Here is a 57,671-nt window from a genome sequence, read left to right as displayed (position 1 = left end):
CTATCGACACTGCCCGATGTGTTGACCGCACTCGTCCCGGATTCCAGCGACTTCCCGGCGAACTGGAGCGTCTACCCGATTCTCGGCGACGACCCGCAAGAGCCGGAATGGGCAGGCGAAGAAGTGAACACCGGCACTTGGGACGATGCTGAAGACGAGATGGAAAAACTGACGGGGATCGAGTTGCAGTTGCCTAAAGAAGTGCTCCGTCCGTACCTGAACAGGGAGATTGAACTGCGCTACAAGTTTTGCGATGAGTCGAGTATGGAGCCGTTTTCGGAGGTGTTGAGGTTGCGGATTGAGGGCTGAACCTTGTCGTGCGGGAGCGGTTACCGTTCGTCGGAACTGGTATTTCTTACAGGTGTGTAAGAGGGCTACGCGCTTCTTAAATAGAAGCGCGCGGGTGACATCAATGCGCCGGCGCCTTCGATAACCTAAAGCTTAATAGACGGATCTTGACCATGAACGCACAAACTCAAACCTTGCCAGCCCCGACTCTCAAGCAAGCCGAAAACGGCACAGTCCGCATTAGCCAACTTTCCGACCCGACAGATGCCAAAGTACCTAACGGCCATGGCGCGTTGGCAGGAGACCAAATCGAGTTGTTCCTCAAGAGAACTCAAGGGACTTCCTGGACTAGCGGAGCAATCGCTATTACTCATCAACATGTCGGGAAGCCCATTGCGTTTGCGATCCCGAAGAGTGCGTTTGCAGTAGGTGCGGTAGCGGGTGAACAAGCCACCTTAACGTACAAAATCACCAAACCGTCTGGTATTGAAGTGATCTCTTCTCAAGCCAAATTCAAACTGGAGCCTTAACCCTCAGCCCCTCTGCGCCTGTGCCTCTTCATGGGCCTGGCGCAGTCTTTCACGGCTGTTGGTCAGGTGCAGACGCATCGCCGCACGCGCTGCATCGGAATCCTGACGGGCAATCGCGTCGTAGATTTCTTCGTGCTCACGGCTCAGGCGGCTCATGTAGTGCTGCTGATCATCATGGGCCAGGCGTGCCGAATTCAGCCGCGTACGCGGAATGATGCTGGTGCCCAGGTGGGTCATGATGTCGGTGAAGTAACGGTTGCCGGTGGACAGCGCGATTTCCAGATGGAAGGCAAAGTCCGAAGCAACAGCATCACTGGCATGGGCAGCGCTTTCGTTGAGCGCATCAAGGGCGGCGCGCATGGTCGCCAGTTGCTCGGCGCTGCGACGTTGCGCGGCAAGGCCGGCAGATTCGACTTCGAGGCTGATGCGCAATTCGAGAATCGCCAGAACATCACGCAGGGTGACGACAGTGGCCGGGTCGATGCGGAAACCACTCGGGCTTGGCGTGTCGAGCACAAACGTGCCGATGCCGTGGCGGGTCTCAACTTGACCGGCCGCCTGCAAACGGGAAATCGCCTCGCGCACCACGGTGCGGCTAACGCCATGGGCTTCCATGATCGCCGACTCGGTAGGCAGTTTGTCACCGCGCTTGAGCAGGCCATCGCGGATCTGCTCGCTCAGCACCGTCACCAGTTCCTGGGCCAGGCTGCGGCGCTTGCGCGGGAGACGCGGGGTGTCGATCAGGTTTTCCATGGTGTGCATCTTGTCTCGAAAATTCGGCTTGGGGGCATCATAGCTCAAGCGGGTTGTACGATCACTGGCCTGTTCAAATCGCTTTATGTAGGAGTGAGCCTGCTCGCGATGACGTCCGCACATTCAGCATCAATGTGACTGACCCAACGCTATCGCGAGCAGGCTCACTCCTACAGGGGTTTAACGGTGATCAGGCAGTCACGGTCTGTTCAACCAAATGGCCGCTGTCGATCCGCACGTGCCGTGGATGGAAGCGTTTCAAGCTGCTGCGATGGCCAACGCTGACAATGCTCAGCCCCGGCAATTGATCGATCAGCGCCTGATAAAGCGTCGCTTCATCCTCTTCATCCATCGCCGAAGTCGCCTCATCCATGTACAGCCACTGCGGTGCGTAAAGCAACGCACGGGCGAAAGCCAGTCGTTGCTGCTCACCCGGCGAGAGCATGCGTTGCCAGTGATTGGCCTCGTCCAGTCGCCCAATCAGATGCGGCAAGCGGCAGGTTTCCAGCACTTGTGCATAACGCTCCGGCGCGTAACTGTTGCCCGGCTGTGGATAACTCAACGCCTCGCGCAGAGTGCCGATCGGCAGATACGGTTTCTGCGGCAGGAACAGATACCGCGCCGCCGGCAAACGAATGTTGCCGTGCCCCGCCGGCCACAAATGCCCCATCGCCCGCAGCAGCGTCGACTTGCCGCTGCCAGAACGGCCGCTGAGCATAACCCGCTCGCCGGGTTCCACAGTCATGTCGGCACTGGTCAACAGATGGCGACCATCGGCCAGATCCAGACCGAGGTTGTGCACCTTCAATTCGCTGCCCTGATTCTGCACATCGATGGCCGGGGTGCGTTCTTCGTTGTTGCTCATCGCATTGCGGAAACTCAGCAACCGGTCACACGTAGCGCGCCACTCTGCCAGATCCTGATAAGCACTGATGAACCAGCTGAAGTTCTCTTGCACATTGCCGAAGGCCGAGTTGATTTGCATCAGCTCACCGAGTTCGATTTTGCCGCTGAAGTACCGTGGGGCCGCCACCATGAACGGAAAAATGATCGCGATCTGCCCATAACCCGAGGTAAAAAACGTCAGCCGCTTGGACACCCGCATGATGTCCCAGAAATTGTGCCAGACCAGACCGAAACGGTTACTCAGGCGCCGGTTTTCATTCGGCTCGCCGTTGTACAAGGCGATACTCTCTGCATTCTCGCGAACCCGCACCATCGAGAAACGCAGGTCGGCTTCAAAACGTTGCTGGTTGTTGTTCAAACCGATCAGACGCCTGCCAATCAAATGCGTCAGCCAACTACCAATCACCGCGTACACCAATGCACACCAGAACATGTAACCGGGAACAGTGAAACCGAACACCTCAATGCTTCCGGAAACGCCCCACAGGATGATCGAGAACGACACCAGACTGACGACTGTGCGGATCAGACCCAAGCCAAGGGCCAGTGTGTTGGCCGTGAATTTATTAAGGTCTTCGGAGATCCGCTGGTCCGGGTTATCGGTATAGCCACCCTGCTCCAGCTGGTAGTAGTTCTTGTGCTCCAGCCACCGGGTGAAATGCTTTTCGGTGAGCCAGGCACGCCAGCGGATGGTCAGCATTTGCGTCAGATACTGGCGATACACGGAGCCGAGAATCGCCACCGCCGCGATACCGCAGAAATACAGGATCAACTGCCAGAAGGCCGCCTCGTCCTTCTTCTGCAAGGCATTGTAAAAATCCTTGTACCAACTGTTGAGCCACACCGCGATCCATACGCTGAACAGCGTAAGCGCGATCACGGCAATCAGCAGCGTCCAGGCCTTGCCCTTCTCTTCGCTGCGCCAGTAAGGCGTGATCATCGCCCAAACCTTGCGAAAAAACTGCCCGCGCACAGCATCGTTGACCGCGGAATATTCAGCGTTCTGATTCATGGATAAGGCTCGAAATAGGAAAGAACAGACACGCACCGATCATAGATGATCGGTGCGTTTTATCGCGAGGGCTGGCGATAGTCGTTCAGCGCAGGTTCAGCGACGAACCGGGCGCTTCTGCAGTTTGCGCTGCAGGGTGCGGCGGTGCATGCCCAAGGCGCGGGCAGTGGCGGAGATGTTGCCTTCGTGCTCGGTGAGCACGCGCTGGATGTGTTCCCACTGCAGGCGGTCGACCGACATCGGGTTTTCCGGCACCAGACTGTCGAGGTCGGCGTGTTCGGACAGCAGCGCGGCCAGCACGTCGTCGGCATCGGCGGGTTTGCACAGGTAATTGCAGGCGCCGCGCTTGATCGCTTCGACCGCGGTGGCAATGCTCGAATAACCGGTGAGGATCACCACGCGCATTTCCGGGTCCAGCTCCAGCAGCTTGGGCAGCAGCACCAGACCGGAATCGCCGTCCATTTTCAGGTCGAGCGCGGCGTAATCAGGCAGATCGGCCTGGGCGATGGTCAGGCCTTCTTCCGCAGAACCTGCGGTGCTGACGCGAAAGCCACGGCGAGCCATGGCACGGGCCATTACTCGGGTGAACGTTGCGTCGTCATCGACCAGCAGCAAATGCGGCAGCTCTTCGCCTTCGACTTGGATTTCGTCACTCATGTTGGTCTCCTCGGGCGCCGTGAGGCAGGCGCAGCTCGGTGAGCGTGCCGCCTTCCTCATGACTATAGAGTTTCACTGAGCCGCCGGCGCGTGTCACGCTGGCCTTGCTCAAAAACAGGCCCAGGCCGAAACCTTTGCCCTTGGTGGTAAAAAACGGTTTGCCGATCTGTTCGGCGATGGCCAGCGGCACACCGGCGCCGTGGTCACGGATGCTGATGGTCACGGTTTCCGCGTCCCAGTCCAGGGTCACCTTGAGGTTTTCCGGGCAGGCGTCGGCGGCGTTGTTGAGCAGATTCAGCAAGGCCTGGGTCAAATCCGGCGGCGGCGCCATGCGCGGCACGGTGCCTTGGCCGAGACGGTGGAAGCGATAACTGGCCTCCGGACGCATCAGGTGCCAGCGATTCAGCGCTTCGTCGAGCCAGTCGGTGACGTCCTGCATCTCGACAGCCAGACGCCGGTTGGCCTCGGCGGCCCGCACCAGTTGCTGCAAGGTCTCCTTGCAAAGTTTGACCTGATCCTGCAGCACCTTCAGATCATCCTGCAACATCGGGTCGGGATGGTCCTGCTGCATTTCCTTGAGCAACACGCTCATGGTCGCCAACGGCGTGCCGAGTTCATGGGCAGCGCCAGCGGCCTGGGTGGCGACGGCGAGCAATTGCTGATCGCGCAGGCCTTCTTCACGGCGGATCGCGCGTAACTCTTCCTGACGGCGCAGCTCTTCAGCCATGCGTGCGGCGAAGAAGGTGATCACCGCAGCGGCCAGCGCAAAGCTCAGCCACATGCCGTAGATCTGCAGGTTCTCGCGGGCCACCGGCAGGGTTTCCAGCGGATAGAAACGCGTCAGCATCACGGTGTACAGCGCCAATGCGATACCGGAGAGAACTACCGAATAACGCCACGGCAGCGTCACGGCGGCGATGGTCAGCGGCACCAGATAGTAGGAAACAAACGGGTTGGTCGAACCGCCGGAGAAATACAGCAGCGCACTGTGGATTACCAGATCACAGGCCAGTTGCAGCGCATATTCGAGTTCGGTCACCGGCCACGAAGTGCGCAAACGCACGGCAGTGAACACGCAAAGCAGTGTCGAGCAGCCAAGGGTCATCGCCAGTTGCACCCACGGCAACGGCAGCAGTTGCAGCCAGTAAGCCAGGCCTACGGAGCCGGCCTGCGCGGCAAGCACCAGGGTGCGGATGAAAGTCAGCCGCCAGAGGTTCTGGCGAGTGGCAGATGTCAGTTGTACGGGGGCGAGCATGAGCTCTCCTGATGAGCGCTCCAGGCGGATCGCACGGAGTATAACCAAGCCGCGCCCTTGAGAGGCGAAAGTGCGGCAAACGACCACATGGCGAAAATATTTGCGGCGGCTATAAGAACGCCTTCGCGAGCAGGCTCGCTCCCACAGGGGAACGCATTCAAAGGTGGGAGCGAGCCTGCTCGCGAAGGGCTGCGCAGCAGCCCCGGCCATCTGTATAGAAGTTGTAACTGGGCGAACCGGAGCATAAAAGCTAGAGTCTGATGGTTTCACGCAGGCCCCCGAACCATCACCTGCGCCCTCATCAAGGAGCTTTCATGCACACATTTCGCCGCAGCGCCGCCCTTCTCGCCCTGACCGTCGGCAGCATCGCCAGCCTTCCGGCCCTGGCCGCCGATGAGCTGCACTACAACCAGATTTCCCTGCGCGCCGAAGTCAGCACGGAAGTCGCCCGCGACCTGATGATCGTCACCCTCTACACCGAAGAGCAAAACACCGACCCGGCCAAACTCGCCGCCGACGTCAGCACCACCATGAACAAGGCTTTGGCCCAGGCCAAGCAAGTCAAAGACATCACCCTGCGCCAGGGTAGCCGCAACAGTTACCCGATCTACGACACCAAAGGCCAGAAGATCACCGGCTGGCGTGAACGCGCCGAACTGCGCCTGGAAAGCTCCGACTTCGCCGCCCTGTCCAAACTCACCGGCGAACTGCTGGGCGATCTGAAAATGGGCGGCATGGACTTCGCCATCGCCGACCCGACCCGCAAATCCAGTGAAGACCAGTTGCTCAAAGAAGCAGTGACCGCCTTCAAGGCCCGCGCCCAACTGGCCACTGATGCACTGGGCGGCAAGGGTTACAAAATCGTCAACCTGAACCTCAACAGCAACGGTTATCCACAACCGTACCTGCGCGCACCGATGATGATGAAAGCGGCGGCGATGGATTCGGCGCCAGTGACGCCGGAAGTTGAAGCGGGCACCAGTCAGGTCAGCATGACCGCCGATGGCTCGATTGAAGTGTTGATGCAGTGATTTGATTTGCGCTGAATGAAAAACCGCCGATCGGTGAATGATCGGCGGTTTTTTTGTGCCTGGGATTTGCTGTGGATGAACCACCGTCTTCGCGAGCAAGCTCGCTCCCACAGTTTGAAATGCATTCCACCTGTGGGAGCGAGCTTGCTCGCGAAGAACGATAACGCGGTCTCAGGTCTGTGGATCAACCCGATCCAGCGCCCGATTCACCGCCAGCTCGGCCAGCATGATGATCTGCTGAATCGCCAACGCCGTATTGCGCTCGGGCCGGCCCAGTTGATCGGCAAAGTTACCGGTTAACGTGTTCGCCGACGCCAGTGACTCACAGGCATGCGCCAGCAGGCTTTCGGTGTCGATGTTCGGCTGGATCAGGAACATCGTGCTGGGCTGCCGGGGTTTGACCGGGTCGGGGCTGAGGTAGAAATCCAGGGCGCGTTTGATGGCTTCGCGGGTTTTGATCTGGTCTTCGGCGCGGATGGCGTCTTCGAGTGGGGTATCGAGGGGTGGGTCAGGTATCAATTTATCCATGGAAAATTTCCTTATGAACTGACGCCATTCATTTCCGATCTCACTCGAGAAATGAGGTGGCAACTATGCACGGAGTGAGATTACCGGTAAGGAAACCAACCCGGCCGGACAAAAGTCCGCCCGTACATAGCCGCCATAAAAACTGCTGACAGCATGAGCTGGCGGCGATTATGGAGGGGCTTGTGCAGGTTTCCAAATTCAATAACCGGGAATCTCACCTCCCGATCGCTGAGTTTTCAGCGACACCCAGAGCCTAAAGAGCGCACGTCCGACGGACAACCTGAAAACCTTGTGGGAAGGTTCTGGTTATTTGCATCAGATTTAAACAGCCAAAAGCCAACCCTCACCCTAGCCCTCTCCCAGAGGGAGAGGGGACTGACCGTGGTGTTTGGGAGAGTTACGCCGACGTGCGATACCGCGTCGAACTGAGGCTTTGAAAAACACAAAAATCGGCCCCCTCTCCCTCCGGGAGAGGGCTGGGGTGAGGGGCGAATCCACCACAAATCCAACGCCGACCACGCCCCGCTCTTCACCACTCAATAGGCCGAGTGTCAGCTCGCCTGCTTTTGATCTTGACCCACCGGCGACGTCGGAAGGCTGAGTGGAGGGATTGATCCGGGCGTGGGAGCGCAGCGACCGTTTGGCGCAGCCAAACACAGCGGGAGTAGGTGCAGCGAAGCAAACCGTAGGCGCTGCGCCCGGATCGATCCCGGAGCGAAGGAACCCCGAGCCCCAGCGAGCGGGCCGAACGTAGGAGCAAGCGTTTTTTGCTTACTTTTTTTGGCGTTTGAAAAAAAGTGAGTCGCCGTCAGGGCGAAACCCTAAGCAGACGTTACCGCAGCAACGGATATGTACCCAAAAAAGCCCCTACATATACCGAGATAGACACTCCAACAGGAAAAACGATATTTCCGAACACCCCCAAATCCCCGCTACCCTCAAAAAACCACCACCTCCAATCTCCGCGGGGACTCCATGCCAAGATTCACTCTAAAACCACTATTAATCACCCTCGCACTAACAACCATAGCCCCGCTGGCAAACGCCGCCACAACCCTGGTCTACTGCTCCGAAGCCAGCCCCGCAGGCTTCGACCCCAGCCAATACACCAGCGGCACCGACTTCGACGCCTCCGCCGAAACCGTCTTCAACCGCCTCACCCAATTCAAACGCGGCGGCACCGACATCGAACCCGGCCTGGCGACAAAATGGGACGTCTCCAGCGACGGCCTGCAATACACCTTCCACCTACGCCAAAACGTAAAATTCCACACCACCGACTACTTCAAACCGACCCGAGACTTCAACGCCGACGACGTGCTCTTCACCTTCCAGCGCCTCCTCGACCCGGATAACGCCTTCCGCAAGGCCTACCCCGCCGAATCCCCCTACTTCACCGACATGGGCCTCAACACCACAATCAAATCGGTAGAAAAACTCGACGAGCAAACCGTGCGCTTCAACCTCAACAACGTCGACGCCGCGTTCGTCCAAAACCTCGCCATGAGCTTCGCCTCGGTGCAATCAGCCGAATACGCCGCGCAACTGTTGAAGGAAGGCAAAGCCGCCGACCTCAACCAGAAACCGATCGGCACCGGCCCGTTCGTATTCAAGCGTTACCAAAAGGACTCGCAAATCCGCTACGCCGCCAACACGGCCTACTGGAAACCCGAAGACGTGAAGATCGACAACCTGATTTTCTCGATCACCCCGGACGCCGCCGTGCGCCTGCAAAAACTCAAGGCCGGCGAATGCCAGGTCAGCGGCTACCCACGCCCGGCCGACATCGAAGTGATGGAAAAAGACCCGAATCTGCGTGTGCTCAAGCAGGCCGGTTTCAACCTCGGCTTCCTCGCCTATAACACCACCCACGCGCCACTCGACCAGCTCAAGGTGCGGCAGGCGCTGGACATGGCCATCGACAAACCGGCAATCATCAAAGCCGTCTACCAAAGCGCCGGCCAGCTGGCCCAAAACGCCTTGCCGCCGGCGCAATGGTCGTATGACCCGAACATCAAGGACGCTCCCTACGACCCGGCAAAAGCACGGGTGCTACTGAAAGAAGCAGGGGTTGCGCCGGGTACAACCATCAACCTTTGGGCGATGACAGTGCAACGCGCCTCAAACCCGAATGCGCGGATGTCGGCGCAGATGATCCAGCAGGATTGGGAGAAAATCGGCATCAAGGCCAACATCGTCAGCTACGAATGGGGCGAGTACATCAAACGCGCAAAAAATGGCGAACACGACGCCATGATTTATGGTTGGACGGGTGACAACGGTGACCCGGACAACTGGCTGGGCGTGCTCTACAGCTGCGCGGCGGTAAAAGGCAGCAACTACGCCAAATGGTGCGATCCGGCCTACGACAAACTGGTGCAACAGGCCAAGTTGTCCACCGACAAAGATCAACGGGTAAAACTGTATCAACAGGCGCAACTGATCCTCAAACAGCAGGTGCCGATCACACCGATTGCCAACTCCACGGTGTTCCAGCCGCTGCGCAAGGAGGTCACTGACTTCCGGATCAGCCCGTTCGGTCTTACCCCCTTCTATGGCGTGGGTATAAATAAGTAACACCATGCCCCAAGGCGGCGCGCACAACGTGACCAATGCACCGTTTTGGGGCTTCATTTGCACCGTAAAAACCACCCGCAAACGGTCAAATGCGTCAGAAGTTACACAGATGCGACATTAAGGTACGTTCGTGCCACGCTTTGTGGCCGGCAGTCGTTCTGGATCTTGCAATGGGTATGGCCCCTGCATAAGTATCCGCAGGCACGACTCACGAGGTCGTACCTCACAACTAAAAAATGACAACAAATCATGAGGCCAACATGCTTAAACACGCGGTCATTCCGTTTTTAGTCGGCGCAGGCTTGTTAGCCTCCGCACCTTTCGCATCCGCTGCGACTAACCTGGTGTTCTGCTCCGAAGGCAGCCCGGCCGGTTTCGACCCAGGCCAGTACACCACCGGAACCGACTTCGACGCCTCAGCCGAAACCATGTTCAACCGTCTTACCCAGTTCGAGCGCGGCGGCACCGCCGTGATTCCTGGTCTGGCGACCAAGTGGGACATCTCCGATGACGGCCTGACTTACACCTTCCACCTGCGTGAAGGCGTCAAGTTCCACACCACCCCGTATTTCAAGCCGACTCGTGAGTTCAACGCCGACGACGTGCTGTTCACCTTCAATCGCATGATTAACAAGGATGACCCGTTCCGTAAGGCGTACCCGACCGAATTCCCGTACTTCACCGACATGGGGATGGACACCAACATCACCAAGATCGATAAAGTCGACGACCACACCGTCAAGTTCACTCTGAAAGAAGTCGACGCGGCGTTCATCCAGAACATGGCGATGAGCTTCGCCTCGGTACAGTCCGCCGAGTACGCAGCGCAGCTGCTGAAAGAAGGCAAGGCTGCCGACATCAACCAGAAGCCGATCGGCACTGGTCCGTTCGTGTTCAAGAGCTATCAGAAAGACTCCAACATCCGTTACACCGGCAACAAGGATTACTGGAAGCCTGAGGATGTGAAGATCGACAACCTGATCTTCGCCATCACCACTGACCCGTCGGTACGTATTCAGAAGCTGAAAAAGAACGAGTGCCAGGTCACCCTGTTCCCGCGTCCGGCCGATCTGAAAGCGCTGAAAGAAGACAAGACCCTGAAGATGCCTGACCAGGCTGGTTTCAACCTGGGTTACATCGCCTACAACGTGATGGACAAGGTCAAGGGCAGCAACGAAGCCAACCCACTGGCTGATCTGCGCGTCCGTCAGGCGCTGGACATGGCCGTCAACAAGCCGCAAATCATTGATTCGGTTTACCAGGGCGCAGGCCAACTGGCGGTCAACGCCATGCCGCCGACCCAGTGGTCTTACGACACCACCATCAAAGACGCCAAGTACGATCCTGAGAAAGCCAAGCAACTGCTGAAGGAAGCTGGCGTCAAGGAAGGTACCGAAATCGTTCTGTGGGCGATGCCGGTGCAGCGTCCGTACAACCCGAACGCCAAACTGATGGCTGAAATGCTCCAGTCCGACTGGGCCAAGATCGGCTTGAAAGTGAAGATCACCAGCTACGAATGGGGCGAGTACATCAAGCGTTCCAAAGGTGGCGAGAACCAGGCCATGATCATTGGCTGGAGCGGTGACAATGGTGATCCGGACAACTGGCTGAACGTGCTGTTCGGTTGCGACTCGCTCAGCGGCAACAACTTCTCCAAGTGGTGCGACAAGAAGTTCGACGGCCTCGTCAAAGAAGCCAAGCGTACAACCGACCAGGCCAAGCGCACCGAACTGTACAAAGAGGCGCAACACGTCCTCAAAGATGCAGTCCCGATGACACCTATCGCTCACTCGACGGTGTACCAACCCATGCGCGCCAACGTGCAGGATTTCAAGATCAGCCCATTCGGCTTGAACTCCTTCTACGGCGTCAGCGTCAGCAAATAAGGCACTGCAGCGGCGACGTTTATAACGTCGCCGTTGTTTTACCTGCCGAGAAGTTAGGAAATTGCCTACAACCAATTCCGCTGCGGATTACCGCAGAGGTATAGGACGCGTCGCCTTTTCCTACGAGATTTAAGGCATTTACGCATTTACTGCCAGAACCGCGGCCCCTACCGTCGGGTACTGACCAGTGTCTGCGTGGGCCACCGGTTTGCCGTACGTACTGGATTGAGCTCGATGCAACCAAAACGTCTCTGGATGAGGTGACGGTGCATTGAACAACACTAAAAAAAGAGGGAGCGTCATGCGCCATACCTTGATTTATTCCGCATTGCTGGGTGCCGGCCTGTTGGCCGCCTCGTCCGCCAGTTTCGCCGCCAGCAAAAGCCTGGTGTTCTGCTCTGAAGGCAGCCCGGCCGGTTTCGATACCGCGCAGTACACAACAGCGACGGATAACGACGCCGCCGAACCGATCTACAACCGTCTCGTCGAGTTCGAAAAAGGCGCGACCAATGTCGTACCCGGTCTGGCGACCAAGTGGGACATTTCCGAGGATGGTCTCAAGTACACCTTTCACCTGCGTGAAGGTGTGAAATTTCATACAACGCCGTACTTCAAGCCAACTCGCGATTTCAACGCCGACGACGTGCTGTTCACGTTTAATCGCATGCTCGATGCGCAACAACCTTTCCGTAAGGCTTATCCAACCGAGTTCCCGTATTTCAACGGGATGAGCCTGAACAAGAACATCGCCAAGGTCGAAAAGACCGGGCCGCTGACCGTGGAGTTCACGCTCAACAGCGTCGACGCCGCGTTCATCCAGAACATCGCCATGAGCTTCGCCGCCATTCTGTCCGCCGAATACGCCGACAAGCTGCTGGCCGAAGGCAAGCCAAGCGACATCAACCAGAAACCGATCGGCACCGGGCCGTTCGTGTTCAAGAGTTATCAGAAAGACTCGAACATTCGTTACACCGGTAATCAACATTACTGGGATCCGAGCCGAGTCAAACTCGATAACCTGATCTTTGCGATCAACACCGACGCCTCGGTGCGCGTGCAGAAGCTCAAGGCCGGCGAGTGCCAGATCACCCTGCACCCGCGCCCTGCCGATGTTGAAGCGCTGAAGGCCGATCCGAAACTGCAATTGATCTCCAAGCCGGGTTTCAACCTCGGCTACATCGCCTACAACGTTCGCCACAAGCCATTCGACCAGCTCGAAGTGCGTCAGGCGCTGGACATGGCGGTGAATAAACAAGGGATTCTCAACGCTGTTTATCAGGGCGCCGGCCAACTGGCCGTGAATGCCATGCCGCCGACCCAGTGGTCCTACGACGACAGCATCAAAGACGCCGCCTACAACCCGGAAAAAGCCAAAGAGCTGCTCAAGGCTGCCGGTGTCAAAGAAGGCACCGAGATCACCCTGTGGGCGATGCCGGTGCAGCGCCCGTACAACCCGAACGCCAAACTGATGGCCGAAATGCTCCGAGGCGGACTGGGCCAAGATCGGACTGAAAGTGAAGATCGTCAGCTATGAATGGGGCGAGTACATCAAGCGCACCAAGAACGGCGAGCACGACGTCAGCCTGATCGGCTGGACCGGTGACAACGGGGATCCGGACAACTGGCTCGGCACGCTGTACAGCTGCGATGCCATTGGCGGCAACAACTATTCCATGTGGTGCGATCCGGCTTACGACAAGCTGATCAAAGAGGCCAAGGTCGTCACTGACCGTGACCAACGCACCGTGCTCTACAAACAGGCTCAGCAATTGCTTAAACAGCAAGTGCCGATCACGCCTGTCGCCCACTCGACGGTCAACCAACCGTTAAGCGCCAGGATCGAGGGTTTCAAAGTCAGCCCGTTCGGTCGCAACGTGTTCTCGGGTGTCGGTATCGATTAAACCAGACGATTAGCCGCAATGCTGGGGGGCGCTGTCTAGCCCCTCACGCAAGCGCTTTGCCGAAATTCGCCAATCCGGCTTCTGGCAAACGTTTGCGATGTGTGAACGAGTTCTAAACCAATAACCGGCATACCAAAAAAAGCCGGCATAAAAAGAAAGTAAAGGAGCTTCACCCATGAAACTGAGCAGCACCGCGATACTGGCCCTGGCCATCAGCAGCATCACCGCCACGGCTTATGCGGAAACCCAGAGTCAGGCATTCACTCCGGTGACCGTCAACACCAAGAGCGCCCAGGCTGAAGCAACCGGCTTCGTCGAAGGACAGTCGATTACCGGTACGACGCGTAACTGGTACGCCAACGAACAACTGAAGCGCGGCGGCAAGTTCGCCTACAAGAAGAATGGTTCGCTGGCCGAAACCGACCGCCGGATCAACTGGGTTCAGGGCACCATCGTCAAGTACAACTCGGGCTTCACCGAGGGCACCGTAGGTTTCAGCACTGAAGTGGCAGCCTATAACGCGATCGCACTGGAGCGTGACCGCGAGAACCTCGCGGCCGGTAACGGTGGCGCGCCAAAAACTGGCACGGCGTCGGGTAACAACCGTACGCTGACGCACAAGGGCAGCGGTGATGCGGTCGATCAGTGGAGCAAGCTGGGCCTGGCCAACATCAAGGCCCGGGTTTCCAACACCACTCTGACCGCCGGCCGCATGGGCTTCAGCAGCCCGCAAGTCGACGTGATCGGTAACCGTGCACTACCATCGAGTTTCGAAGGTATTTCCCTGCACAGTGAAGAACTGAACAACCTGTCTTTCGACCTGGCCACTTTCGACCGTGTTTCGCCACGCTCGGAACAAAGCCTGCAGAAATTCCGTGCTGAATATGCCAACGGCCGTGTCGAATCCGACCACGTAAATACCGCCGGCATCACGTATCAGCCGCTCGAAAGCCTGAAAACCAGCCTGTGGGGCACTCAGGTCGAAGACCTGTGGAACCAGTACTACTTCGGTGCCACCCATGAATTGGGTGACAGCAGTGTCCTCGCCCTGACCACCGGCCTGAACTACTACAAGACCGTGGATGAAGGCAAAAAGCTGCTGGGCGATATCGACAACGATACTTACTCGCTGTCGTTCGGCCTGACTCACCAGGCCCACAACCTGACCTTCTCCTACCAGCAAGTGAACGGTAACGAGTACTTCGACTACCTGCACGAAACCAACGGCATCTACCTGGCCAACTCCCTGCTGTCGGACTTCAACGGCCCGAACGAGAAATCCTTCCAGGTTTCCTACGCCATCAACATGGCTGAATACGGCGTTCCAGGCCTGAAGTTCAACATCTACCAGGCGCGTGGCTGGGGCATCGACGGCACCCACTACAACGGCAACAAAGGCGTGGCAGGCAAGGGTTATGACGGCATCCAGGAACAGGATGGCGAACACCACTATGAATACGGTATCGGGGCGACCTATGCCGTACAAAGCGGTCCTCTGAAAGCCACCACCATTCGCGGCACTTACACCGCGCACCGTGCAAGCGAATTCCAGTCCGACGGCAGCATCAACGAGTTCCGTCTCGTAACCACGATTCCATTCAACATCCTGTAAAAACGCCAGCCGACGGCTGACTCATGATGAGTCGGCCGTTCGGCTTTTTGTCTTCAACCGATTGCAGAGGGTTATCGATGAAAATGCTTCCCCTACGTGCGGCCATCGCGGCTGCGTTGCTGAGTGTCGCTGTTGGCGTCTCGGCCAAACCCTTGGTGGTCTGCACCGAAGCCAGCCCGGAAGGCTTCGATATGGTCCAGTACACAACTGCAGTCACGGCGGACGCTGTGGCCGAAACCATCTTCAACCGCCTGGCTGACTTCAAGCCCGGCACCACTGAAGTGATCCCGGCACTCGCCGAGTCCTGGGACATCAGCGAAGACGGCCTGACCTACACGTTCCACCTGCGCAAAGGCGTCAAGTTTCACACCACCGAATATTTCAAGCCGACCCGCGACATGAACGCCGACGACGTGGTCTGGAGCTTCCAGCGTCAACTGGACCCGAATCACCCGTGGCACAAACTGTCGAGCGTGGGCTTCCCGTACTTTGAAAGCATGGGTTTCAAGGAACTGCTGAAGAATGTCGAGAAAGTCGACGACAACACGGTCAAGTTCACCCTGACCCGCCGCGAAGCGCCGTTCCTGGCCGATATCGCGATGGCGTTCTCCTCGATCTACCCGGCCGAATACGCCGACCAATTGCTCAAGGCCAACAAGACAGGTGACTTGAACAACAAGCCGATCGGCACCGGCCCGTTCATCTTCCAGCGTTATGCAAAAGACGCGCAGGTGCGTTTCAAGGCCAACCCGGATTACTTCCGTGGCAAGGCGCCGGCTGACGCGCTGATCCTGGCGATCGCCACCGACAACAACGTGCGCCTGCAGAAGCTCAAGGCCAACGAGTGCCAGATCGCCCTGTATCCGAAACCGGATGACATCCCGAGCATCAAGAAAGACAGCAACCTGAAAGTCGATGAGCTCGACGCGATGACCGTCTCGTACGTCGCCATGAACACCCAGCACAAGTACATGAGTGACGTGCGCGTGCGCAAAGCCATCGATATCGCCTTTGACAAGGAAGCCTATGTCAACGCGCTGTTCGGCAAAGGCAATGCGTCGGTCGCGGTCAACCCGTACCCGCCGACCCTGCTCGGCTATAACCACGACCTGAAGAACCCGCCACGTGACCTCGATGCCGCCCGCAAGCTGCTCAAGGAAGCCGGGGTTCCGGAGGGCACCGTGTTTACCCTGTTTACCCGCAACGGTGGCGGTCCGACCAACCCCAACCCGATGCTCGGCGCGCAAATGATGCAGGCTGACCTGGCGAAAGTCGGGATCAAGATCGACATTCGCGTGATGGAATGGGGCGAAATGCTTAAACGCGCCAAGGCCGGCGAACACGATATGGTCTCGGCCGGATGGGCGGGCGACAACGGCGACCCGGATAACTTCCTGACGCCTATGCTCAGTTGCGAAGCGGCAAAAAATGGCGAGAACTACGCTCGCTGGTGCAACGAGAAATTCCAGGCACTGCTGGATGAAGCACGGGCTAAAGTAGATCCGGCCGAACGCGCAAAGCTCTACGAACAGGCGCAAGTGCTGTTTAATCAGGATCAGCCATGGATCAGCATGGCCCACACCAGGATGTTTACTGCAATGCGTAACAACGTAGAGGGCTATCACATCAGCCCTCTCACCACTAATAACTTCGCCACTACCCAGGTGAAGTAGATAAGAAACTCCCGGCGTCCCTGACCCCAGGGATGCCGGGCACGCCTAACCGGCTGATGAGGTACCACACACGATGTTTAGTTTTATTGCCCGCCGACTGGGGTTGTTGATCCCCACGTTTTTCGGCATCACCTTGCTGACTTTCGCGTTGATTCGCATGATTCCGGGCGACCCCGTGGAAGTGATGATGGGCGAACGTCGGGTCGACCCCGAAATGCACGCTCAGGCAATGGAACGCCTAGGTCTGAACAAGCCGCTGTATGCCCAGTACCTGGACTACATCGGCAAACTGGCTCACGGCGATCTCGGCGAATCCCTGCGCACGCGTGAAAGCGTATGGACCGAGTTCACCTCCCTTTTCCCGGCGACCCTGGAACTGTCCATGGCCGCCCTGCTGTTCGCCGGCATTCTCGGGCTTCTGGCCGGGGTGATCGCGGCACTCAAGCGAGGATCTCTGTTCGACCACGGGGTGATGGGCATCTCCCTCGCGGGGTATTCGATGCCGATCTTCTGGTGGGGCCTGATCCTGATCATGTTCTTCTCGGTGAGCCTGGGCTGGACCCCGGTTTCCGGGCGCATCGACCTGCTCTATGACATCGAGCCGCGCACTGGTTTCATGCTGATCGACACGCTGCTGGCCGATGACGTTGGCGCCTTCTTCGATGCCCTGCATCACCTGATCCTGCCGGCCATCGTCCTCGGCACCATTCCGCTGGCGGTGATCGCGCGAATGACCCGTTCGTCGATGCTCGAAGTGCTGCGTGAAGACTACATCCGCACCGCCAGGGCCAAAGGCCTGTCGCCGTCGCGCGTGGTGTTCGTGCACGGTCTGCGTAACGCACTGATTCCGGTACTCACCGTGGTCGGCCTGCAAGTCGGCACCCTGCTGGCCGGTGCGGTTCTGACCGAAACGATTTTCTCCTGGCCCGGCATCGGTAAATGGCTGATCGAAGCCATCGGCGCCCGGGACTACCCGGTTGTGCAAAACGGCATCCTGTTAATCGCCTGCCTGGTGATTCTGGTCAACTTCGTAGTGGACATCCTCTACGGCTTTGCCAACCCACGCATCCGTCATCAGCGCTGAGGTCAATAACCATGAGCACTCCAACATCCTCAGTAGCCACCGCCGCCAACGCGGATCAAAGTCTGCTGTACCCGTCGCCGTACAAAGAATTCTGGCAAGCCTTCTCCAAGAACAAGGGCGCAGTTGCCGGCCTCATGTTCATGCTGCTGATCATCTTCTGCGCGCTGTTCGCGCCGTGGGTTGCGCCGCATAACCCGAGCGAGCAATACCGCGACTTCCTGCTGACGCCGCCGGCGTGGCTGGAAGGCGGGCAGATGCAGTTCCTGCTCGGCACCGATGAACTGGGTAGAGACCTGCTGTCGCGTCTGATCCAGGGTTCGCGCCTGTCGCTGCTGATCGGTTTGTCGTCGGTGGTGATGTCACTGATTCCGGGGATCCTGCTCGGTCTGTTCGCCGGTTTCTTCCCGAAGATGATTGGCCCGACCATCATGCGTCTGATGGACATCATGCTGGCCCTGCCGTCGCTGCTGCTGGCAGTGGCGATTGTCGCCATCCTCGGCCCTGGCCTGATCAACACCGTGATCGCTATCGCTGTGGTTTCGCTGCCGTCCTATGTGCGTCTGACCCGCGCGGCCGTGATGGGCGAACTGAACCGCGACTACGTGACCGCCGCGCGCCTGGCCGGTGCCGGTCTGCCACGTCTGATGTTCATCACCGTGCTGCCCAACTGCATGGCGCCGCTGATCGTGCAGGCGACCCTGAGCTTCTCGTCGGCGATTCTCGATGCCGCAGCGTTGGGCTTCCTCGGCCTTGGCGTACAACCGCCAACCCCTGAGTGGGGCACCATGCTGGCCTCGGCCCGCGACTACATCGAACGCGCCTGGTGGGTGGTGAGCCTGCCTGGTTTGACCATTTTGCTCAGCGTGCTGGCAATCAACTTGATGGGCGACGGCCTGCGCGATGCGCTGGACCCGAAACTCAAGAACGCCGCCTGAGGAGATTCCCATGTCACTGCTAGAAATCAAGAATCTCAACGTTCGCTTCGGCGACAAGACCGCGACCCCAGTGGTCGATGGCCTCGACCTGAAAGTCGACAAGGGCGAAGTACTGGCCATCGTTGGCGAGTCGGGTTCGGGTAAATCCGTGACCATGATGGCGTTGATGGGCCTGATCGAGCATCCCGGCATCGTCACCGCCGACTCGCTCAGCTTTGACGGCAAAGACATGCTCAAGCTGAGCAATCGTCAGCGTCGGCAAATCGTCGGCAAAGACCTGTCGATGGTCTTTCAGGACCCGATGACCGCACTGAACCCGAGCTACACCGTCGGTTTCCAGATCGAAGAAGTGTTGCGTCTGCACCTGAAAATGTCCGGCAAGCAAGCGCGCAAACGTGCGATCGAACTACTGGAAAAAGTTGAAATCCCGGGCGCTGCCAGCCGTATGGACGCCTACCCGCATCAACTGTCCGGCGGTATGAGCCAGCGAGTTGCGATCGCCATGGCGATTGCCGGCGAGCCGAAACTGCTGATCGCCGACGAACCGACCACCGCTCTGGACGTGACGATTCAGGCACAGATCATGGATCTGCTGCTGGCGTTGCAGAAAGAGCAGAACATGGGCCTGGTGCTGATCACCCACGACCTCGCGGTCGTGGCCGAAACCGCCCAGCGCGTCTGCGTGATGTACGCCGGCCAAGCCGTTGAAGTCGGTCAGGTGCCGCAACTGTTCGACATCCCGGCACACCCGTACAGCGAAGCGCTGCTCAAGGCGATTCCCGAGCACAGCCTCGGCGCCGCACGCCTGTCGACCCTGCCGGGCATCGTCCCGGGCCGCTACGATCGTCCGCAGGGCTGCCTGCTGTCGCCGCGCTGCCCGTACGTGCAGGACAGCTGCCGCGCGCAGCGTCCAGGCCTTGATCCGAAAAGCCACAGCCTCGCCCGCTGCTTCTTCCCGCTGAACCAGGAGGTGGCGTAATGGCCGTCGTACTTACCGCCCGCGACCTGACCCGTCACTACGAAGTCTCCCGTGGCCTGTTCAAGGGCCATGCGACCGTGCGCGCCCTGAACGGCGTGTCGTTCGAACTGGAAGCCGGCAAGACCCTCGCCGTAGTTGGCGAGTCGGGCTGCGGCAAATCCACCCTCGCCCGTGCGTTGACGCTGATTGAAGATCCGTCTTCCGGATCCTTGAAAATCGCCGGCCAGGAAGTCGCCGGCGCCGACAAGGCCCAGCGCAAGCAACTGCGCAAAGACGTGCAGATGGTCTTTCAAAGCCCATACGCGTCGTTGAACCCACGGCAGAAAGTCGGTGACCAGCTCGGCGAACCGCTGCTGATCAACACCAACCTCTCCGCCGCCGAGCGTCGCGAGAAAGTCCAGGCGATGATGAAGCAGGTCGGCTTGCGCCCTGAGCACTACCAGCGCTATCCGCACATGTTCTCCGGCGGTCAGCGTCAGCGTATCGCCCTGGCTCGCGCCATGATGCTGCAACCGAAAGTGCTGGTGGCGGATGAACCGACCTCGGCACTGGACGTGTCGATTCAGGCGCAGGTGCTGAACCTGTTCATGGATCTGCAGCAGGAGTTCAACACTGCGTACGTGTTCATCTCGCACAACCTTGCGGTGGTGCAACACGTGGCCGACGACGTGATGGTGATGTATCTCGGTCGCCCGGTGGAACTGGGTCCGAAGAACGACATTTACGAGCGTCCGTTGCACCCATATACCCAGGCGCTGCTGTCGGCGACCCCGACCATTCACCCGGACCCGAACAAGCCGAAAATCAAGATCGTCGGCGAACTGCCTAACCCGCTGAACCCGCCGCCAGGTTGCGCTTTCCACAAGCGCTGCCCGTACGCGACCGAGCGTTGCAGCACCGAAGAGCCAGCGTTGCGCCAGCTCGATAGCCGACAGGTGGCTTGCCACTACGCCGAGCAGTTCCTCGACGGCGCGGCGTAAGCAAAACTGGAGAGCGATACAAAACACTGTGGGAGCGAGCTTGCTCGCGAAGGCATTGAATCATTCAACATAGATGTCGCCTGATACACCGCTTTCGCGAGCAAGCTCGCTTCCACAGGGATCGCATTTCAAAGAAAGTGACGTGTTAACCAAACCCCTTCCCCCCCGATTGCGCATCAGTCGAGGCAGAAGGGGTTTTCTTTTGTCTGCGATTTACGTCTGGCCATCGCCTTCGTCATCCGGATCATCAGTGTCCGGCTCATCAGTGGTCGAGTCGTCATCATCGGCGCTGCCGCCCTGGTCCTGATCGCCCGGCTCGGACTCAGACTTGGCCAGCATCAAGCCGCTGTGCCCGACCTGGCCGTTGAAGGCCTGAGAATCGTGATCCTCGCACTCGGCCCAGGCCGTCGCGGTGCCGAGGGACAGCATGACCATCACTTTCAACAGCAATAAAACCCGTAGCAACCTGCTTTTCATAGCTGACTCCATCCTTTTTCAGGTGAGACATTCGTGCCTGACTGGCGCTGTGTGAAATCTAGTTCCGATCCATCGGGTTCACCAGATAGGACGCTAAGGAGCAGGCAGAAATGCCCTTCATGGAAAGACAGTTTTCGAATAATGCTCATAGCCGCAACAGCTAAGCGCCGCCGCGTGATCGCGTGGCCTGCCACGTCAACGGCATGGAAATCAACACCATCAGCGCACTCGCCAGCCACACACTGTGGCCGCCGAAATGACCGTACAACTGGCCACTGAGTACCGGTGACAACAGCGCACTGGCGCTCCAGCTCATAAAGAACAGGCCGAAGTACTGACCGCTTTTACCGCCTTGGGCAAAACGCATGGCCAGCACATTCAGCGGCGGCATGAAAAAGGCCTCGCCCAAGGTCCAGATCAGCGTCGACAGGCAGACGTAAAACAGCCCGGAGCCGAACGGCAACATACCGAGTCCGCAGGCCAGCAACACACTGCCGAGCAGCATTTGCCGGCGCATCCCCCAACGCTCGCCCCAGTGCGACAGCGGAATCTGCAGGGCGATCACCAGCAACGCATTGAGGCCGAACTGCCAGCCGATCGCCTCGGTGCTCAAGTGATAGTAATCACGCAGGTAATTGCCCAGCGTGCTGTAGACCGTGTCGAACGCGATGCCGAGCACGGCCGTCGCTGCCAGCAACCAGAGAAACGGTTTGTCGCGATACGGCACACCCGGACCACCGGCGCCGACTATCGATGACTCTTCATTGATCAGCACCGGACGCTGCCACGTGGTACGAACAAACCAGAGCAGCGCCAACAACGTCATCGCCGCGCTACCGAAAAACACCCAGCGAAAATCGGTCTGCGCCAACACCCCGCCCGCCACACCGGCGGCGGCCATCCCAAGGTTGCGCGCAACCCGACTCAACGCCTGCGCACGCGAGCGCTGCGTCACCTCGCAATACTCCATGATCAGCCGCTGATGCAGTGTGCGAATAGCCCCATCGATGGCCCCACTGAGCAACAACAATGCAGCGAGCAACGGCACCTGCGTCACCAGTCCCAGCAGAATCAGCACCCACACCGAAACAAAGAACAGCGCCGCCGTCAGCCGCGCCGTGCGCACATGATCACTGAGCCAGCCACCGAGCATCGACCCCAGCAGCAAACCCGCGCCGTACGCCGACAGCAACCAGCCAACCGTCTCGATCGCCAGCCCCAGTTCCTGACGCAGGTACAACGCCATGAACAGCTTGACCATGCTGCTCAAGCGATTGATGAACAACAGCGCCGCGAGCACCCAGGCCATCACGCCGAAATAGCCGTTCAGCCGTAGCAGGTGAGTCAGCCGACTCGTCATTCCATTGACCTCTCAAAGCGACGTGCGTGGAGCTGGAACACTAACGGTCAGCAGGCGGGTTGTCGCGTTCAAGAACATCGAGACCACAAAAAACCGAGTCGTCCTACAGCCATTGCGCGCGATAAAACCGTACCGAAGATCAAAAGCCCCTCACCCTAACCCTCTCCCGGAGGGAGAGGGGACTGACCGCAGTGATTACGAGAGCTACGCCGACGTGCAATACCGAGTCGAGCTCAGATTCTGAAACAGATCAAAAGCCCCTCACCCTAGCCCTCCCGAAACGTCGGACCGCCCGGAGGGAGAGGGGACTGACTGCAGTGTTTGGGAGAGCTACGCCGACGTGCGATACCGCGTCGAACTGAGGCTTTGAAAAACACACAAATCGGCCCCCTCTCCCTCGGGAGAGGGCTGGGGTGAGGGGCAAATCCAACACAAATCCAAAGCCGACCACGCCGTGCTCTTCACCACTCAATAGGCCGAGTGTCAGCTCGGCTGCAGCTCTTGATCTGTAGGGCGACGTCGGAAGGCTGAGTGGAGGGATTGATCCGGGCGAGAGAGCGCAGCGACCGTTTGGCGCAGCCAAACACAGCGAGAGGAGGTGCAGCGAAGCAAACCGTAGGCGCTGCGCCCGGATCGATCCCGCAGCGAAGGAACCCCGAGCCCCAGCGAGCGGGCCGTACGTAGGAGCAAGCGTTTTTTTGCTTACTTTTTTTAGGCGTTTGTAAAAAAAGTGAGTCGCCGTAAGGGCGAAACCGTAATCAGCAACACCCGCAGAAACGGATATACCCCCAAAACCAACCAAACAAAAAAAGCCCCCTAGGCATACACCTAGAGGGCTTCGGACAAACCAATTCAGAACTTAATGATGCTCACGCGTCGCCCGGAATTTCACATCCGGCCAACGCTCTTCCATCAACGCCAGATTAACCCGAGTCGGCGCAAGGTAAGTCAGGTGACCACCGCCATCGACCGCCAGGTTCTCCACAGCCTTGTTGGAAAACTCCTCAAGCTTCTTCTTGTCGCTGCATTCAATCCAGCGCGCGGAATACACAGTAATCGGCTCGTACGAGCACTCAACCTTGTATTCCTCCTTCAAACGGCTGGCGACCACATCAAACTGCAGTACACCCACGGCGCCCAGAATGATGTCGTTGCTGCGCTCCGGGAAAAACACCTGCGTCGCGCCCTCTTCAGCCAGTTGCTGCAGACCCTGACGCAACTGCTTGGACTTCAGCGGATCACGCAGACGCACACGACGGAACAGCTCCGGCGCAAAGTGCGGAATACCGGTGAAACCGAGGGTTTCACCTTCACTGAAGGTATCGCCAATCTGGATCGTGCCGTGGTTGTGCAAACCAATGATGTCGCCGGCAAAGGCTTCTTCAAGCTGTTCCCGCTCGGAGGAGAAGAACGTCAGGGCATCGCCGATGCGCACGTCCTTGCCGGTACGCACATGGCGCATCTTCATGCCTTTCTCGTACTTGCCGGAGCAAATGCGCATGAAGGCGATACGGTCGCGGTGTTTCGGGTCCATGTTCGCCTGGATCTTGAAGATGAAGCCCGAGAACTTCTCTTCCACCGGCTCAACGGTACGCTCGTTAGCGACACGGGCCAGCGGACGCGGCGCCCAATCAACGACGGCGTCGAGTACATGGTCAACACCGAAGTTGCCCAGTGCCGTACCGAAGAACACCGGGGTCAGTTGACCGTCGAGGAATTCCTGCTGGTTGAATTCGTGGCAGGCGCCTTGAACCAGTTCCAGCTGTTCGATGAAGCGGTCGTACTCGTCGCCCAGATGCGCGCGGGCTTCGTCGGAATCGAGCTTCTCGATGATTTTGGTTTCGGTGCGTTCGTGACCGTGACCGGCGGTGTAGACAATGATGTAGTCGTCAGCCAGGTGGTACACGCCCTTGAAGTCACGGTAGCAACCGATCGGCCAGGTGATCGGCGCAGCCTTGATCTTCAGAACGGCTTCGATCTCGTCGAGCAGTTCGATCGGGTCGCGGATGTCACGGTCGAGTTTGTTGATGAAGCTGACGATCGGCGTGTCACGCAGACGGCAGACGTCCATCAGCGCAATGGTCCGTGGCTCGACACCTTTACCGCCGTCGAGGACCATCAATGCCGAGTCCACCGCCGTCAAGGTGCGGTAGGTATCTTCGGAGAAGTCTTCGTGGCCCGGGGTGTCGAGCAGGTTGATCATGTGCTCGCGATACGGGAACTGCATGACCGACGTGGTAATGGAAATACCCCGTTGCTTCTCCATCTCCATCCAGTCGGATGTCGCATGGCGATCGGATTTACGGGATTTCACCGTACCGGCCACTGCAATCGCCTTGCCCATCAACAGGAGCTTTTCGGTGATCGTGGTTTTACCGGCATCGGGGTGGGAAATAATGGCGAAAGTGCGGCGTTTCGCGACTTCGGCGGCCTGGTTGGTCATGGGAAATCGCCTGGCGGTGATTCAAAAAAGGGCCGCGATTATAGCCCAACTCGATGCAATAACCGAACCGTTGAGCACATTAAGGGTGGCCAAATGCTGCCGCAGATGGGAACCTTTTAAAGCCCGGAGACGTCCATCCCCTGTTACGAATTTTCGTCAGGGGCTGAAAAATCAGCAAGTTAGCCTGACGAGGCTGCGCTCATGGCTCGCTTTCAGACCGCTTTTTGCCGGTGCTGAGGGAGCTGCTTCTCGCGAACGTTTATTCCCGGCAGCCATGTATGGCATGCCACACGGGAGGGCGTTCGCCGACTACAAAAAAAGGAGTCCGCCTGTGGCTATCCGCTATGGCAAAGGGCTGATGGGAGGTGCGGTGGTGATCGCGCTCCTGGCCCTGCTGGTCCACTGGATCGGCATCAACACGATCGAACACTACCGCGACGATTTGTTGTTTTACCTGCAAGCTCATCTGATTCTCGTCCTCGCTTCAATGCTGGCCGCCCTTGTCGTGGGCATCCCCGCCGGCATCTTCCTCAGTCGTCCGACCATGGTCGGTCGCGCTGAACGCTTCATGCAGATTTTCAATATCGGTAACACCGTGCCGCCGCTGGCCGTGCTCGCGATTGCTCTGGGCGTCCTCGGCATTGGCAGTGGCCCGGCGATCTTTGCTTTATTCCTCGCTTCGTTGCTGCCGATTGTGCGCAACACCTACGAAGGCCTGAAAAATGTCCAGGGTTCGCTGAAAGAAGCGGCCGTCGGCATCGGCATGACCCCGCGCCAGGTGCTGTGGAAAGTCGAATTGCCCAACGCCGTGCCGATCATCGTCGGTGGTGTGCGCGTGGCTTTGGCGATCAACGTCGGCACCGCGCCGCTGGCCTTCCTGATCGGTGCCAACAGCCTCGGCAGCCTGATCTTCCCTGGCATCGCCCTGAACAATCAGCCGCAACTGCTGCTCGGCGCCGCGTGCACCGCGCTGCTGGCCTTGCTGCTCGATGGCGTCGTCACCCTCGCCAGCCGTCTCTGGCTGGAACGCGGTTTGCGCCCGTCTTAAGGCTTTTGCGAAGGAATGAATATGAAACGACTTAGCTTGATGTTAGGCCTGATGTTGAGCAGTGCCCTGCTGTTTGCAGGCATCGCCCAAGCCGCTGAAAAACCGGTGATCCGCCTCGGCGCCCGAGTCTTCACTGAGCAAACCCTGCTCGCCGAAATCACCGCGCAATACCTGCGCAGCAAAGGTTACGACGCGCAGATTACCGGCGGTCTGGGCAGCAACCTCGCCCGCAGCGCCCACGAAAGCGGACAACTGGACATGCTTTGGGAATACACCGGCGTGTCGCTGGTGGCCTACAACCATGTCACTGAAAAACTCGACAGCGCCCAGTCCTACGCCCGGGTAAAAGAACTCGACGCGAAAAAAGGCCTGGTCTGGCTGACCCCGTCGAAATTCAGCAACACCTACGCTCTCGCCTTGCCGAAGAAAGTCGCCGAGGAGTATCCGCAGATCAACAACATCAGCCAGTTGAACGAAGTGCTGCGCGCCGAGGCCAAGACCAATCATCTGGTGGCGCTGGACACCGAGTTTGCCAACCGCTCCGACGGTCTGATCGGCATGGTCGATCTCTACGGCATGAACCTGACCCGCAAGAACATCCGCCAGATGGACGCGGGCCTGGTTTACACCGCGTTGCGTAACGGTCAAGTGTTTGCCGGTCTGGTCTACACCACCGACGGTCGCCTCAACGCCTTCGGCCTGAAACTGCTGGAAGACGACAAGCATTACTTCCCCGACTACACCGCCGCACCGGTGGTGCGTCAGGCTTACCTCGACGCGCACCCGCAACTGGCCGAGCAACTCAAGCCATTGGCCGAACTGTTCGATGACGAAACCATGCGCCAGCTCAACGCGCGGGTCGACGTCGATCACGAAAGCCCATCGAAAGTGGCCGCCGATTTTCTGCGCCAGCACCCACTTGATTAAGGAGGAAAAGTCATGGAATTTCTGAACGCCTTTTCCCACCTCGACTGGCAGCAGGTGATGCACCTGACCTGGCAGCACATCACCCTGGTCGGCATTGCCGTGACCCTGGCGATTGTCGTTGGCGTGCCGCTGGGCATTCTGATGACTCGCTTTCCGACCCTTGCCGGGCCGTTGCAGGCCAGCGCCACGGTGCTACTGACCGTGCCGTCGATTGCCCTGTTCGGTCTGCTGTTGCCGTTCTACTCCAAGTTCGGCCAGGGCCTCGGGCCGATGCCGGCGATCACCGCCGTGTTCCTTTATTCACTGCTGCCGATCATGCGCAACACCTACCTCGCCCTCACTGGCGTGGAACCGGGCATCCGTGAAGCAGCACGCGGCATCGGCATGACCTTCGGCCAGCGCCTGCGCATGGTCGAATTGCCGATCGCCGTGCCCGTCATCCTCGCTGGCGTGCGCACCGCCGTGGTGATGAACATCGGCGTGATGACCATCGCCGCGACCATCGGCGCCGGCGGCCTCGGTGTGTTGATCCTCGCTTCCATCAGCCGCAGTGACATGTCGATGCTGATCGTCGGCGCGCTGCTGGTCAGTCTTCTGGCGATTTTCGCCGACCTCGTTTTGCAGTGGCTGCAACGCTCGCTGACTCCAAAAGGACTCCTGAAATGATCGAACTTCAAAATCTCAGCAAGACCTTCCAAAGCAACGGCAAAGACGTCAAAGCTGTGGATTCGGTAAGCCTGACCGTCAATGAAGGCGAAATCTGTGTGTTCCTCGGGCCCTCGGGTTGTGGCAAAAGCACCACGCTGAAGATGATCAACCGCCTGATCAAACCGACTTCGGGCAAGATCCTCATCAACGGCGAAGACACCACCGATCTCGACGAAGTGACCCTGCGCCGCAACATTGGCTACGTGATCCAGCAGATCGGCCTGTTCCCGAACATGACCATCGAAGAGAACATCGTGGTCGTGCCGAAACTGCTCGGCTGGGACAAACAGAAATGCCACGACCGCGCCCGCGAGTTGATGAGCATGATCAAGCTGGAGCCCAAGCAGTATCTGCATCGCTATCCGCGCGAATTGTCCGGTGGTCAGCAACAGCGCATCGGTGTGATCCGCGCACTGGCGGCGGATGCACCGTTATTGTTGATGGACGAGCCGTTCGGTGCGGTCGACCCGATCAACCGCGAGATGATCCAGAACGAGTTCTTCGAAATGCAGCGCGCGCTGAACAAGACCGTGATCATGGTCAGCCACGACATCGACGAAGCGATCAAACTCGGCGACAAGATCGCGATCTTCCGCGCCGGCAAACTGCTGCAGATCGATCACCCGGACACGCTGCTGGCGCATCCGGCGGACGATTTTGTCAGCAACTTCGTCGGCCAGGACAGCACGCTCAAGCGCCTGCTGTTGGTGAAGGCTGAAGATGCGGCGGACAACGCGCCATCGGTGAGCCCGGAAACCCCGGTGGCCGATGCGCTGGAATTGATGGATGAGCATGACCGTCGCTACGTTGTGGTCACCTGTGCCGAGAACAAGGCGCTGGGGTATGTGCGTCGTCGCGATCTGCATCGCCAGACCGGCACGTGCGCGCAGTTCCTGCGTGAGTTCAATGCCACAGCGGCGTACGACGAGCATTTGCGCATCCTGCTGTCGCGGATGTACGAGTTCAACCGTTCGTGGCTGCCGGTGATGGATGCCGAGCGGGTGTTCCTTGGCGAGGTGACGCAGGAGTCGATCGCGGCTTATCTGAGTTCGGGTCGTTCGCGCGGGATGAAGACCAGTATCGTCTCGCCGGCTGAAGCGGTAGTCGCCTAAAAAATACACAACCTGTGGGAGCGAGCTTGCTCGCGAAAGCGCAATATCAGTCAACAACGATGTCGACTGTGAAAATGCCTTCGCGAGCAAGCTCGCTCCCACAGGATCCGGGTGATTTTTTCTTCACTCATCAGGCGGAAAAGAATCTCAACACCTGAGAACCGGGCAGCATGCTCTGGACAGCCTTCCAAACAACCAAAATCCCCCTCACTCCTTCCTCTCGCGGCCAACGTCGCCGAAGTTGCCGCCATCACACTTACCCACGACTTCGCCGACAAAATCCACGAACGTGCAGGTATTTTTAACACTGGAAAATTCCCGGGGAACATCTGCCCGTCATCTCGGTCGGCTACAAAGAGTGATGAACGCGACGTACGTCAGAAGCGTGCAAAAACGCGACATTTTTAGTTGATCTCACGCCCCTCACGCCCTAAAGTTCGCGCCGAACGTCCATGCTGGAAACGATCCATCCGGCTCAAGTACTGACGACGAGACAGCAAGGCCAAGGGTAAAACCACCCGTGGCCTTTTTGCTTTCGGCGACATGCCTTGGGAAGTAGGCGAACCAAAGTGGGGATACGGAGGACGTTCATTTGCACCCATTGTTTAACTTAGTTTGCCAGTAGGAGTTCCCAGCATGTCGATCCAGGTCGAAGACTATTTCGCGCGCGCTACATTCGACAAAATGAAGGCGTTCGCCGACAAACAGGAAACCCCGTTCGTGGTGATCGACACCGCGATGATCGCCCAGGCCTACGATGACCTGCGCGCCGGTTTCGAATTCGCCAAGGTCTACTACGCGGTCAAGGCCAACCCGGCCGTCGAGATCATCGACCTGCTCAAAGAAAAAGGTTCGAGCTTCGACATCGCCTCGATCTATGAGCTGGACAAGGTAATGGATCGTGGCGTCAGCCCGGACCGTATCAGCTACGGCAACACCATCAAGAAATCCAAGGACATCCGCTACTTCTACGAGAAGGGCGTGCGTCTGTTCTCCACCGACTCCGAAGCTGACCTGCGCAACATCGCCAAGGCGGCCCCGGGTTCGAAAGTCTATGTGCGCATCCTCACCGAAGGCTCGACCACGGCTGACTGGCCACTGTCGCGCAAATTCGGCTGCCAGACCGACATGGCCATGGACCTGCTGATCCTCGCTCGCGACCTCGGCCTGGTGCCTTACGGCATCTCCTTCCACGTCGGCTCGCAGCAACGCGATATCAGCGTTTGGGACGCCGCGATTGCCAAGGTCAAAGTGATTTTCGAGCGTCTCAAAGAAGAAGACGGCATCCACCTGAAGCTGATCAACATGGGCGGTGGCTTCCCAGCCAACTACATCACCCGCACCAACAGCCTGGAAACCTACGCCGAAGAAATCATCCGCTTCCTCAAGGAAGACTTCGGTGATGACCTGCCGGAAATCATTCTCGAGCCGGGCCGCTCGTTGATTGCCAACGCCGGTATTCTGGTCAGCGAAGTGGTACTGGTTGCACGCAAGTCGCGCACCGCCGTCGAGCGTTGGGTGTATACCGATGTGGGCAAGTTCTCCGGCCTGATCGAAACCATGGACGAAGCGATCAAGTTCCCGATCTGGACCGAGAAAAAAGGCGAGATGGAAGAAGTGGTCATCGCCGGCCCGACTTGCGACAGCGCCGACATCATGTACGAGAACTACAAGTACGGTCTGCCGTTGAACCTGGCGATCGGTGATCGTCTGTACTGGCTGTCGACCGGTGCGTACACCACCAGTTACAGCGCGGTTGAGTTCAATGGCTTCCCGCCGTTGAAGTCGTTTTACGTGTAAGCGCTGAAGCCGTAATGCAAAAAGCCCATGACGTGTCATGGGCTTTTTTGTGTCTGTGCGTTCGGCTTGAAGTTTTGCGGGGTACTTGAGACCGAGGCCCCTCACCCCAGCCCTCTCCAGAGGGAGAGGGAGCCGATGTGTAAGCTTTTCAAAATTGAGTTCGACTGGATATCTCAGGTCGATGTATAGCGCCAGAACGACGCGGTCAGTCCCCTCTCCCCCTGGGAGAGGGCTAGGGTGAGGGCTTTGCGAATTCAGACGCGCTGCAAGTCTGTGCATCGAAGCGCGAACTGAGCAGCCATCCCCTGAATCCTGGGATCTGTCGCACCTGACAACGTCTGACTCGCCACCCGCAGAAAATTCAGATTGCCGCCGGCCAAAGCTTTCTCAAGCCAATCGACCGCCTCATCAATCCGCCCCTCATCCGCTAAAACTGCAGCGAAACTGAACTGCCCACGAAAATCCCCACCCTCAGCCGAGCGCCGATACCACTCACGCGCCGCAACTGGATCCGCCGAGCACACCCGCCCTTCTTCCAGATACCGCCCCAGCAGATTCATCGATTTCGCATGGCCCAGTTCAGCCGCGCGGCGATACAGCGCCAGCGCCTGCAGATGATCCACCTCCACTCCCCGCCCGGTCGCCAGCAGATTGGCGAGGTTGTACATCGCCCAATCCAGTCCGGCATTCGCTGCGATCCGATAATGCTGCGCAGCAACCGACGCATCCGCCGCAATGCCCCAACCATGCTCATGACAACGCCCGAGCATGTTGCGCGCCATCAGGTGCCCACGCCCGGCAGCGATGCCGAACCAGCGCAGCGCCAGCGTTTGATCCTGGGCGATGCCTAGGCCGTCGAGCAGGATTTGCCCAAGCAACGCCTGCGCCTCTACTTCGCCCTCACCCGCCGCGAGCAAAATCGCCTGCGCAGCACGGGCCGGGCTTTCGCCGAGCATGACGCTGAGTTGTTCGCCGCTGAGGATTTCCTCGCGGCGCAGCAGGAAACTCATACCTCGACCCAGCGACGGAGCAAGTTGTGATACGTGCCGGTGAGGCGAATCAGTGACGGGTGATCAGGCAGGTCTTGACTCAGTTGCTGAATCGCCCCGTCCATCTCGAACAACAGCGCGCGCTGGCTATCTTCACGCACCAGACTTTGTGTCCAGAAGAACGACGCATAACGCGCGCCACGCGTGACCGCGTTGACCTTATGCAGGCTGGTGCCGGGGTACAAAACCATGTCGCCGGCCGGCAACTTCACCCGTTGCGTGCCGAAGGTGTCCTGGATCTCCAGCTCGCCGCCGTCGTAATCCTCGGGCTCGCTGAAGAACAGCGTCGCCGACAGATCGGTGCGCACCCGCTCGATGCTGCCCTTGGGTTGGCGCACGGCGTTATCGATGTGGAAATCGAAACTGCCACCGGCCGTGTAACAGTTCACTAACGGCGGGAAGACTTTGTGCGGCAACGCGGCGGACATGAACAGTGGGTTTTTCCACAAACGTTCCAGCATCGCTGCGCCGATCTCTTTGGCCAGCGGATGGCCTTCGGGCAGCTGCAAATTGTGCTTCGCCTTGGCCGACTGAAAGCCGGCGGTGATCTTGCCATCGGCCCAATTGGCCTGCTCTAGCGCCTCACGAATGCGCTGCACTTCGTCTTTTGCGAACAGTCCGGGGATGTGCAGCAGCATGGCGATGTCACCTGATGGCAAAGAGGCGGCAATGGTATTGATTCTTATTGACTGTGTAAAACCCGAGAGACGAATGAACTGGCAAAAACCGTAAGGTTAAATTGTAAAGAATGTAAATTCAGTGCGAATAACAATGTTTCGCAATTGATACGAATAACTGTTTACCCTATATTCCGCGGCCTCAAATCCTTGGGGAGGGGAATAAAAATGGCACGTCAACACGCACAATTACCGGTCAGTTCACCACGTCTGCTCGCCTCTGCAATCGGTGTGGCAATCACCGCCGGTTCCGCTGGCCAGATGGTGTTCGCCGCTGAAAAAACCGACAGCAAAGCCTCCGGCAATGCCATCGCCCTGGACGCCACCGCCATCACCGGCGAAGCCCAGGATTCGACGTCCTATCAGGTCGAAAAAGCCTCCTCGCCCAAGTACACCGCGCCGCTGGTCGATACACCGCGCTCGGTCACCGTTATTCCGCAACAAGTGCTCAAAGACACCGGCGCCCTGAACATGCAGGACGCGCTGCGCACCGTGCCGGGCATCACCTTCGGCGCCGGTGAAGGCGGCAATCCACAGGGCGACCGTCCGTTCATTCGTGGTTTCGACGCGCAGGGCGACACCTACCTCGACGGCGTGCGCGACACCGGTTCGCAAAGCCGCGAAATCTTCGCCGTGGAAAACATTGAAGTCAGCAAGGGCCCGAACTCCGCCATTGGCGGTCGTGGCGCAGCGGGCGGCAGCATCAACCTGGTGAGCAAGAAAGCGCACCTGGGCAATTCGTTCGACGGCGGCTTCACCTGGGGCTCCGACCAGACCCAACGCTACACCCTCGACGGCAACTACCAGTTCAGCGACACCGCCGCCGGCCGTCTGAACCTGATGAGCCACGAGAGCAATGTCGCCGGTCGCGACAAAGTCGATTACGACCGCTGGGGTATCGCCCCGTCCCTGGCGTTTGGCCTGGGCACCGACACCCGCGTCAACCTCGACTACTACCATCTCGAAAGCAACGACACCCCGGACTCGGGCGTGCCGTACACCATTCCAGCCGGTGGCTCCGCTGCACGCACCAAATCCAATCCGGACAAGCCTTACGCTGGCGGTGACCACAGCAATTTCTACGGTCTGGATCGTGACTTCCGCAAGGGCCGCACTGACACCGCGACCTTCGCCATCGAGCATGACCTGAGCGATTCGCTGACGATCAAGAACACCCTGCGTCACGGCACCAGCATGCAGGATTACATCCTCACCCAGCCGGACGACAGCAAGGGCAACGTCAACAACGGCACGGTCTGGCGTCGTGCCAACACTCGGGTGAGCAACACCGAGACCACCACCAACCAGACTGACCTGTTCGGCAACTTCTACATTGCCGGCTTCAAGAACAGCTTCTCCACCGGTGTCGAATACACGCGTGAGGAAAGCCAGAAGTCTTCGTACAACGTCAACACCGACACCACGCCGCGCACCACTAATGTGGCCGCGAGCAGCAACTGCACGCCGTCGATGATCGGCGCGTCGAGTAACTACAACTGCACCTCGCTGTCGAACCCGAACCCGAACGATCCGTGGAACGGCGCGATCTCGCGCAACTACGCCGGCACCGACACCCAGGCCAACACCTACGCGCTGTACGTGTTCGATACGCTGGAACTGAATGAGCAGTGGCTGGTGAACATGGGCCTGCGTTACGACCACTTCGACACCGACTACAAGACCTACAACGCCGCTGGCACCACCACGTCCAAGGGCGATGACACCAGCGAGTTCGTCACCGGTCAGTTCGGCGTCGTCTACAAGCCGGCGGAAAACGGCAGCATCTACGCCTCCTACGCCACCTCGGCCACGCCGCCCGGCAACACCTTGGGCGAAGGTCAGGAAGGCAACCCGTTGGGCGGCACCCCGGATCGCAGCGGCAACCTGCTGAGCAGCGACATGGAGCCGGAAACCACCAAGAACTACGAAATCGGTACCAAGTGGGATCTGCTCAATGATCGCCTGTCGCTGACCGCTGATATCTTCCGCACCGAGAAAGAAAACGCTCGTGTGCAAGTCGACACCACCTCGTACGAAAACGCCGGCAAGACCCGTGTGCAAGGTGTCGAACTGTCGGCCAGCGGCAAGATCACCGACAAGTGGCAAGTGTTCGCCGGTTACGCCTTCATGGACAGCGAACAAGTCGACGGCGGCCCGCTGGGCAAGGCCAACGACGGCAACGAACTGCCTAACACGCCGAAAAACAGCGCCAGCCTGTGGACCACTTACCAGGTCACGCCGAAGCTGACCATCGGTGGCGGCGCGTTCTACGTCGACGACGTGTACGGCAGCGTGGCCAATACCACCATGGTTGACTCGTATGTTCGCTACGACGCGATGGCTGCGTACAAACTGACCAAGAACGTCGACCTGCAACTCAACGTGCAGAACCTGACCAACGAAACCTACTACGACAAAGCCTTCTCGACCCACTTCGCCAACCAGGCGGCGGGCCGTACGGCACTGTTGAGCACCAACTTCCACTTCTGACCGATGTGGAAACCTGTGGGAGCGAGCTTGCTCGCGAAAGCGCTGGGTCAGTCAAGTAGAGGCTGACTGACACGACGCCTTCGCGAGCAGGCTCGCTCCCACAAGGTATGCGCCGCAAGGCTTGGCCCCGTTCATTCCATTGAACGGGGCTTTTGTGCGTAATAAAGAACGCTTCTCGATAACCCACGGCATAATGCGCGCCGTGAAGACAATTTCCGAATGGACGGCGAGTGACGTGTTGAAGAAAACCCTGTTCCAGTTGCACTGGTTTTTTGGCATCACCGCAGGCCTGGTGCTGGCGTTGATGGGCATCACCGGCGCGGCCTATTCATTTCAGGACGAAATCCTGCGGGCGCTGAATCCCTCCGTCCTGCAGGTGGAAAAACAAGTCGCCGGTGTCTTGCCGCCCGTCGAACTGGTCGAGCGTATCGAAGCCACATCCGGCAAAAAAGTCTCGATGCTCTGGGTCGAAACCGACAGCGGCAACGCGGCGAAAGTGTTCTTCACCCCGCCCAAGGGTGAACGTCGCGGCGAGATGCGCTACTTCGACCCGTACACCGCCGAGTTCATGGGCGACGCGGTCGGCCAGGATTTCTTCGGCCTGATGCTGCAACTGCACCGCTTCCTTGCCATGGGCGATACCGGGCGCAACATCACCGGCGCCTGCACGCTGATCCTGCTGTTCTTCTGCCTGTCCGGCCTGTACCTGCGCTGGCCGCGTCAGTGGCATAGCTGGCGCGTCTGGCTGACGCTGGACTGGAAGAAAAAGGGCCGCGCCTTCAACTGGGATCTGCACTCGGTGGCGGGCACCTGGTGCCTGCTGGTCTATCTGTTGCTGGCGCTGACCGGGTTGTCGTGGTCGTACGAGTGGTACAACAAAGGCCTGACCCGACTGCTTTCCGACTCGCCACAAAACGAGCGCGTGCGCGGTGGTCGCGGCCCGGCGCCGGAAGGCCCGGCACCGATCGCCGATTACGCAGCGATGTGGAGCAGCATTTACAGCGCTGCCGGCCCGGGTCTGGCGGCGTACAACATCCGTATGCCGGCCGTCGCTGGCCAACCGGCGACCGTGTTCTACCTGCTCGACAGCTCGCCGCATGATCGCGCGCTGAACCAGATCACCCTCGACCCGGCCACCGGCATCGTCAAACGTGTCGACCGTTACGCCGACAAGAGCTTCAAGGCGCAACTGCTGACCAGCATTTATGCGCTGCACGTCGGCAGCTATTTCGGTCTGGTCGGGCGGATCATCATCACCCTCGCAGCGGTGTGCATGCCGCTGTTTTTCATCACCGGCTGGCTGCTGTACCTCGACCGTCGGCGCAAGAAAAAGCAGATCAAGGATGCCCGCCAAGGCCTCGCTCAACCGGGCGGCGATGCGTCGGCATGGCTGATCGGTTTCGCCAGCCAGAGCGGTTTCGCCGAGCAACTGGCGTGGCAGACCGCCGGCCAATTACAGGCTGCCGGACTGCCGGTGAAAGTGCAGCCGCTGGCGAATGTCAGCGAACAGGATCTGCGTGAATCGAACAACGCACTGTTTGTGGTTAGCACGTTCGGCGACGGCGAAGCGCCGGACAGCGCGCGCGGATTCGAGCGCAAAGTGCTGGGCAAAGCGGTAACCCTCGACAGTCTGAATTACTCGGTGCTCGGTCTCGGCGATCGTCAATATCAGCACTTCTGTGGTTTCGCCAAACGCCTGCACCAATGGTTGGCGGAGCACGGCGGCAAGACATTGTTCGCGCCGGTGGAAGTCGATAGCGGTGATCCCTATGCCCTGCGCCATTGGCAAACCCAACTTGGCCTGCTCACCGGCCAAGCACCGGTCGATACCTGGCAAGCACCGAGTTACGACAACTGGACGCTGGTACGCCGCGAACTGATGAACCCGGACAGCAGCGGTGCGCCGGTTTACTTGTTGGGCCTGAGCGCACCGAACACCAGCAGTTGGCTGGCCGGTGATCTGGTCGAAGTGCTGCCGCGTAACTGCCCGTGGGCCATCGAACACTTCCTCGACGGCCTCGGCATTCGTGGCGAAACCACCGTGAAAATCAACGGCCTCGACGAGCCGCTGGAAGTCGCGCTGGCCTCGCGGCAATTGCCCGAGCATCGCGCCCATCTGGTCGGTCTGCATGCGCAATCGCTGGTCGACGCGATGGTGCCGCTGGCCATGCGCGAATACTCGATCGCCTCGATTGCCGCCGACGGCGTGCTGGAGTTGATCGTGCGCCAGGAACAGCATGCCGACAGCACGCTTGGCATCGGTTCCGGCTGGCTGACTGAGCACGCGCCCGTGGGCGGAAGTATCAGTTTGCGGGTGCGACGCAACAGTGGTTTCCATCTGCCGAACGAACCGCTGCCGATGATTCTACTGGGCAACGGTACGGGTCTGGCCGGGTTGCGCAGCTTGCTCAAGGCGCGGATTGCCGATGGTCAGCAACGCCAGTGGTTGCTGTTTGGCGAGCGCAATCGTGAGCACGATTTCCTCTGCCGCGCGGAGCTGGAAGAGTGGTTGATCAATGGTGATCTGGAACGGCTGGACCTGGCGTTTTCGCGGGATCAGGCTGATAAGGTTTATGTGCAGGATCGCTTGCGTGAGTCGGCTGCAGAGTTGAAGAAATGGCTGGCGGACGGGGCGGTGATTTATATCTGCGGCAGCTTGCAGGGGATGGCTTCGGGGGTTGATCAGGTGCTCAATGACATCCTCGGCAGCGCCGAAGTCGAACGCCTGATCGAACAGGGCCGCTATCGCCGCGACGTCTATTAAAAGCCCCTCACCCTAACCCTCTCCCGGAGGGAGAGGGGACTGATTGGGGGAGATTCACGCAATACGCCGACCTGAACGTGCTTCACCGAATCCATAATCGAGAAAGGCTTTGTATCCAATCTCATAATCGATACGGTCTTTCAGGTCGACGTACCTCTTCAGACACCACGGTCGGCCCCCTCTCCCTCTGGGAGAGGGCTGGGCGGGCGGCGTTCCGATGAGGGTTAGCTTTTGATCTTCAAACCGGCTGCAACTTCTGTTCAAAAACCGCCACCCCATTCAAATCCCGCAACACCACGCTCATCTCCCCACTCCCCCTTCAATATTCACCTCGCCAAAAAACTGAAACCCGGCAAACGGCGAAGTGTTTTGCGCCGGCGGCGCCTTCTCGAAAACAACCTCCGGGCCAAAGGTTTTATCCAGTGGATTAGGCCCGAAACTCCCGGCGTTCAGCGGCCCGGCGACAAACTCCCAGAACGGTTCGAAATCCTGAAACGCCGCACGATCCGGGTGATAGTGATGCGCCGCGCAGTAATGCACATCTGCCGTGAGGAAGACAAAATTGCGCACCTGCTGCGCACGCAGATAGCCGAGCAATTCGGCGATTTCCACCTCGCGCCCCTGCGCAGGTCCCGGATCACCGTTAGCCACCGCCTCCCAACGCGCGACACCCGGGCTGACCTCGCCATCCGGCACGCCCAGACCGATCGGCATGTCGGCGGCAATGACCTTCCACTGGGCTTTGGATTTCTTCAAGCCGCGCTTGAGCCAGTTCAGTTGCTCACGCCCCAGGAACGGTTTCGCCGCGCCGAGGTTGTCGTCATTGGCGCCGCGATAACTGCGCATGTCGAGCACGAACACATCGAGCATCGGCCCATAACTCAACTTGCGATAAATCCGCCCGCCACCGTCAGCGGCCTGCAAACGCATCGGTGAATATTCCAGCCACGCCTTGCGTGCACGCCCGACCAGGGTGTGGATATCTTTCTCCTGGTAGCGCTCATCAAGCTGCTTGCCCGGCGACCAGTTGTTGACCACTTCATGGTCGTCCCACTGCCAGATCTGCGGCACCTCGGCGTTGAAGCGGCGAATGTTTTCGTCCATCAGGTTGTAGCGGTAATTGCCGCGATAATCGTCGAGGGTCTGCGCGACTTTGCTCTTGGCTTCGGTGGTGAGGTTGCGCCAGATGCGACCGTTTTCCGTGGTGAGCTGCGCGGGTACCGGGCCGTCGGCGTAGATGGTGTCGCCGCTGTGGATAAAGAAGTCCGGCAGGCGCAGACGCATGGCTTCATAGATGCGCATGCCGCCGATGTCCGGGTTGATGCCGAAGCCCTGGCCGACGGTGTCGCCGCTCCAGACGAAACGAATATTGCGCCGCGCCGTCGGAGCGCTGCGCAGGTGACCCAACCACGGTTCGCTGGCGACGCCGGTGCGCGCGTCCTTGAAATACACCCGATAGAAAATCGCCTGATCGGCGGGCAGCCCGGTCAGTTCAACGCGGGCGGTGAAGTCGCTGCGGGCATCGGCCAGCGCCGAGACCACCCGGCGCGGGTGACGAAACTGGCTGCGGGTGTCCCACTCGACCACCATATGCGCGGGGCGATCGCTGCGGCTCCAGATCATCGCGCGGTCGCCTTGCAGATCGCCGGACTGCACGCCGTCGGTCAACTGCGGGCGATCCTTGACCGACGCAATCACCGCCGGCGCCAGGCTTGGCATCAGCAGACCGGCACCAACGACTTGCATGACACGCCGGCGACCGGGGTTGAAATCGCTCATGGTGTTCTCCCTGAAAAAAGGAAAACTTAAGCACGCTCACATGACTCGGAAATGACACCAGACACACCACACAACCCATGTGGGAGCGAGCTTGCTCGCGAATGCGTGCTATCAGTCGAAATCTTCTTCGATGACACACCGCTTTCGCGAGCAAGCTCGCTCCCACAGGGTTTTGTGGTGCCAGTTAAGCCTTCGCCGGTTCCAGCGCCAGCTCAACGGCTTCCGGGCGTTTGACCGTCGCATAGACAACGGCGGTCAAGAGGCTCCCCGCGACAATCGCCAGCAAATACAGCAACGCATGATTGATCGCATTCGGAATCGCCAGCACAAACAAGCCACCGTGCGGCGCCATCAGTTTGCAGCCGAAGTACATCGACAACGCACCGGTCAGCGCGCCACCGGCGATGCTCGCCGGGATCACCCGCAACGGATCTTTCGCGGCAAACGGAATCGCCCCTTCGGAGATAAAGCACAGCCCCAGCACGAAGGCAGCCTTGCCGGCCTCGCGTTCAGTCTGGGCGAATTTGCGCCGCGCAATGAATGTGGCGATGCCCAGACCAATCGGCGGCACCATCCCTGCGGCCATGGTCGCGGCCATCGGTGCATAACTCTGCGACGCCAGCAGACCTACCGAGAACGCGTACGCGGCTTTGTTGATCGGCCCGCCAAGGTCGACGCACATCATGCCACCGAGCAGCACACCGAGCAGAATCGCGTTGGTGGTGCCCATGCTGTCGAGGAAATGCGTGAGCGCACCGAGCATGCCGGCGACCGGTTTACCGACCACGTAAATCATCACCAGACCGGTGATCAGGCTGGCAAACAACGGGATGATCAGAATCGGTTTCAGCGCTTCGAGACTTTGCGGCAAGGCGACATATCGACTGATAGCCTTGGCCGCATAACCGGCGATAAACCCGGCGATGATGCCGCCGATAAACCCGGCGCCCAATGTACTGGCAAGCAAACCACCAATCATCCCCGGCGCCAGACCCGGACGGTCGGCGATCGAGTAAGCGATGTAACCGGCCAGCAGCGGCACCATCAACTTGAACGCCGTCTCACCGCCGATCTGCATCAGCGCAGCGGCCAACGTGCCTTCTTCCTTGAACGCGGTGATGCCGAAGACGAACGACAGCGCGATCATCAAACCGCCGGCCACGACCATCGGCAACATGAATGACACGCCGGTCAGCAGGTGTTTATAGATGCCGGTTTTCTCTTGCCTGGCCGGTGCCTGGCCGTCACTCGCGGCGCTTTCCACTGCACCTTCGGCCAAGGCTTTTTTCAGCGTGGCTTCGGACTGCTTCAAGGCGATCCCGGTGCTGCAGCGATAGATCTTCTTGCCGGCAAAACGCTCGGTGGCGACTTCGATATCCGCCGCCAGCAACACCACGTCTGCGTCGGCAATCGCCACTGCGCTCAACGGGGTTTTCGCGCCCACCGAGCCTTGGGTTTCGACTTGCAAGTCATAGCCCAGGCGCTTAGCGGTTTGCTGCAAGGCTTCGGCGGCCATGAAGGTGTGCGCGACACCGGTCGGGCAGGCAGTGATGGCGACGATGCGCGGTGCACGCGGCGCATCAGTCGCCGGCTCAGCCTCACTGGCAACGTAAACTTCTGCCTCTTCAGCACCACGACGCAGCACCGCCTCGACATCTTGCAATGCCTGCGCCGGAGCAATCTGGAAAACCCGTTTGCCGACAAAACGCGTCATGTCGATCGCGCCTGTGGCGACCAGCAAAACCCATTCGGCCGCGGCAATGGTCGCCGCCGACAATTCGCGCTCAGGGTGCGCCGCATCGACCACTTCAACGCTGGTGCTCCAGCCCTGACGCTGCGCGGCGGCATCGAGCAGACGCGCGCACAGCACACTGGTGACCATGCCGTTCGGGCAAGCCGTAACAATGGCTAATTTCATGACAAACCCTCTTATTGTTCTGTCAGGGGACGCACGCGCACGCCCTGTTCGAGCTGCGCCAGTTGCGCCGCGTCGTTGATGCCAAAACCGATCTGGGTCACCGCCATCGCCGCAATTGCGGTGGCCGTGCGCAGGGTTTGCTCGGGCGTATCGGCGCTGAGCAAACCGTGAAGCATGCCGGCCAGCAACGAATCACCGGCACCGACCGTGCTGGCGACGCTGACCTTCGGTGGCGTGGCGTGCAGTGCCGAACCGACGCTGAACCAGTTCACGCCATCAGCACCGTGGGAGATCACCACGTGCTCGATGCCTTGCGCATGCAAGCGCGCCGCTGCTTGCGCTTCCGCCGCGTTCGAAACCACGTCGCAACCGAGTGCATCGGCGAGTTCTTCGGTGTTCGGTTTGATCAGCCATGGACTGGCTTTCAAAGCTTCGCGCAATGCTGCGCCGCTGCTGTCGAGAGCGACTTTCAGACCGAGCTGATTGAGCCGTTCGATCAACTCGCGCAACCACTGCGCCGTCACGCCACGCGGCAAACTGCCAGCTACCACTACCGCATCGTGACCCGGTGCAATCTGCACCAGTCGATCGAGCAACGCTTGCTGCGCGGCGGCATCGACCACCGGTCCAGGGCCGTTGATGTCGGTGATGCGGCCACTCTGTTCAGCGACTTTGATGTTGCTGCGCGTCTCGCCCGGCACGCGGATAAACGCGTCGACAAAACCACGCTTGGCGAACAGGGTTTCGAACGCTTGCAGATTGTCTTCGCCGAGAAAGCCGCTGACCGTCAGTTGATGGCCGAGGTCGGCCAGCACTTGCGCAACATTCACGCCTTTGCCGGCAGCGTGGGTGTGCATCTCGTCGCTGCGATTGACCTGACCCGCCTCCAGGCGTGGCAGTTCGACGGTGAGGTCGAGCGCCGGATTGAGGGTCAGGGTAAGAATCTTGGCCATTACAGGGCCTCCACTAATGCGCGCACTTCGTTCGCGCTGCCCACGGCCAGGGCGTGTTGAGCAAGGGTTTGCGCCTGGGTCAGGCTGAGTTCTCGGATGCGTGCCTTGACTTCGGCAATGCTGCGTCCGGAGACGCTGAGTTCATCGACACCGAGGCCGACCAGCACCGGCACCGCCAGCGGATCTGCCGCCAGCTCACCGCAGACGCCGACCCATTTGCCGTGGGCATGGGCCGCGCGCACGGTGATGTCGATCAGTTGCAGCACCGCCGGGTGCAAGCCATCCGCCTGCGCCGACAGGGTCGGGTGACCACGGTCGATGGCCAGTGTGTACTGGGTCAGGTCGTTGGTGCCGACACTGAAGAAGTCGACTTCCTTGGCCAGTACCGGCGCGAGCAGAGCGGCGGACGGCACTTCAATCATGATCCCCAGTTGCAGATCAGCAACCGGGATTTCCAGGCGCAGACGTTCGGTCATATCGCGGGCCTGACGCCACTCTTCGACGCTGCCAACCATAGGGAACATGATCCGCAGCGGACGGTTGTCCGCCGAACGCAGCAGGGCGCGCAATTGCGCTTCCATGATCTGCGGACGTTGCAGGGTCAGGCGAATACCGCGCACACCGAGGAACGGGTTTTCTTCTTTGGCAATCGGCCAATACGGCAGCGGTTTGTCGCCGCCGACATCCAGCGTGCGCACCACCAGCGGACGACCGGCGAGGCCATCGAGGACGCGGCGGTATTCGGCTTCTTGCGTGGCTTCGTCGGGCGCTTGCGGATGGGCCATGAAAATCAGTTCGGTACGCAGCAGGCCAATGCCTTCGGCGCCCTGCTCCACCGCACTGATCACGCCCGCGCTTTCGCCGATGTTGGCGAACACTTCGACCGCGTGGCCATCGGTGGTGTGTGCTGGTTGATGGCGTTGTTCGGCGGCAATCTTCAAGCGTTGCTCACGGGTGTCGCGTTCTTCGGTGGCGCGTTGCAGGGTTGCCGCATCGGCGTCGACGTGCAGGCGACCGCGTTGGCCGTCGAGCAGCAACGGTGTGCCCGGCGCCAGCAACAACACCGCTGCGCCAGCGCCGACCAGCGCTGGAATCCCGAGAGCACGCGCAACGATTGCACTGTGCGCCGTGGCGCCGCCGCGCGCGGTGAGAATCCCCGCCACGCGCACCGGATCCAGCCGTGCGACATCGGACGGACCGACCTCGTCCATCACCAGAATGTACGGTTGCTCAGGCTCGCTCGGAGTTTGCACGCCACACAGTTGCGCCAACACGCGACGACCGACGTCACGCAGGTCCGCCGCCCGTTCGGCGAGCAACGCGTCGTGTAGCGATTCCTGTTGTTTGGCCGCCGCTTCGATCACCGCCATCCACGCCGCTTCGGCGCTTTCGCCTTGCTTGAGGCGGGTGTCGACTTCATCGGTGAGTTCCGGATCGTCGAGCATTTCCTGATGGGTGATAAAGATCTCGCGGATGGCTTTGGCTTTGCTGCGTTCGATCAGGCCCTGAATGTCACCGCGCACGTCGCTGAGCGCTTGCTTGAGACGTTCGCGCTCAACGGCGGCAGACTCGCCGCGCAGCGGGTAATCGATGGTTTGCTGAACCTGAATATGCGCAGGCCCGATGGCAATGCCAGGGGCTGCCGGGATCGCCTGCAACTGAGCGCCGGACGCCGGGGCGATCAGCACTTCGGCGATGTCGGCAATGACCTCGCGCTGCTGGCTTACGGCTGGCAGCGGCTCGACTTCTTCGCCAAGGCCTTCTTCGATCGCGGCCAAGAGTGCCGGCAAGGCGTCAGCGGCGATGCTCGGTTCCGCGATCAACTCCAACACCTGACCGCGACGGGCGCCGAGGCTGAGCAGTTTGCTCAAGCTCTTCACCGACACGGCGCTGTCCTGGCCGTCGACGATGCGCACACGAATTTCGCCATCAAAACTCTTCGCCAGTTGCGCAAGGATCTTCGCCGGGCGCGCGTGTAAACCATGGGCGTTGGCCAGGGCAATGCGTGCGCTCGGCCAATCGGCGGGCAATTCACCGCCGAGCACTTCAAGGACTTTACGGCTGCTGGTGGCGCGGCCCAGCTCATGGCCGCGACCTTCAATCAGCAACGCGCAAAGACGTTCAAGCAACGCCTGATGCGCTTCGCCAAGGCTGGCCAGACAGAACAGACCGCTGAGCGGTTGACCGAGGTAGCGCATCGGTTTGTCCGGCGTCACGAACGCCAGGCCCGGACGCTTCACGGTCTGCTCGCTGTGCAGCCACCACAGGCCATCGCCCAGCGGCAGCGCTTCGACTTGTTGCAACACACCGGCAAAACCGTTGCTCACACAATCGGCCTGACGCAACAGACGCGCGCCACGCCAGACCAGTTCTTCGAAATCGTCAGCCGACACGCCGAGGCCAATCATCTGTGCATCCAGCGCCAGCTCTTGCGGTGCGCCTTGCAGCAATTTCAGCAGCGCTTCGGGGGAACTGGCACGACGCAGAGCCTGGCCCAGATCGGTCTCGCCGAGGGCGCGGGTCAGCAGTTGCAGCAGGCGCAGGTGTTCGTCGGATTTGGCGGCGATGCCAATCGCCAGATAAACGATCTGGCCATCGCCCCAATCCACGCCTTCCGGGAACTGCATCAGGCGCACGCCAGTGGCGAACACCTGATCACGGGTTTGCGGCGTTCCGTGGGGAATGGCAATACCTTGACCGAGAAAGGTCGAGCCCTGGGCTTCCCGTGCCTGCAATCCAGCGAGGTAACCGTCAGCAACCAGACCATCGGCCACCAGGTGATTGGCGAGTAGTTGCAGGGCAGCGGGTTTATCCACAGCCGATTGGCCCATGGATATCTGCTCTATAGTGAGCTCGAGCATGCGATCTCCTTTTTGGCGCTTTATGAGTGCCAGGTATTGTTTTGGATGGTTTGCAGCTTAGGCGCTTTACCGCTTTGCTTTTCAGCGGCAGTTTTGGCGGTTTCACGGCAGAACCGGCCAAAGACGTCTAAAACGTAGAAAATACGCTTGCTGAAACGTTTAATCTAGATTGATCGGCACGTTACTCGATAATGTCCCATCCTTGAAGTCCAACTTGTCGGATGCGCTGCGACAATAGTCGCCTGCCCTAATCGGGTAGGATTGGCGAAAATGTCGCGGCAAGCTCGAAAAAACAAGGAAATCCCGGGTTGAAACTCAGTGATATCGCGCGGTTGGCCGGAGTGTCCGTGACCACCGCCAGCTACGTCATCAACGGCAAGGCCGAACAGCAACGCATCAGCACCGCCACCGTCGAGCGGGTGCGCGCAGTGGTCGATCTGCACGGCTTTACGCCAAACCCACAAGCGGCCGGGCTGCGCAGTCGGCACACGCGCACGCTGGGCTTTATTCTGCCGGATCTGGAAAACCCCAGTTACGCGCGGATCGCCAAGCTACTTGAGCAAGGTGCGCGGGCGCGCGGCTATCAATTGCTGATCGCCAGCTCCGACGATGCGCCGGACAGCGAGCGGCAGTTGCTGCAACTGTTCAAGGCGCGCCGCTGCGATGCGCTGATCGTCGCCAGTTGCCTTCCGGCCGGCGATGACAGTTACCGCCAGTTGCAGGCCAAAGGTCTGCCGATCATCGCCATCGACCGGGTCATGGAACCCGAGCATTTCTGCTCGGTGATCAGTGACGACCGCGAAGCCAGCCTGCACCTGACCCAGAGCCTGCTCGATCCGCAACCGAAGCAGATCGTGCTGCTCGGTGCGCGCCCGGAACTGAGCATCAGCCAGGAGCGTGCCGCCGGTTTCAAAGAGGCGCTGGTCGACTTCAAAGGCGAAGTGCTGGTCGAACACGCCGAATCCTTCAGTCGCGAATGCGGCAAGCAATTGATGGAAGAACTCCTGCAGCGTCTGGGACATTTGCCGGATGCGCTGGTGACAACGTCCTACGTGCTGCTGCAAGGCGTGTTCGATGCGCTGCATGACTTCCCGCTGAAATCGCGGCCGCTGCGCCTCGGCACCTTCGGTGATACGCAGTTGCTGGATTTCCTGCCGCTGCCGGTCAATGCCATGGCCCAGCAGCACCAGTTGATCGCCGACAAGGCGCTGGAACTGGCCCTGGCGGCGGTCGAGCAGTCGGAGTACAAGCCCGGCGTGCAGGCCATCGCGCGAACCTTCAAGCAACGTATTCACCGGGACTGAACCGTGGAGCTGATCGACAGCCACACCCACCTCGACTTCCCCGACTTCGACGCCGATCGCTTAGCGTTGCTCGCCGAAAGCCGCGCCCTCGGGGTGCGGCGGATGGTGGTTTTGGGCGTCTATGAGGGCAATTGGCAACGGGTGTGGGATCTGGTGCAGAGCGATGTCGATTTGTACGCGGCATTCGGCCTGCACCCGGTGTATCTCGATCAGCATCGACCCGAAGATTTATCGGCGCTCGGTGATTGGCTGACGCGATTGCGCGGTCATCGGCAATTGTGTGCGGTGGGCGAGATCGGTCTGGATTACTTCATCGAAACCCTCGACCGCGAGCGGCAACAGGCGCTGTTCGAGGCGCAACTGCAACTGGCCGCAGACTTTCAGTTGCCGGCGCTGATCCATGTGCGACGCAGCCACGCGGCGGTGATCGCGACGCTCAAGCGCTTCAAGCTCAAACGCGCGGGGATCATCCACGCCTTTGCCGGCAGCCGTGAAGAGGCGCGGGAATACATCAAACTCGGTTTCAAACTGGGCCTCGGCGGCGCACCGACCTGGCCACAAGCGTTGCGCATGCATCGGGTGCTGGCGGAACTGCCACTGGATTCGATTGTGCTGGAAACCGATTCACCGGACATGGCACCTGCGATGTTTCCCGGTCAGCGCAACAGCCCGGCGCATTTGCCGGCGATCTGCGAGGCGCTGGCCGGACTGATGAATATCAGCCCGCAACAACTGGCCACGGCCAGTACCGCCAACAGCTGCGAAGTATTCGGCTGGTAATCAGTCGGCGTGCGCCTTGGCGGCCTCCAGAATCAGCGTCAGGTGTTGCCGCTGGCGCGCGTAACGGACGACCACGAAGTACACAAAGATCGTGATCAGTGACGCGTTCAGTTGCTCAGTGACGCTAAGCAGTCCCACCCATTCCATCACCAGCGCCACCAGCAGCGCGGTGCACACCGTCAACGAAGCACTGAAACGCAGCAGCGCCAGAGAGTCGAGCGACTTGAAGCGCTTGATCTGTTGCGGGCATCGCAGCTCCAGCGCTTTCTGGCAATGCTCGCAGGTAAACGGTTCATTGATCGAGATGGCATTGAGCTGCCAGGGTTTGAGCAGCAGCGTGGTCTGGCAATGAGCGCAACGGCCCAGAACCCCCAAGGTTGCGGCAGACATGAGCGACATCCTCTATGCGAACGATTGGGTATGGATACTGGCTCATTGATGGGGAAATGCCAGAGCCTGGAGGGAAACAGGATTGGGCTTACGGCCGGAAGTGAAGAAGTACTACAAAGGGTTCTGACAAAACCCAAAACCCTGTGGGAGCGAGCCTGCTCGCGAAGGCGGTGTATCAGGTGACAGAGATGTCACTGACAGATTGCATTCGCGAGCAGGCTCCCACAGTTTTTCGTGCGAGCCTCAGACGCGGAAGGCGCTGATCAGTTGTTTAAGCTCAACGACCTGGGCTGACAGCGCCCGGCTGGCGTCTTCGGTCTGGTGCGCACCTTGCGCCGTACGCTCGCCGGCACGGTTGATCTCGACAATGTTCTGATCGATGTCATGGGCCACCGCCGTTTGCTGTTCAACCGCAGCGGCGATCTGCTGGTTCTGATCGACGATCATACCGACCGCACCAAGGATGTTTTCCAGCGCCTGCTGGACTTTTTCCGACTGCCCCACCGTGCCATTGGCCATCTGATGGCTGACGCCCATGGCTTTCACGGCCGCCCCGACGCCGCCGTGCAGCTTGGCGATCATCTGTTCGATTTCTTCAGTTGATTGCTGAGTGCGTTTGGCCAGCGTGCGCACTTCGTCGGCGACCACGGCAAAACCGCGTCCCTGCTCGCCGGCACGCGCCGCTTCAATCGCAGCGTTGAGCGCCAGCAGGTTGGTTTGTTCGGCAATACTCTTGATCACTTCCAGTACGCGGCTGATCGACTGGCTGTCGCTGGCTAACTGGTTGATCACCAGCACCGACTGATCGATTTCGCTGGCCAGCGCAGCAATGCTGCCCTGCTGCGACTCGACCAGGCCACGGCCACTGATGGTCTCGTCATTGACGCTATGGGCGCTGCTCACCGCTGCCGCCGCACTGCGCGCCACCTCCAGTGAAGTCGCCGACATCTGGTTCATCGCCGTTGCCACTTGCTCGATCTGCGTGCGTTGCCCGGCGACCGCCTGATTGCTCTGCGCAGAGACGTTTTCAACCTGCCCGGCCTGGCGCTCGACCTCAGCGACAGTCAGACCTACACGCTCGATCAAGTCGTGAATCTTCCTCACCGTGCCATTGAAGACTTCGCCCAACTCGCCCAGCTCATCGCGGCTATTGGCTTTGAAGTTGACCGTCATGTCGCCGGCCGCGACCTTGTCCATCATCGCCCCGAGGCGTTTCAGTGTGGTGCGGGTCGAGGCGTAGAAACCGCCGTAGAGATAGAAAATCAGCACGAACACAACCGACAGCGCCACCGCCTGCAAGACCATGTGTGTGCGGTTCTGCGCCAGACGCTGCTGCAATTGCGTGTCGAGAAATTTCAACGTGGCGTCGTTGAGCTGGTAAGTCCTGTCGATCAGCGCGGTGACCTGATCGTAAAACGCCTGCCAAGGCGCATCGAGGGTGTCGGCCATCACCACCTGTTCCTCGAACAGTTCGCTGGCCTGTTTCAGCGAGGCCTTGCTGCTGTCGGCCGCCGTGCTGAGGGTATCCCGCGCGGCTTTGCTCGAGCCGAGGGCGTCCTGCAGCTTCAGACCGTACTCAGCCTGGAGTTTTTCGATCTGCACCAGCAACTCATCGAAACGCGTACTCGAAGAACTGTTGAGAAAACCCTGGCCCAATGAATACGAGCCCATGGCCCGACCTTCGCCAAGGGTTTGCGTGACGGTCGGGGTGATCAGGGTGACCAGTTCGCTGAGCTGACGGATATCGCTCTGGTTGTCGCGGCTCAGGCCGGCCTGACTGGTGATGATCTGGCTGAAAATCTGCGCACTGGCGAGCACTTTGCTGATCAACGCGCTTTTGCTCTGCAGTGAGTTTTCCGCTTGCTGGGCCTTGAACGCGGCAATCATTTCGTCGCGTTTACCATCGAAGACCTGAATCTGCTCGGGATCGTCGGTCATCGCCGTCAGCCCTTGCAGGCGTGCCATAACCGCTTGTTCGAGCGTAGTGATCTGCGCCTCGATATTCCCGGCCTTGCCGGACTGGCCGAGGGTGACGTTGATCTGTACCAGATTGTTGAGCGTTTCCAGATCCCGACGCAGGGCCAGGCTACTGCCCAGCAGATCAAGGCTTTGCAGCTCGACCCGAGTGCCCTGGAATTCGCGATAGGAATCGCGCACCAGATAAAAATTGGTCACCAGCATCGGCACCAGAAACAGCACGCTGATCAGGCTGAACTTCATGCCGAAGCTCAGACGGTTCATCAGCGAGACGGCGGGATAGAGCAAGCTCTTCACTGGAAGTCTCCCTTGGTTTTTCTTGTTTTTATTGGCAGGCGCGGGGCGACAGCAGATAGCCACTATCGAGCGCCATCTCTGTATAGCTCAAATCGGAGGGAGGTTTTGTAACTTAAGGTTAACGAAAAAACCTCGCAGCCTGCGGCAGCTCCTTCAGGAAATACACAATCCCTGTGTAGGAGCGGCCGCAGGCTGCGATCTTCGGATCTTTGTTTAAATCAATGAAATCAGTGGATCAAGACGGTCCACAAGGCAAACCCGGCGTACCACAGCACCGCCGCGCGCAAGAGCAATTCCCACAGGCAATCGAGGGTGTTGATGCCGTCCGGACCGACCACGGGAGGTGGAATCTCCCCCGCCGCCAGACCGACCCGGTTGATCAATTGTGCAGCGCTGATGTTCCAGTTCAGCAGTTCATGCAGCATTACCCGGCTGACCGCGACAAAGTTGCCGACCAGCGCCAGACTCGCCGCCAGCAAGCGTACCGGCAGCCAGTCAAAGGCATGCCGCAGTTGCGCGGCGCGCTCGACCAGCGCCGGGTTCTGGCCGTGCTCCTGCGCCAGCGCCAACAGGCGATACGCCAAAGCCGCCACCGGGCCGAGCACGAAATACCAGAATATCACCGCAAAAAAGCTCTGATAGGCCTGCCACAGCAGATGCCCCTGCACGCTTTCAAGCAACTGCTCGCCGCTGTCGGCGCAGATATCCAGATCGCGCTTGGCCACATGCGCTGCGGCTTGCAGATCTTCACGCCGCCAGGCATCACGGAATGGCCCGAGACCGCCGAGCAAATCGCCGCGCCCCAGGCTGTAAATCACCACCAGCAAATGCACCGGCAACGCCAGCAAGCCGTAGGCCACAGGCTCCAGTACCAAGAGCAACAACGCCAACAGCGCCACCGGGAACAGCACCAGAATCGTCAGCACCAGCCAAGGCTGTCTGGCCAGGCGCGTGCTGGTTTCGAGTTTGTTCAGTTCGCGGATCCATCCGCCATCGCGTTGAACCCGATGACGCAGGGCCGAAAACTTCTCGATCCACAACGCCAGCAGTAACACCAGAAAACTCATTGTCCTTCCTCTTGTGCCAGGGCCGCGCGGTAACGCGCCCAGTCGAATGCCGGGCCAGGATCGGTCTTACGCCCGGGTGCTATGTCGCTGTGCCCACAAATGCGGGCGCCGGTGATGGCCGGAAATGCGCTTTGCAACTGGCGGGTCAACGCCGTCAACGCCTGATACTGCGCGTCGGTGAACGGCAGATCATCGGTGCCTTCAAGCTCGATGCCCACGGAAAAATCGTTACAGGTTTCCCGTCCATCGAAGACCGACACGCCGGCATGCCACGCGCGCTCAAGACAGGAGACAAACTGGGTGACCTTGCCGTCACGTTCAATCAGAAAATGCGCCGAGACGCGCAGGTCAGCAATCCCTGCAAAATAGGGATGTTCGGTGACATCCAGACGATTCTGGAAAAATTCCTGCACCTTGCCCGTGGCGAACTGCGCCGGCGGCAGGCTGATGTTGTGGATGACCAACAGGGAAATTTCGCCCGCTGGGCGCTCATTGAAGTTGGGCGATGGGCAGACCTGCACCCCGTGACACCACCCGCTAGCGGGATCCAACTGCATACCGATTCCTTCAACGCCGACTGTGTTGGCGCCCAGTATGCCGTGATCGGCCCCCGGCGCGCGATCACTTGCCGCGATTGAGTCGTCGCAGATTGCCCAGCACCGACTCCAGCGCGCGATCGAACAACAAGGTGTCGTCCAGCGCACGCACCGCTCCGCGCTCGAATTCCAAGGCCAGTGCAATGCGGCTGCGCTCCAGCACCTTCATCCCGGTGCGATCGACAAATACATACTTGCCGGTGACTTCGATGATGGCCGCGAGTTTGCAGCGCAGACTGTTTTCATCGTCTTCCTGAAACGCCACCCAACTGCCAAGACGCAGTTGCTCGACCTGGCGCAGACCGGCGGCGTCGTGAGGCAAACGTACCGAGGTCAACGCCGCGCTGCCTTCATCAGCGGTTTGCAGGATGATCTGTTGCGACACCTCGACCATGGGCAAAGCCTGCTCGGCCTGCTCGGAGCGCTCCAGCACCCGCACATGCAAGGCTTCCAGCTCACTGAAAAACTCGCTGGTGGCGAACGGATCGAACGCCGAACTGCTCAGACCATCACGCAGTGCCTTGAGCAAGCCCGGCACCAGCGCCAGCAAGCGCAGGCTGGATTCAGCGTCGTCATGGCGCTGCACACTCCAGATCAACTGCTCCATGGTCTGCACATCGGCCTGCCATTCAGCGGACTGATCGCCATGCTTGAGACAGGTCAGCAGCAATACTTTGCTCCAGGCGTCCTGGACGAAGGTGACCACGGTCGGCGGCAGGGTCTTGCCCAGCAGCGCTTGATTCAACGCGCGCTCGACCCGACGCCGCGCCAGTTCGGTTTTCGCTCGCCCCTCTTCGGCGTCACGCAGGCGCTGTTCAAGCAGTTCGCTGCGGCGGCGTTCATCGCTGGTGAAGGCGAGAAAGTCAGCCAGCAACTCGGAGAAAATCGCCGGGTCGTCGACGAAATCGTTGAGCAGGCGCTGCACCACTTGTTCGATACGCTGGTACAAGCTGTCGCGTGCCTCACCGTCGCAATCGCCCCAGCCCATGGCCGCCGCGGCGATTTCGTTGAGCAGGCGCCGCGCCGGGTGGGTGCTGCGGCTGAAGAAACTCTTGTCGAGTACCGCGACCTTGAGCATCGGGATCTGCAGACGGGCGATCAGCGCCTTAAGCGAATCCGGCACATTACGGTCTTCAAGAATGCAATCGAAGACCATGGCGATCAGGTTGATCACGTCTTCGTCCGCATCGCCGACGATCCGCGATTTGCCGCTTCTGACACTGACCCGGGTCAACAGTTGTTCGAGCTGATTGCGCAGATCAAAGTCATCCTGCGCCGCCAGCGCCGGCACGTACTGTTGCAAGTGCGAGAGCAGACGCAACAGGTCGCGGGAGGAAATCGGTTGCGCCGCGACGCTGGGTTCCAGCGTCGGCGCGACACTGCCGCGCACCTGCGCGAGCAACTTCTGCAACGCGGCGAAAACCTCCTGCACGCCTTCGTCGACGGGCGGCGTGTCGTCGCGTTCCTCGCTGTGCACATTGGCAATCGCACGATCAATTGCGCGACGTGCAGGGGCCGCTTTCAACTCGGGCAACACACCGGTGGCGAGCAACAATTGATTGGCTTCGGCGTAAAGCTGCTCGGTGTCGGCCAATACATAGCGCTCGAACAGTTTGAGCAGGATCAGCTTGACCTTGATCTCCACGCCCAGATTACGCCCGGCCTGGAGGAAAAACTCGCAGAGCCGCGCCGGGCCGAGCGGGTTGTGCTGATCGTCGAGGGTGTTGCCGAGCAGCGCGTTAAGGCGCGCGGTCAGTTGATCGAGGGCGAAGCCGTCACGCTTGAGCACGCGACCGACCATGGTCTCGACCGCCACGCTGCGCTCCATGTCGTCGCTGCGCGGTGCCAGCTCGTCGTAGATCAGGGCGTGCGGCAGCGTGTTGTGCGTGGGATCGTATTGCGTCAGGCCGACGAAGGCTTCGAAAAATTGCTCAAGGAAGCCACGCTCGATGTTTTTGCGCTTGAGGCGCAAGTCGCGCATGGCTTCGAAAAAGATATTCTGCTCGACATCGTTGCGCGCACGGTCGGCCATTTCGAACAGCGTGTCGTCAGCGTTATCGAACAGCTCCTGCAAGCCGTGGCGCAGTTGCTGGGCAGCCTTGTCGCGAACCTGAAGCAGAATCACAGGCAGGCGGGCGAGCGGCGAGTGATTCGCCTGATCGGTAGCGCCCTTGTGCAAAGGCACCACTTTCCCGTCGTTGTGCATCCAAGCCTCCTGAAACGGTGATTCGTTCGGTCACTTGCAACATAAGCCTCCTGTGGGAGCGAGCTTGCTCGCGAAGGCGATCTGTCAGTGACATGGTTGGTGACTGACACTGCGCTTTCGCGAGCAAGCTCGCTCCCACAGGTCTCAACAACTTCGGCCGCATTGCACGTCAAAGCTATGACGTCAAATGCAAGGCGGATTATCTTTCATAACTTGCCCACGGCGCCATAGTCGTCAGGGTTTCCCCTATGCCCTCTCAATGACCCTGTCCGGGCGCGTTTTACTCAAAGAAAATCGACCGGATGCAGGCAAGCACGCGCGTTCTCGCCTTGGGTTGGCTCGCGCCATGCCCCTATAATCGAACCACTTTGTTTGTGGAGCCCGTTATGCCGAATCTACGTCTCGCCGATTTGACCGCCGAAATCGAAGCCAACGTGCGCCGTGCGTTGCTCGAAGACATCGGCAGCGGCGACATCACCGCGCAACTGATCCCGGCCGAACGTCTGGCCAAAGCCACCATCATCACCCGCGATGCCGCCGTCATCTGCGGCACGGCGTGGGTCGATGCCGTGTTTCGTCAGCTCGATCCACGGGTTGCGGTGCACTGGCAAGTGGTCGATGGCGAGCGGGTGAAACCCAATCAGCCGCTGTTTCATCTGGAAGGGCCGGCCCGTTCGCTGCTGACCGGGGAACGCAGTGCGCTGAACTTCTTGCAACTGCTGTCGGGTGTGGCGACTCGCGCGCAATACCTGGCCGATTTCGTCGGTACTACCCAGGTCAAACTGCTCGACACCCGCAAAACCCTGCCAGGCCTGCGTCTGGCGCAGAAATACGCGGTGACCTGCGGTGGCTGCCACAACCATCGCATCGGTCTGTACGACGCGTTCCTGATCAAGGAAAACCACATCGCCGCCAGCGGTGGCATTCCACAAGCCATTGCCGCCGCGCACAAGATCGCGCCGGGCAAACCGGTGGAAGTCGAAGTGGAAAGTCTGGGGGAGCTGAAGGAGGCACTGGCCGCCGGCGCCGACATCATCATGCTCGACGAGCTGAGCCTGGATGACATGCGCGAAGCCGTGCGCCTGAATGGCGGCAAGGCGAAGCTGGAGGCCAGTGGTGGCATCAACGAAAGCACGCTGCTGCCGATCGCCGAAACCGGAGTGGATTACATCTCGATCGGTGCGATGACCAAGGATGTCAAAGCGGTGGATCTGTCAATGCGCTTGAGCCTCTGAAGGTTTCACGCAATAAAAAACGCCAGCCCGGTTGAGGCTGGCGTTTTTGTTTCAGACCACCAGATTATTCATCTCGCAGTACTCGTCCCACTCGACACCCAGCACTTCGGCCGCCTCTTTGTGCAGAACAAGGCGCTGTGCCTCGAACTCCTCCGGCGTGCTCGTGTACTTGAGTGTCAGCTCCCACGGCTGCAGGCCCCGGGCTTCGGCCTCGTCTTCGAAGGCCCACTGAATCTGATCTTTCTGATCATCGGGACTGAGATCCTTGATCTCTTCCTTCAGGTCCGGTACGTCCAGAATGTACTTTTCCAGCGCCTGTTCGTGACGTTGCTCTTGAGTTAATTCGGTCATGGCGTTCTCGCTGATCTTAGGAATGGAGGATGGATCTGGATCATCAAGGATCTCTCTGACGCGGATTGACCGGCCTTCGGAACCATTCGGGATCATCTGAAAACTGCTAAGCGATGCTCATGCAGGCACCGAATATAGGACGTTTGCATGACGAATTACACGGGTCTTTACATCTCTCCCACAAAAAGCTGACCTGCGGAACATAAATCCACATGGGGATAAGTGAGAGTGATCAAGAAGGTGGTGCCCGAGACAGGAATCGAACCTGCGACCTTCGCGTTACGAGTGCGCTGCTCTACCGGCTGAGCTACACGGGCGGTGGGCTAAACCTAGCACCGGTCTCGGGCTCCGGCAACTTTGTACCTTGACCTTTTCTGGCAGACAAAAAAATGCCCCGCCGTTTTCACGGCGGGGCATTTTCATTACGCTAAAGCCTGGGGGTGATTAAACGCCCGAAGCCTTGGCCGCTGCCACGTCTTTGATGGACAGCTTGATACGGCCGCGGTTGTCCACGTCCAGTACCAGCACTTCCACTTCCTGGCCTTCTTTCAGGATGTCGGTCACTTTCTCTACGCGAGCGTCGCTCAGCATCGAGATGTGCACCAGACCGTCCTTGCCCGGCAGGATGTTGACGAATGCGCCGAAGTCGACGATGCGCTCAACCTTGCCGACGTAGATCTTGCCGATCTCGGCTTCAGCGGTGATACCCAGAACGCGCTGACGTGCTGCTTCAGCCGCTTCCTTGGTTTCGCCGAAGATCTTGATCGAACCGTCGTCTTCGATGTCGATCGAAGCCTTGGTTTCTTCGCAGATCGCACGGATGGTCGCGCCACCTTTACCGATAACATCACGGATCTTGTCGGTGTCGATTTTCATCGCGATCATGGTCGGAGCGTTGGCCGACAGTTCGGTACGCGACTGGCCGATGATCTGGTTCATCTGACCGAGGATGTTCAGGCGCGCTTCCAGGGCTTGGCCCAGAGCGATTTCCATGATCTCTTCGGTGATGCCCTTGATCTTGATGTCCATCTGCAGCGCAGTAACGCCTTTGGCGGTACCGGCTACTTTGAAGTCCATGTCGCCCAGGTGGTCTTCGTCACCAAGGATGTCGGTCAGGACGGCGAACTTCTCGCCTTCTTTAACCAGACCCATGGCGATACCGGCAACCGGCGCCTTCATCGGCACACCAGCATCCATCAGGGCCAGGGAAGCGCCGCAAACGGAAGCCATCGAGCTCGAACCGTTGGATTCGGTGATTTCCGAAACTACACGGATGGTGTACGGGAACACGTCAGCGGCTGGCAGCATGGCCGAAACCGAACGACGGGCCAGACGGCCGTGACCGATTTCACGACGACCAGCACCACCCATGCGACCACACTCGCCCACCGAGAACGGAGGGAAGTTGTAGTGCAGCATGAACGGGTCTTTTTTCTCGCCTTCCAGGGTGTCCAGCAGTTGTGCGTCACGGGCAGTACCCAGTGTTGCAACGACCAGAGCCTGGGTTTCACCACGGGTGAACAGCGCCGAACCGTGAGTCTTCGGCAGAACGCCGACTTCGATGTTCAGCGGACGTACGGTTTTGGTGTCGCGACCGTCGATACGTGGCTTGCCGTTAACGATGTTTTCGCGAACGGTGCGGTATTCGATTTCGCCGAAAGCGGCTTTGACTTCGCTGGACGAAGGCTGGCCTTCTTCACCGGACAGCTTGGCAACGACTTGATCCTTCAGCTCGCCCAGACGCGCGTAACGGTCGGCCTTGACGGTGATGGTGTAAGCCTGGGAGATCGCTTCGCCGAACTCGGCACGGATAGCGCCCAGCAGTTCGGTGGCTTCTGGCGCAGGCGCCCAGGTCCAGGTCGGCTTGGCAGCTTCGGCAGCCAGTTCTTTAACGGCGTTGATCACCACCTGGAACTCGTCGTGAGCAAACAGTACCGCGCCCAGCATCTGGTCTTCGGTCAGCTCTTTGGCTTCCGATTCAACCATCAGTACGGCGTCGGAAGTACCGGCAACGACCATGTCCAGGCTCGAAGCAGCTTGCTGCTCGTAAGTCGGGTTCAGCAGGTAGCCGGTGCTTTCGTGGAAAGCTACACGAGCGGCGCCGATCGGGCCGTCGAACGGAATGCCCGAGATGGCCAGGGCAGCCGAGGTACCGATCATCGCAGCGATGTCCGGATCGGTTTTCTTGCTGGTGGAAACGACGGTGCAGACAACCTGCACTTCGTTCATGAAGCCTTCAGGGAACAGTGGACGGATCGGACGGTCGATCAGTCGGGAAGTCAGGGTTTCTTTCTCGGAAGGACGGCCTTCACGCTTGAAGAAACCACCAGGGATCTTACCGGCAGCGTAAGTCTTTTCCTGGTAGTGAACGGACAGAGGGAAGAAGCCCTTGCCCGGATCGGCTTGTTTTGCGCCGACTACAGTCACCAATACGCTGACGTCGTCGTCAACGGTGACCAATACTGCGCCGGAGGCCTGACGGGCGATACGGCCAGTCTCGAGGGTAACGGTCGAT

General features: G+C 59.5%; 41 protein-coding genes, 1 tRNA gene and 2 pseudogenes (2 of these 44 cut by a window edge). 22 read left to right on the top strand and 22 right to left on the bottom strand.

Annotated features, from left to right (window positions below):
• Together AB4O11_RS12745 and AB4O11_RS12740 are read left to right on the top strand one after the other, a co-directional pair.
• Window positions 1–309, top strand: partial view of a hypothetical protein gene (locus tag AB4O11_RS12745; RefSeq protein WP_460089872.1) — the 3' portion only. 72 nt of this gene lie to the left of the window's left edge; 309 of the gene's 381 nt are visible here — the last part of the coding sequence; its start codon lies off the left edge, out of view; it ends in the stop codon at window positions 307–309.
• Window positions 310–461: 152 nt separating this feature from the next.
• Window positions 462–818, top strand: coding sequence for a hypothetical protein (locus AB4O11_RS12740; RefSeq protein ID WP_460130792.1), 357 nt, complete (start codon window positions 462–464; stop codon window positions 816–818).
• Between the two features lie 3 nt (window positions 819–821).
• Here the strand turns inward: AB4O11_RS12740 and AB4O11_RS12735 are convergent, their stop codons facing one another.
• The 4 genes from AB4O11_RS12735 to AB4O11_RS12720 all read right to left on the bottom strand — a co-directional run bounded on the left by AB4O11_RS12735 (window position 822) and on the right by AB4O11_RS12720 (window position 5,401).
• Complete coding sequence (locus AB4O11_RS12735; protein WP_175559635.1) at window positions 822–1,571, bottom strand: FadR/GntR family transcriptional regulator; 750 nt, start codon at window positions 1,569–1,571, stop codon at window positions 822–824.
• 190 nt (window positions 1,572–1,761) lie between these two features.
• On the bottom strand, window positions 1,762–3,489 hold the full coding sequence (locus AB4O11_RS12730) for an ABC transporter ATP-binding protein/permease (protein WP_460130791.1): 1,728 nt from the start codon (window positions 3,487–3,489) through the stop codon (window positions 1,762–1,764).
• 96 nt (window positions 3,490–3,585) lie between these two features.
• Window positions 3,586–4,146, bottom strand: a complete 561-nt coding sequence (locus AB4O11_RS12725) for a response regulator transcription factor (protein ID WP_003221630.1) — start codon at window positions 4,144–4,146, stop codon at window positions 3,586–3,588.
• Window positions 4,139–5,401 (bottom strand): ATP-binding protein, encoded by a 1,263-nt coding sequence (locus AB4O11_RS12720; RefSeq protein ID WP_093435878.1) that lies wholly within the window; start codon window positions 5,399–5,401, stop codon window positions 4,139–4,141. The genes AB4O11_RS12725 and AB4O11_RS12720 overlap by 8 nt, the downstream gene beginning before the upstream one ends.
• Before the next feature lie 314 nt (window positions 5,402–5,715).
• On the opposite strand from AB4O11_RS12720, the gene AB4O11_RS12715 reads away from it, so the two are divergent.
• Window positions 5,716–6,432, top strand: a complete 717-nt coding sequence (locus AB4O11_RS12715) for an SIMPL domain-containing protein (protein WP_038357511.1) — start codon at window positions 5,716–5,718, stop codon at window positions 6,430–6,432.
• 171 nt (window positions 6,433–6,603) lie between these two features.
• Here the strand turns inward: AB4O11_RS12715 and AB4O11_RS12710 are convergent, their stop codons facing one another.
• A complete protein-coding gene (locus AB4O11_RS12710; protein WP_099757991.1) occupies window positions 6,604–6,960 on the bottom strand; it encodes a DUF6124 family protein in 357 nt (118 codons plus the stop codon).
• A gap of 975 nt (window positions 6,961–7,935) precedes the next feature.
• On the opposite strand from AB4O11_RS12710, the gene AB4O11_RS12705 reads away from it, so the two are divergent.
• The 9 genes and pseudogenes from AB4O11_RS12705 to AB4O11_RS12665 all read left to right on the top strand — a co-directional run bounded on the left by AB4O11_RS12705 (window position 7,936) and on the right by AB4O11_RS12665 (window position 20,587).
• On the top strand, window positions 7,936–9,537 hold the full coding sequence (locus AB4O11_RS12705; protein ID WP_460130789.1) for an ABC transporter substrate-binding protein: 1,602 nt from the start codon (window positions 7,936–7,938) through the stop codon (window positions 9,535–9,537).
• 260 nt (window positions 9,538–9,797) lie between these two features.
• Window positions 9,798–11,423, top strand: coding sequence for an ABC transporter substrate-binding protein (locus AB4O11_RS12700; RefSeq protein ID WP_093435868.1), 1,626 nt, complete (start codon window positions 9,798–9,800; stop codon window positions 11,421–11,423).
• A 301-nt stretch (window positions 11,424–11,724) separates the two neighbouring features.
• Window positions 11,725–13,324: pseudogene (locus AB4O11_RS12695) on the top strand (ABC transporter substrate-binding protein).
• 175 nt (window positions 13,325–13,499) lie between these two features.
• Window positions 13,500–14,936, top strand: a complete 1,437-nt coding sequence (locus AB4O11_RS12690) for an OprD family porin (RefSeq protein ID WP_123594510.1) — start codon at window positions 13,500–13,502, stop codon at window positions 14,934–14,936.
• A gap of 77 nt (window positions 14,937–15,013) precedes the next feature.
• On the top strand, window positions 15,014–16,609 hold the full coding sequence (locus tag AB4O11_RS12685) for an ABC transporter substrate-binding protein (RefSeq protein ID WP_093435859.1): 1,596 nt from the start codon (window positions 15,014–15,016) through the stop codon (window positions 16,607–16,609).
• Window positions 16,610–16,682: 73 nt separating this feature from the next.
• On the top strand, window positions 16,683–17,693 hold the full coding sequence (locus AB4O11_RS12680) for an ABC transporter permease subunit (RefSeq protein WP_075947650.1): 1,011 nt from the start codon (window positions 16,683–16,685) through the stop codon (window positions 17,691–17,693).
• A gap of 11 nt (window positions 17,694–17,704) precedes the next feature.
• Window positions 17,705–18,628, top strand: a complete 924-nt coding sequence (locus AB4O11_RS12675) for an ABC transporter permease subunit (RefSeq protein WP_134174556.1) — start codon at window positions 17,705–17,707, stop codon at window positions 18,626–18,628.
• Between the two features lie 10 nt (window positions 18,629–18,638).
• On the top strand, window positions 18,639–19,607 hold the full coding sequence (locus AB4O11_RS12670) for an ABC transporter ATP-binding protein (RefSeq protein ID WP_093435852.1): 969 nt from the start codon (window positions 18,639–18,641) through the stop codon (window positions 19,605–19,607).
• Complete coding sequence (locus tag AB4O11_RS12665) at window positions 19,607–20,587, top strand: peptide ABC transporter ATP-binding protein (protein ID WP_007917625.1); 981 nt, start codon at window positions 19,607–19,609, stop codon at window positions 20,585–20,587. The genes AB4O11_RS12670 and AB4O11_RS12665 overlap by 1 nt, the downstream gene beginning before the upstream one ends.
• Window positions 20,588–20,800: 213 nt before the next feature.
• Here AB4O11_RS12665 and AB4O11_RS12660 read toward each other — a convergent pair whose 3' ends face one another.
• From AB4O11_RS12660 to AB4O11_RS12650, 3 genes are all read right to left on the bottom strand, one after another.
• On the bottom strand, window positions 20,801–21,064 hold the full coding sequence (locus AB4O11_RS12660) for a hypothetical protein (protein WP_460089868.1): 264 nt from the start codon (window positions 21,062–21,064) through the stop codon (window positions 20,801–20,803).
• Window positions 21,065–21,224: 160 nt separating this feature from the next.
• Entirely contained in the window at window positions 21,225–22,424 is a 1,200-nt protein-coding gene (locus tag AB4O11_RS12655; protein WP_099757987.1) for an MFS transporter, read from the bottom strand.
• Window positions 22,425–23,283: 859 nt separating this feature from the next.
• On the bottom strand, window positions 23,284–24,867 hold the full coding sequence (locus AB4O11_RS12650) for a peptide chain release factor 3 (protein ID WP_095049730.1): 1,584 nt from the start codon (window positions 24,865–24,867) through the stop codon (window positions 23,284–23,286).
• A 358-nt stretch (window positions 24,868–25,225) separates the two neighbouring features.
• Here AB4O11_RS12650 and AB4O11_RS12645 point away from each other — a divergent pair, with 358 nt between their 5' ends.
• The 5 genes from AB4O11_RS12645 (at window position 25,226) to AB4O11_RS12625 (ending at window position 30,462) form a co-directional block, all read left to right on the top strand.
• Window positions 25,226–25,915 (top strand): ABC transporter permease, encoded by a 690-nt coding sequence (locus AB4O11_RS12645; RefSeq protein WP_169844036.1) that lies wholly within the window; start codon window positions 25,226–25,228, stop codon window positions 25,913–25,915.
• A gap of 21 nt (window positions 25,916–25,936) precedes the next feature.
• Window positions 25,937–26,842, top strand: coding sequence for a glycine betaine ABC transporter substrate-binding protein (locus AB4O11_RS12640; RefSeq protein WP_460097902.1), 906 nt, complete (start codon window positions 25,937–25,939; stop codon window positions 26,840–26,842).
• A gap of 12 nt (window positions 26,843–26,854) precedes the next feature.
• Entirely contained in the window at window positions 26,855–27,508 is a 654-nt protein-coding gene (locus AB4O11_RS12635) for an ABC transporter permease (protein ID WP_320335793.1), read from the top strand.
• Window positions 27,505–28,662, top strand: a complete 1,158-nt coding sequence (locus AB4O11_RS12630; protein WP_034154441.1) for an osmoprotectant ABC transporter ATP-binding protein OsmV — start codon at window positions 27,505–27,507, stop codon at window positions 28,660–28,662. Before AB4O11_RS12635 ends, AB4O11_RS12630 begins: the two co-directional genes overlap by 4 nt.
• A gap of 636 nt (window positions 28,663–29,298) precedes the next feature.
• Complete coding sequence (locus tag AB4O11_RS12625; protein WP_007915304.1) at window positions 29,299–30,462, top strand: type III PLP-dependent enzyme; 1,164 nt, start codon at window positions 29,299–29,301, stop codon at window positions 30,460–30,462.
• Between the two features lie 254 nt (window positions 30,463–30,716).
• On the opposite strand, the gene AB4O11_RS12620 is transcribed toward AB4O11_RS12625, so the two are convergent.
• Complete coding sequence (locus AB4O11_RS12620) at window positions 30,717–31,472, bottom strand: tetratricopeptide repeat protein (RefSeq protein ID WP_460130787.1); 756 nt, start codon at window positions 31,470–31,472, stop codon at window positions 30,717–30,719.
• A complete protein-coding gene (locus AB4O11_RS12615) occupies window positions 31,469–32,149 on the bottom strand; it encodes a Fe2+-dependent dioxygenase (protein WP_460130785.1) in 681 nt (226 codons plus the stop codon). Before AB4O11_RS12615 ends, AB4O11_RS12620 begins: the two co-directional genes overlap by 4 nt.
• 207 nt (window positions 32,150–32,356) lie before the next feature.
• Here AB4O11_RS12615 and AB4O11_RS12610 point away from each other — a divergent pair, with 207 nt between their 5' ends.
• Together AB4O11_RS12610 and AB4O11_RS12605 are read left to right on the top strand one after the other, a co-directional pair.
• Window positions 32,357–34,678, top strand: coding sequence for a TonB-dependent receptor (locus AB4O11_RS12610; protein WP_460130784.1), 2,322 nt, complete (start codon window positions 32,357–32,359; stop codon window positions 34,676–34,678).
• Between the two features lie 235 nt (window positions 34,679–34,913).
• Window positions 34,914–37,442 carry a PepSY domain-containing protein gene (locus AB4O11_RS12605; protein WP_460131087.1) on the top strand — a complete coding sequence of 843 codons (2,529 nt, stop codon included), beginning with the start codon at window positions 34,914–34,916 and terminating at the stop codon, window positions 37,440–37,442.
• 238 nt (window positions 37,443–37,680) lie between these two features.
• On the opposite strand, the pseudogene AB4O11_RS12600 reads toward AB4O11_RS12605, so the two are convergent.
• The 4 genes and pseudogenes from AB4O11_RS12600 to ptsP form a co-directional block, all read right to left on the bottom strand.
• Window positions 37,681–39,221 (bottom strand): annotated as a pseudogene (locus AB4O11_RS12600) (alkaline phosphatase D family protein).
• Between the two features lie 184 nt (window positions 39,222–39,405).
• Window positions 39,406–41,139, bottom strand: coding sequence for a PTS fructose-like transporter subunit IIB (locus AB4O11_RS12595; protein WP_460130782.1), 1,734 nt, complete (start codon window positions 41,137–41,139; stop codon window positions 39,406–39,408).
• Between the two features lie 11 nt (window positions 41,140–41,150).
• Window positions 41,151–42,092: a 1-phosphofructokinase gene (gene pfkB / locus AB4O11_RS12590; protein WP_460130780.1), complete on the bottom strand. Its 942-nt coding sequence runs from the start codon at window positions 42,090–42,092 to the stop codon at window positions 41,151–41,153.
• Window positions 42,092–44,953 (bottom strand): phosphoenolpyruvate--protein phosphotransferase, encoded by a 2,862-nt coding sequence (gene ptsP, locus AB4O11_RS12585; RefSeq protein ID WP_460130779.1) that lies wholly within the window; start codon window positions 44,951–44,953, stop codon window positions 42,092–42,094. The genes pfkB and ptsP overlap by 1 nt, the downstream gene beginning before the upstream one ends.
• 308 nt (window positions 44,954–45,261) lie before the next feature.
• Between ptsP and cra the strand changes: the two genes are divergently transcribed.
• Window positions 45,262–46,257, top strand: coding sequence for a catabolite repressor/activator (cra, locus tag AB4O11_RS12580; RefSeq protein ID WP_093435805.1), 996 nt, complete (start codon window positions 45,262–45,264; stop codon window positions 46,255–46,257).
• Between the two features lie 3 nt (window positions 46,258–46,260).
• Window positions 46,261–47,037, top strand: a complete 777-nt coding sequence (locus AB4O11_RS12575) for a TatD family hydrolase (protein WP_099757976.1) — start codon at window positions 46,261–46,263, stop codon at window positions 47,035–47,037.
• Here the strand turns inward: AB4O11_RS12575 and AB4O11_RS12570 are convergent, their stop codons facing one another.
• The 5 genes from AB4O11_RS12570 to AB4O11_RS12550 form a co-directional block, all read right to left on the bottom strand.
• Window positions 47,038–47,427 carry a hypothetical protein gene (locus AB4O11_RS12570; RefSeq protein WP_093435799.1) on the bottom strand — a complete coding sequence of 130 codons (390 nt, stop codon included), beginning with the start codon at window positions 47,425–47,427 and terminating at the stop codon, window positions 47,038–47,040. It abuts the gene before it with no gap.
• Window positions 47,428–47,670: 243 nt separating this feature from the next.
• Window positions 47,671–49,701, bottom strand: coding sequence for a methyl-accepting chemotaxis protein (locus tag AB4O11_RS12565; RefSeq protein WP_460130778.1), 2,031 nt, complete (start codon window positions 49,699–49,701; stop codon window positions 47,671–47,673).
• 227 nt (window positions 49,702–49,928) lie between these two features.
• Complete coding sequence (gene ampE, locus AB4O11_RS12560) at window positions 49,929–50,768, bottom strand: regulatory signaling modulator protein AmpE (RefSeq protein ID WP_093435791.1); 840 nt, start codon at window positions 50,766–50,768, stop codon at window positions 49,929–49,931.
• Window positions 50,765–51,325: a 1,6-anhydro-N-acetylmuramyl-L-alanine amidase AmpD gene (ampD, locus tag AB4O11_RS12555; protein ID WP_460089857.1), complete on the bottom strand. Its 561-nt coding sequence runs from the start codon at window positions 51,323–51,325 to the stop codon at window positions 50,765–50,767. Before ampD ends, ampE begins: the two co-directional genes overlap by 4 nt.
• A 64-nt stretch (window positions 51,326–51,389) precedes the next feature.
• Window positions 51,390–53,570 carry a DUF1631 domain-containing protein gene (locus tag AB4O11_RS12550; RefSeq protein WP_460130776.1) on the bottom strand — a complete coding sequence of 727 codons (2,181 nt, stop codon included), beginning with the start codon at window positions 53,568–53,570 and terminating at the stop codon, window positions 51,390–51,392.
• Between the two features lie 386 nt (window positions 53,571–53,956).
• On the opposite strand from AB4O11_RS12550, the gene nadC reads away from it, so the two are divergent.
• Window positions 53,957–54,805, top strand: a complete 849-nt coding sequence (gene nadC / locus AB4O11_RS12545; RefSeq protein WP_099757973.1) for a carboxylating nicotinate-nucleotide diphosphorylase — start codon at window positions 53,957–53,959, stop codon at window positions 54,803–54,805.
• A 51-nt stretch (window positions 54,806–54,856) separates the two neighbouring features.
• Here the strand turns inward: nadC and AB4O11_RS12540 are convergent, their stop codons facing one another.
• The 3 genes from AB4O11_RS12540 to pnp all read right to left on the bottom strand — a co-directional run.
• Window positions 54,857–55,156, bottom strand: coding sequence for a DUF6388 family protein (locus tag AB4O11_RS12540; RefSeq protein ID WP_460130775.1), 300 nt, complete (start codon window positions 55,154–55,156; stop codon window positions 54,857–54,859).
• A gap of 241 nt (window positions 55,157–55,397) precedes the next feature.
• A tRNA-Thr gene (locus AB4O11_RS12535) sits at window positions 55,398–55,473 on the bottom strand.
• A 127-nt stretch (window positions 55,474–55,600) separates the two neighbouring features.
• A protein-coding gene (pnp, locus tag AB4O11_RS12530) for a polyribonucleotide nucleotidyltransferase (protein WP_007915263.1) crosses the window boundary here: on the bottom strand, window positions 55,601–57,671 show its 3' portion. 35 nt of this gene lie beyond the right edge of the window; only the last 2,071 of its 2,106 coding nucleotides appear in the window; its start codon lies beyond the right edge, outside the window; the stop codon is at window positions 55,601–55,603.

The organism is Pseudomonas sp. H1_D05 (genome assembly GCF_054682705.1).
Note: the sequence above shows the minus strand (reverse complement) of the source record. Positions and strands in the feature narration are given on the sequence as shown.

Coding starts and splice junctions, on each gene's coding strand:
- AB4O11_RS12740 (WP_460130792.1), top strand. CDS start 462: ATGAACGCACAAACTCAAACCTTGCCAGCCCCGACTCTCAAGCAAGCC.
- AB4O11_RS12595 (WP_460130782.1), bottom strand. CDS start 41,139: ATGAAATTAGCCATTGTTACGGCTTGCCCGAACGGCATGGTCACCAGT.
- AB4O11_RS12620 (WP_460130787.1), bottom strand. CDS start 31,472: ATGAGTTTCCTGCTGCGCCGCGAGGAAATCCTCAGCGGCGAACAACTC.
- ampE (WP_093435791.1), bottom strand. CDS start 50,768: ATGAGTTTTCTGGTGTTACTGCTGGCGTTGTGGATCGAGAAGTTTTCG.
- AB4O11_RS12700 (WP_093435868.1), top strand. CDS start 9,798: ATGCTTAAACACGCGGTCATTCCGTTTTTAGTCGGCGCAGGCTTGTTA.
- AB4O11_RS12735 (WP_175559635.1), bottom strand. CDS start 1,571: ATGGAAAACCTGATCGACACCCCGCGTCTCCCGCGCAAGCGCCGCAGC.
- nadC (WP_099757973.1), top strand. CDS start 53,957: ATGCCGAATCTACGTCTCGCCGATTTGACCGCCGAAATCGAAGCCAAC.
- AB4O11_RS12645 (WP_169844036.1), top strand. CDS start 25,226: ATGGGAGGTGCGGTGGTGATCGCGCTCCTGGCCCTGCTGGTCCACTGG.
- AB4O11_RS12610 (WP_460130784.1), top strand. CDS start 32,357: ATGGCACGTCAACACGCACAATTACCGGTCAGTTCACCACGTCTGCTC.
- AB4O11_RS12680 (WP_075947650.1), top strand. CDS start 16,683: ATGTTTAGTTTTATTGCCCGCCGACTGGGGTTGTTGATCCCCACGTTT.
- AB4O11_RS12720 (WP_093435878.1), bottom strand. CDS start 5,401: ATGCTCGCCCCCGTACAACTGACATCTGCCACTCGCCAGAACCTCTGG.
- AB4O11_RS12665 (WP_007917625.1), top strand. CDS start 19,607: ATGGCCGTCGTACTTACCGCCCGCGACCTGACCCGTCACTACGAAGTC.
- AB4O11_RS12685 (WP_093435859.1), top strand. CDS start 15,014: ATGAAAATGCTTCCCCTACGTGCGGCCATCGCGGCTGCGTTGCTGAGT.
- AB4O11_RS12715 (WP_038357511.1), top strand. CDS start 5,716: ATGCACACATTTCGCCGCAGCGCCGCCCTTCTCGCCCTGACCGTCGGC.
- AB4O11_RS12675 (WP_134174556.1), top strand. CDS start 17,705: ATGAGCACTCCAACATCCTCAGTAGCCACCGCCGCCAACGCGGATCAA.
- AB4O11_RS12540 (WP_460130775.1), bottom strand. CDS start 55,156: ATGACCGAATTAACTCAAGAGCAACGTCACGAACAGGCGCTGGAAAAG.
- pfkB (WP_460130780.1), bottom strand. CDS start 42,092: ATGGCCAAGATTCTTACCCTGACCCTCAATCCGGCGCTCGACCTCACC.
- AB4O11_RS12625 (WP_007915304.1), top strand. CDS start 29,299: ATGTCGATCCAGGTCGAAGACTATTTCGCGCGCGCTACATTCGACAAA.
- AB4O11_RS12655 (WP_099757987.1), bottom strand. CDS start 22,424: ATGACGAGTCGGCTGACTCACCTGCTACGGCTGAACGGCTATTTCGGC.
- ptsP (WP_460130779.1), bottom strand. CDS start 44,953: ATGCTCGAGCTCACTATAGAGCAGATATCCATGGGCCAATCGGCTGTG.
- AB4O11_RS12570 (WP_093435799.1), bottom strand. CDS start 47,427: ATGTCTGCCGCAACCTTGGGGGTTCTGGGCCGTTGCGCTCATTGCCAG.
- AB4O11_RS12710 (WP_099757991.1), bottom strand. CDS start 6,960: ATGGATAAATTGATACCTGACCCACCCCTCGATACCCCACTCGAAGAC.
- AB4O11_RS12640 (WP_460097902.1), top strand. CDS start 25,937: ATGAAACGACTTAGCTTGATGTTAGGCCTGATGTTGAGCAGTGCCCTG.
- AB4O11_RS12725 (WP_003221630.1), bottom strand. CDS start 4,146: ATGAGTGACGAAATCCAAGTCGAAGGCGAAGAGCTGCCGCATTTGCTG.
- AB4O11_RS12705 (WP_460130789.1), top strand. CDS start 7,936: ATGCCAAGATTCACTCTAAAACCACTATTAATCACCCTCGCACTAACA.
- AB4O11_RS12635 (WP_320335793.1), top strand. CDS start 26,855: ATGGAATTTCTGAACGCCTTTTCCCACCTCGACTGGCAGCAGGTGATG.
- AB4O11_RS12550 (WP_460130776.1), bottom strand. CDS start 53,570: ATGCACAACGACGGGAAAGTGGTGCCTTTGCACAAGGGCGCTACCGAT.
- AB4O11_RS12615 (WP_460130785.1), bottom strand. CDS start 32,149: ATGCTGCTGCACATCCCCGGACTGTTCGCAAAAGACGAAGTGCAGCGC.
- AB4O11_RS12670 (WP_093435852.1), top strand. CDS start 18,639: ATGTCACTGCTAGAAATCAAGAATCTCAACGTTCGCTTCGGCGACAAG.
- AB4O11_RS12690 (WP_123594510.1), top strand. CDS start 13,500: ATGAAACTGAGCAGCACCGCGATACTGGCCCTGGCCATCAGCAGCATC.
- AB4O11_RS12650 (WP_095049730.1), bottom strand. CDS start 24,867: ATGACCAACCAGGCCGCCGAAGTCGCGAAACGCCGCACTTTCGCCATT.
- AB4O11_RS12730 (WP_460130791.1), bottom strand. CDS start 3,489: ATGAATCAGAACGCTGAATATTCCGCGGTCAACGATGCTGTGCGCGGG.
- ampD (WP_460089857.1), bottom strand. CDS start 51,325: ATGCAGTTGGATCCCGCTAGCGGGTGGTGTCACGGGGTGCAGGTCTGC.
- AB4O11_RS12630 (WP_034154441.1), top strand. CDS start 27,505: ATGATCGAACTTCAAAATCTCAGCAAGACCTTCCAAAGCAACGGCAAA.
- AB4O11_RS12660 (WP_460089868.1), bottom strand. CDS start 21,064: ATGAAAAGCAGGTTGCTACGGGTTTTATTGCTGTTGAAAGTGATGGTC.